Genomic DNA, 57,671 nt, shown 5'->3' on the forward strand with positions numbered 1-57,671 from the left:
GCCGTCCCCCGGCGCGCCGCGGCCACACAGCCCTCGCCGGCGCCGGTGGGGGGGGGGGGGGCGGCCGCCTGGGGCGCGGCCCGTCCACGGGCGTGGCCGGCTGGGAGAACAGCCGGCCACGGACGGCAAGGCCACGCCCGGAAAAGGCCACGTCCCGAGAAGGCCACGCCCGGTAAAGGCCACGCCCGGTAAAGGCCACGGACGCGGGCGGCTACGGACGCGGGCGGAGCACGCAGCAGCTTCCGCACGCCTCGGCGTCGGGCAGGGTCACCCACAGGCAGCAGGTCCTGCGGAAGTACGCGTCGCCGGCGGGCTCGACGAGCCCGTCGACCGGCCGCCCGATCGCGCGCAGCAGCGCCATGTAGTCGCCGGGCACCATGAGGGTCAGCGGGTGGGCGAACGCCTCGGCCGTGGAGCCCCACAAGGTGCGCTCGCCCACCTTCGCCATCCCGCTGAGAATCCGCACCAGCGGCGCCTGCGACTCGGCGAGCGCCTCGCGGATCGCCTCCGGCCCGGAGCCGTGGCGCACCCGCGTGGCCCCGATGGTCACCCCGGCCTCGGAGACCTTGAAGTACGTCTCGGCGAGCGGCATGACCGGGATCGGCGCGCCGAGCGCCCAGGCCAGCGCCATCGGCATGGTGTGCCAGTAGCCGTACGTCTTCCAGAACAGCGCCGCGCCGACGTGACGGGGGGCGCTCCAGCGGGCGGCGGTCTGCTCCACGAGCTCGTCCAGCAGCGTGTACGGCGGGCGGAGCAGCTCGGCGACGGGCGTCCACGTCTCGTCGGGCGTGACGAGGAGGCCCGGCGGGACGCCGATCACCCCGCCCCGCTCAGCCGCGACGCGCTCCAGCACCTCGGTGACATCGCGTACCTCGGTCGCCACCACGCCGCCGCACCCCCGCCTCGATAGGTAAGCCTTACCTAAGGTATCAGCAGTCTCCACTCCAAGGTCAACCGCGCCGACCGAGGTGACAACGTTGTCCACACTGCCGGCATGGGACATGATCCAGGCGTGAGACCGACGATGAAGGACGTGGCCTCGGCCGCCGGCGTGGCGCTCAAGACCGTGTCCCGGGTGGTGAACGGCGAGCCCGGCGTCCACCCCGGCACGGCCGAGCGGGTGCGCGAGGCCATCGACCGCCTCGGTTACAGCCGCAACGAGAGCGCCCGCGTGCTCCGGAGGGGTCACACCTCCACCGTCGGCCTGGTCATCGAGGACCTCGGGGACCCCTTCTACGCGGCGCTCGGCCGGGCCGTCGAGGACGTCGTCATCGGACAGGGCTGCCTGCTGCTGAGCGCGTCGTCGAGCGAGGACCCGGAGCGGGAGCGGGAGCTGGTGCGCACGTTCTGCGCGCGCCGGGTCGACGGTCTCATCGTGGTGCCGGCCGGGCACGACCACTCCTACCTCCGGCAGGAGCTGGAGGCGGGCACGCCGGCGGTGTTCGCGGACCGGCCGCCGGGGCCGGGGATCGACGTGGACACCGTCCTGTGCGACAACGCGGGCGGCGCGGCTCTGGCGACCCGGCACCTGCTCGCGCACGGGCACCGCAGGATCGCCTTCCTCGGCGACCACCCGTCCATCTTCACGGCCGCGCGGCGGCTGCACGGCTACCGCTCCGCGCTGGGCCACCTGTACGACGAGCGGCTGGTGTCCATGCGGACGCCCTCGCCGGACGGCGTGCGGGCCGACCTCGACCGCATGCTGGCCCTGGACCGGCCGCCCACGGCGCTGTTCACGGGCAACGGAAGGCTCACGGTGACGGCGCTGCGCGCACTGGCGGGCCGGACGACAGGGGGCCGGACGACAGCGGGTGGAACGACAGCGGGTGGAACGACAGCGGGTGGAATGACAAGGGGTGGAACGGCGACAGGGCGGCCGATCGCGATGGCCGGGTTCGACGACTTCGAGCTGGCCGACCTGCTGACGCCCGGCGTGACCGTGGTGGCCCAGGACCCGGCGGGGATGGGCCGGATCGCCGCCGAGCTGCTGTTCCGCCGCCTGTCGGGCGACGGCGACCTGCCGCGGCACGTCACCCTCCCGGTGCGCCTCATCCCTCGCGGCTCGGGTGAGCTGCCCCCGTGACCTCCCGTACAGGACCGCCTCCGGCCGCGGGCCGCAGCACGCGGGCGAGGGCCAGCGCCGCCACGACACCGGTCGCGCCCGCCGCGGCGATCGCCACCCCGGGCCCGGCCGCCTCGCCGAGCACCCCCACCAGCGCCGCGCCGGCCGCCTGACCGGTCATCAGCCCCGCCGACAGCAGCCCGAACGCCTGCCCCCGCGCCTCCTCCGGAACGGCCTCCAGGAACCTGCGCTGCAACCCGAGCTGGTACGCCAGCCCCGACGTGGCCACCGCCGCCAGCACCGACGCCCATCCCATCTCCGGGCCGGCCAGGAACCCCAGCCACGGCAGCCCGAGCAGCACGGCGAGCGGCAGCGACAGCCGCTCCCTGAGGCCGGGCGCCGCGAACCGGCCGACCGCGAACTCCCCGGCCGCCATGCCCACGGCCGCGGCCGCCAGCACCGTCCCGGCCCGCCCCTGCCCGCCGAGGTACGGCACGACCATCGCCTCGGCCCCGGCCAGGCACGCGGGCGGCAGCCAGCTCGCCAGCAGCAGCCCCCGCACCCGCCGGTCCCGCAGCAGCAGCCCGTTCACCCGCAGCGTCACCCGCACCGCACCACCCGGGGCCCCCTGACCGGGCCCGCCGGCGGGCCCACCCCCGGCACCGTCCCCGGCCCGATCCGCGGACGCCGCGTCCCCGGCCTGATCCGCGGACGCCGCGCCCCCGGCGGGGGCGGCGGACGCCGCGTCCCTGGCGGGGGCGGCGGACGCCGCGTCCCTGGCGGGGGCGGCGGACGCCGCGTCCCTGGCGGGGGCGGCGGACGCCGCGTTCCTGGCGGGCCGGCGCGGCAGCCCCACCCACAGCACCGCCGCGCCCATCGCCGCCAGGGCCGCCGTGACCCCGAGCGCGCCGCCCGGGCCCGCCGCCGCGAGGAACGCCCCGCCCAGCGCGAGCCCCGCGATCTGCGCCCCCGCCGACGTCACTCCCATGAGGGAACGGGCCAGCACGAACCCGTCCCCCGGCAGCACCTCAGGCAGCATCGCGCTGCGCGCCGCGCCGAACACCGGCGAGAACAGTCCCGTCACCAGCACCAGCGCCAGCATCGCCCACACCGGCAGACCCCCGTAGGCGAGCGCCAGGCAGACCGCCACCCTGACCAGCTCCCCGGTCACCATGAGCGGCCGGGCGGGCAGCCGGTCGGCCAGTGACAGCAGGAAGATCCCGCCGAGGATGTACGGCAGCCACCCGGCCATGTACGCGGCGGCCGACAGCCCCGGCGACCCCGTCCGCGCGTACACCAGCACCGACAGCGCCAGCATCTTGACCGAGTCGCCCGCGATCATCAGCGCGAAGCTGCCGAACAGCACCCGGAACTCCCGGACCGCGAAGACCTCGCCGAACGTCGCCCCGCGTTCGCCCACACCGCGTTCGCTCACACCGCACTCCCTCACTCACCGCGTCCTCACTCACCGCGTCGGCCCCCATGGCCGAATCCCGATGCTCGCGGGCGCCCCCGGCGCAGGCGAACCTTTCGGATATAACCGAAAGATGTTCACGATCGAGGTCACCCCGCAGGACGTGGCCGCCAGCCGGTTCGCCATCTCGCCGCTGATCGAGACCATGCACGCCCAGTGGGTCCTGGCCGGACGGGTCGAGGCGGGTCCGCACCGGCGCTGGGCCGAGCGGTGGCGCGGGCCGTACCTGGAGCTCGAACGCGCCCTCCCCGCGCTGCGCGCCACGGCCGCGATCACCGGCAACCGGGGCGACAACGTGGACTTCGTCGCCCCGCCACCCGCCGGGATGGGCGTGCCGTTCGAGATGGAGCTCGCGGCGATGCGCGCCACCCCGGTCGCGCAGGCGCACGCGGAGATCACCGCGGTGCTGGCCGGCCGGCCGGCGGTGCCCGCGTGGGTGAGGGAGCTGCTGCTCGGGCCGGACGTGGTGGGAGTGCTGGCGGACGCGTTCGAGGTGCTCTGGCGGGAGGTCGTCTCGCCGTCCTGGCCGCGCTTCCACGCGACGCTGGAGCGGGACGTGATCCAGCGGGCCGGGCGGCTGGCCACGTACGGCTGGGCCGCGGCGCTCGGCGACCTCAGCTCGCAGGTGCGCTGGCGCGACGGCCGCATCGAGATCCGGATGGGCCGCGCCGCCAAGCACCACCGGCTGGGCGGGCGCGGGCTGCTGTTCCTGCCGTCGGTGTTCACGGGCAACGTCGGCGCGTACCTGGAGGAGGCGTGGCCGTACGCGCTGATCTACCCGGCACGGGGGGTGGCGGTGGAGCGGCCGGAGGCGGACGCGGGCCTGGCGGCGCTCGTCGGCCGCACCCGCGCCCGCATCCTGGCCGAGCTGGCCGTGCCTGCCACGACCACGCACCTCGCGGCCCTGCTCGGGCAGAGTCTCGGCACCACGGGCGGGCATCTCGCCGCGCTGCGCGGCACGGGGCTCGTGGCCGGCACCCGCTCCGGCCGTTCCGTCCTCTACGCGCGCACGCCGCTCGGGGACGCGCTGGTCGCCGGGGCTCTTCCCTGAGGCCCGTCACGTCCCGGCCGCGGGCTCGCTAGCCTTTGCTCGGGGGGCACAGAGGTATAGTCGGTGCGCATCCGTTCTGCACACGTGTTCACGCACCTGATCCGGCAGTTGAACTCGCACCCAGGGAGACCGCGCGCATGAATGCCGCCGACGTCGCACCGGAGGCCCAGACCCGGTTCCCTCAGGAGCTGATGTACGCGGCCGCCTCCCAGTACTACCTGGAGGACGCGACACAGGCCGACATCGCCAAGCGGCTGGGCGTGAGCAGGGCGACCGTGAGCCGCCTGCTGACCGAGGCGCGGCGCCACGGCATCGTCGAGATCCGGGTCCACCGCCCCGCGACCCTGGAGGAGGGCCCGCTCGCCGCCGAGGTGGCCGAGGCCCTGCGGCTCCAGCGCGTCTACCTGGTGCCCAAGGTCAGCGGTCCGGCGCTCGGCCCGTGGCTGGCCCCCGGCCTGGCCAGGGCTCTGACGGGCGTCGGGCTGAGATCGGGTGACACGGTGCTCGTCTCCTCCGGCAGCACGGTGTACGAGTGCGCGCGCGAGAGCCTGGGCCACTTCCCCGGCGTGACGATCGCGCCGGCCGTGGGCGGCCAGGAGGACCCGCAGCCCTGGTTCCAGACCAACGAGACCACCCGCCTGCTCGCCGAGCGGGTCGGCGGCGTGCCCAGCTACCTCTACGCGCCCGCCCTGCCGGGGCCGGAGCTGTTCTCCTCCCTCCAGCACGAGCCGTCGGTGCGCCGCGTCATGGACCTGTGGGCGCACGCCAAGTGCGCGATCGTCGGCGTGGGCTCGCCCCCGCTGATGCGGCAGGTCACGCCCGCCTTCGTGCCCCGCTACGCCGACAGCCTGCGCCACGCCGTGGGTGACGTCTGCTCGCGCTTCTACGACCGCGACGGCGAGCCGGTGAGCTACCCCGGCAGCGAGCGGCTGGTCGCCACCGGCCTGGAGGAGCTGCGCCGCATCCCGTTCTCGATCGCGGTGGCGGCCGGCCCGGAGAAGGTCGTGTCCATCGTCGCCGGCGCCAGGGGCGGCTACTTCAACCAGCTCGTCACCGACGCCCTCACGGCCGAGAGCCTGCTCGCCGCCACCCGCTGAGCCGGCCCCCCGGGCCGGAGCCTCCGGCCCGCGCTCCCGGGCCGGGATCCCCTGCTGTCACGGCGCATCCGCTCCGCCGCGCCCGTCCCCGCTCCGCCCTTCTCCCGGCTTCGTCATGCCTTCCCGCGGCTCACTCCAGGTGAACCGCAGGTCAAACGCATGGAAATACCGTGAACACTTTTGCTGGACAAATATTCCGCGGGCGCGCTAGCGTGAAACGCACCACAGCACGGTGCCGTTTGTGCGGTCCGTGCGTGGCCGGGATCCCGACCCCGACCGGCTCCGCGAGGACCTAGCAAGTAGTGAGGAAGCGACCCGTGAACAGAGCCAAGATCCGGACCTCCGCGTTCGCCGCGGCGGCAGTCGTCGCCGCCGTCTCCCTGACCGCCTGTGGCTCCGGCTCCAGCGGCGGGGGCGGCAGCACCGCCTCCAGCGGCGGCGGCGTGGAGAACGCCAAGGTGGCCTTCCTCATGCCGGACCTGGCCTCCACCCGGTACGAGCTGGCCGACAAGCCGCTGTTCGAGGCCAAGATGAAGCAGCTCTGCCCGAGCTGCACGGTCATCTACCAGAACGCCGACTCCGACGCCGCCAAGCAGCAGCAGCAGGCCAACTCCGCGCTCGCGCAGGGCGTCAAGGCCATCGTGATCGACCCCGTCGACTCCGCCGCGGCGGCCACGATCGTCAAGTCCGCGCAGGCCCAGCAGGTGCCGGTCATCGCCTACGACCGGCCGATCCCGGCCACGCCCGCCGACTACTACGTCTCGTTCGACAACGAGAAGATCGGCGCCATGATCGCCCAGTCGCTGGTCGACCACCTCAAGTCGCAGAACGCGCAGGGCGGGCTCCTCCAGGTCAACGGCTCCCCCACGGACGCCGCGGCCGGCCTGATCAAGAAGGGCATCCACAGCGCCGTCGATCCCAGCGGCTTCAAGCTGCTGGCCGAGTACGACACCCCCGACTGGCAGCCGGAGAAGGCGCAGACGTGGGTCAGCGGCCAGATCACCCGCTTCAACGACCAGATCGTGGGCGTGGTGGCCGCCAACGACGGCACCGGCGGCGGCGCGATCGCCGCGTTCAAGGCCGCGGGCGTGAAGGTGCCGCCGGTCACGGGCAACGACGCCGAGGTGGCCGCCGCCCAGCGGATCATCGCGGGCGACCAGTTCAACACCATCTCGAAGCCCATCAAGATCGTGGCCGAGGCGGCGGCGAACGTCGCCTACCAGTTCATGAAGGGCGAGAAGCCGGCCGGCAAGACCACCCTCTACAACACCCCCTCGGAGCTGTTCGTCCCCACGGTCGTCACCAGGGAGAACATCAACGAGGTGCTGTTCCAGAGCGGGATCATGAAGGCGGCGGACGCCTGCACGGGCGCGTACGCCAAGGGCTGCGCCGAGCTCGGGATCAAGTAGCCCTTGATCAGGCAGCTCGGCATCAAGTAGACCGACAGGAGATTCCTTGTCCTCCATCCGGCAGAAAGACGGCGAGCAGGCGGACGCCCCGCGCGCCGAGAGCGTCCTGTCACTGCGCGGGATCAGCAAGACCTTCGGCGCCGTCGCCGCGCTGACGGACGTCGAGCTGGACGTGGCCGCCGGTCAGGTCGTGGCCGTCGTAGGCGACAACGGCGCCGGCAAGTCCACCCTGGTCAAGATCCTGTCAGGGGTGCACCCCGCGGACTCGGGCACGATCACGTTCGCGTCGCGTGAGGTGCACATCCCGACGCCGGCGGCGGCGCACAAGCTGGGCATCGCCACCGTCTTCCAGGACCTCGCCCTGTGCGAGAACCTCAACGTGATCCAGAACCTCTTCCTCGGCCAGGAGATGCGTCCCCTCCGGCTCAACGACGTGGCGATGGAGACCCGCTCGTGGGAGCTGCTGCGGCAGCTCTCCGCGAAGATCCCCAGCGTTCGGGTGCCGGTGGCGTCGCTGTCCGGCGGCCAGCGGCAGACGGTCGCGATCGCCAGGTCACTGCTCGGCGACCCGAAGGTCATCATCCTCGACGAGCCGACGGCGGCGCTGGGCGTCGCCCAGACGGCCGAGGTGCTCAACCTCGTCGAGCGGCTCCGTGAGAACGGCCTCGGCGTCATCATGATCAGCCACAACATGGCCGATGTGAAGGCCGTGGCCGACACCGTGGCCGTGCTCCGGCTCGGCCGCAACAACGGTGTCTTCGACGTGGCCGACGTCTCCACCGAGGACATCATCGCCGCCATCACCGGCGCCACCGACAACGTGGTGACGCAGCGGCAGGCGCGCAGCAAGGAAGGGCTCTCGTCGTGAACAGCATGGTCACCACCGATCGACAGGACGAGCGGCTGCAGAGCCGCACCGGGCTGCGCGGCGCGATCACCGACGTGGTGGAGCGCGCCCGGGGCGGCGACCTGGGCGTGATCCCCGTCGTGGTCGGCCTCGTCGTGATCTGGACGGTGCTCCAGATCCTCAACCCGGTCTTCCTGTCCAGCGCCAACCTGGTGAACCTCACGCTGGAGTCGGCCGCGGTCGGCGTCATCGCGCTCGGCATCGTCTGCGTGCTGCTCGTCGGGGAGATCGACCTGTCGGTCGGCTCGGTCAGCGGCCTGTCCGCCGCGGTGCTCGCGGTCCTGTTCGTCGGGCAGGGGCTCCCGGTGTGGCTGGCGATCGCCGCCTCCGTGATCATGGGCGCGGTGATCGGCTGGGTGTACGCCCAGCTGTTCAACCGGTTCGGGGTGCCGAGCTTCGTCATCACGCTGGCCGGCCTGCTCGCCTTCCTCGGGCTCCAGCTCTACGTGCTGGGCACCAGGGGCTCGATCAACCTGCCGTTCGACTCGGGCCTGGTGGGCTTCGCCCAGCTCGACTTCGTGCCCGCGTGGCTGTCGTACACGTTCGCGGTGCTCGCGGCGGCCGGGCTGTTCGCCACCGGCTACCTGCACGCCCGCGAGCGTCACCGGGCGGGGCTGTCGGCCAAGAGCGTGCCGATGCTGGCCGCGCGGAGCGTGGCGCTGCTCGTCGTGCTGCTGTTCGTGGTCTGGTACCTCGGCCAGACGCGCGGCGTGGGCTGGATGTTCGTGTTCTTCGTCGCGCTCGTCCTGATCATGCACTACATGCTGTCGCGGACGAAGTGGGGCCGGTCGGTCTACGCCGTCGGCGGCAACGTGGAGGCGGCCCGGCGGGCCGGCATCAACGTCAGGGCCGTCTACACCTCGGTGTTCGTGCTCTGCTCGTCCCTGGCCGCCGTGGGCGGCATCCTGGCCGCCGCCCGGCTGGCCGCGGCCAACCAGAGCAGCGGCGCGGGCGACGTCAACCTGAACGCCATCGCGGCGGCGGTCATCGGCGGGACGAGCCTGTTCGGCGGGCGCGGCACCGCGTTCGGCGCGCTGCTCGGCATCATCGTCATCCAGTCCATCTCCTCCGGCCTGACGCTGCTCAACCTCGACTCCTCCATCCGCTTCGTCGTGACGGGCGTCGTGCTGCTGCTGGCCGTGGTCGTGGACTCGGTGGCGCGCAAGTCCCGCACCTCTCACGGAAGGGCCTGATGGCGGCCATCTGCGTCGACGCCGGCACCACGGTGATCAAGGCGGTCGGCTACGACGAGGAGGGCGCCGAGGTCGCGGTCGCCCGCCGGGAGACCCGCGTGTCCCGGCCTCTGCCCGGCCACACCGAGCAGGACATGGACGACGTCTGGGACGCCGTCGCGCACACCGTGCGCGAGGTGGCGGCCCGGATGGACGGGCCGGTCGACTTCGTCGCCCTCACCGCGCAGGGCGACGGGGCCTGGCTCGTGGGCCCCGACGGCCGCCCGACCGGCCCGGCGGTCCTGTGGAACGACGCCCGCGCCGCCGCCGTGGTGGAGCGCTGGGCCCACTCCGGGCTGTCCGAGCGGGCCTTCCGGATCAACGGCTCGTCGGCCGCCTCCGGGCTGCCGCACGCCATCCTCACCTGGCTGCGCGAGCACGACCCCGACCGGCTCGACCGCTCGGCCGCGCTCCTGACGTGCGGCGGGTGGATCTTCTCCCGGATGACCGGGGAGATCGCGGCCGACGAGTCGGACGCCTCGGCCCCGTTCATGGACCTGCGGACCCGCGCCTACTCCACCGAGCTGCTGGGGCTGTTCGGCCTGGAGTGGGCGGCGCGGCTGCTGCCGGAGGTGCGCGACGACGAGCACCGGGTGGCCGGGCTGACCGCCGAGGCGGCCGGGTCGCTGGGGCTGCCGGCCGGGACACCCGTCGTGATGGCCCCCTACGACATCGTCTCCACCGCGATCGGCGCGGGGGCCGTGCGCGCCGGCCAGGCGTGCAGCATCCTCGGCACCACGCTGTGCACCGAGACGGTCGTGGCCGAGCCCGAGCTGGACGGACCGCCCGTGGGCATCACCATCGCCGTTCCCGGCGGCTACCTGCGGGCCTTCCCCACCTTCGCCGGAGTCGAGGTGCTGCACTGGGTGTGCCGCATGCTCGGGCTCCCGGGCCCGGCCGAGCTGGGCGAGCTGGCCGCCGGCGCGCCGCCCGGCGCCGCCGGGCTGGCGTTCCAGCCGTACTTCTCGCCGGCGGGCGAACGGGCGCCGTTCTCCGACCCGCTGGCCCGCGGCGCCTTCCTGGGCATGTCGTTCGAGCACGGCCGCGAGCACGTCGCGCGGGCCGTGCTGGAGGGACTGACCCTCGTCGTCCAGGACTGCCTGGCCGCCACCGGGGCCCCGGCCCGCGAGCTGCGGGTGTGCGGCGGCGGCTCCGCCAGCGACCTGTGGGTCCGGATGATCGCCGACGTCAGCGGCGTGCCCGTGCTCCGCTCGGGCGACGCGGAGGTCGGCGCCCGGGGCGCCTACCTCGTCGGGCTGGCCGCCACCGGCGCCGCCTCCGGGATCGCGGCCGCCGCCGACCGGCACGTACGGCTGCGCGACGCCGTACGGCCCGAGCCCGGCGCGTACCGGACCGCGTACAAGGACTTCCTCGCGCTGCGGGAGACCACCGCCGGGTCGTGGCCGCTGCTGGCCGAGATGCGCACCCGCACGGGGAGCCGGTCGTGACGGGGAGCCTGGCGATGACGGGGAGTTCGACATGAGCGTGTGGATCGGCATCGACCTCGGCACGCAGAGCGTGCGGGCGATGGCCGTCGCCGCCGACGGACGGGTGCTGGGCGCGGCCGGCAGGCCGCTGACCAGCCACCGCGACGGCCCCCGGCACGAGCAGGACCCCGAGCAGTGGTGGCGGGAGCTGGCCGCGGCCACCCGCGAGGCGCTGCGGGACGTCCCGCCGGAGCGGGTCAGGGGCGTGGCCGTGGACGCCACCTCCGGCACGATCCTGCTCGCCGACCGGGACGGCCGCCCGCTGACGCCCGGCCTCATGTACGACGACCGGCGCGCCGCCGACGAGGTGGAGCGGGTCAACGCGGTGGGCGCGCACGTGTGGGAGAAGCTCGGCTACCGGCGCATGCAGGCCAACTGGGCGCTGCCCAAGCTGCTGTGGCTGCTCCGCGACGCCCCGGAGGGCGCCAGGCTGGCCCACCAGAACGACTTCGTCAACCGCCGCCTGGCCGGCCGGGAGGTGGCCACCGACCTGAGCAACGCGCTCAAGACCGGCGTGGACCTCATCGAGGAGCGCTGGCCGCACGACGTGCTGGACGCGCTGGGCGTGCCCGCCGCGATGCTGCCCGGCGTCGTACGGCCGGGCGGGGTGATCGGCGAGGTGTGCGCCGAGGCGGCGGAGGCCACCGGCATTCCGGAGGGGACCCCCATCGTCGCCGGCACCACCGACGGGTGCGCGGCCCAGCTCGGCGCGGGCGCCCTGCGGCCGGGAAGCTGGAACTCCGTCATGGGCACCACGCTCGTCCTCAAGGGCGTCACCCCCGAGCTGGTCCACGACCCGCTCGGCGTCGTCTACTCCCACCGCGCGCCCGACGGCTCCTGGCTGCCCGGCGGCGCCTCCAGCACCGGCGCCGGGGTGCTGGCGCGCGACCTGCCGGGACGCGACCTCGACGCGCTCGGCGAGGAGGCCGCCCGCCGCTTCGGCCCCGGCGGCAGGAAGCCGGCGGCGACCACGTACCCGCTGGTGTCGCGCGGCGAGCGGTTCCCGTTCGCCGCGCCGGAGGCGGAGGGTTTCACGCTCGGCGAGGTGAGCGACGACGTGGACCGCTACGCGGCGATCCTGCGCGGCGCCGCCTACGTCGAGCGGCTCTGCTTCGACTACCTCGACCTGCTCGGCGCCCCCGTGGACGGCGAGATCATCCTGACCGGCGGCGCCACGCGGAGCGCCTACTGGAACCGGCTGCGCGCGAGCGTCCTCGGCCGCCCGGTGACGCTGCGGGAGAACGCCGAGCCCGCGCTCGGCATGGCCGCCCTGGCAGCCGGCCCCGGCGCGACCGACGGGATGGTCCGCACCCGCGAGATCGTCCACCCCGACGGCGCCGACCTGAGCGAGCACTACCTGCGCTTCGTCGAGGAGCTGGAGACCCGCGGCTGGCTGCCCGCCACGGCCGCCGCCCACGCCCGTGAGAGGACCACACCTTGACCCGTCTAGTTCTGGTGCGCCACGGCGAGACCGTCTGGCACGCGGAGAACCGTTACGCCGGGCTCAGCGACGTCGCGCTGACCCCGCTCGGCCACGAGCAGGCCGGCCGGCTGGCCGGCTGGGCCGCCACCGCGGGGCTCACCGGCGTCTGGGCGTCGCCGCTCAGCCGGGCCTCGATCACCGCCGCGCCCAGCGCGGAGGCCGCCGGCGTCGAGCTGCGCGTGGACGACCGGCTGCGCGAGATCGACTTCGGCAAGGGCGACGGCCTGACCTCGGCCGAGATGCACGAGCGCTTCCCCGAGGAGCGTGCCGCGTTCGAGGCCGACCCCGCCGCCCATCCGCTGCCGGGCGGCGAGGACCCGCACGCCGTGGCGGACCGCTTCGTGGCCGCGCTGGACGACGTCCGCGCCGCCCAGCCGGACGGCCGGGTGCTGGTGGTGGCCCATACGACCGCCATCAGGCTCGCCCTGTGCCGGCTCATCGGGGTGCCGCTCGGCTCCTACCGCCGGCTGTTCCCGCGCCTGGACAACTGCGCCGTCACGGAGCTGCGCCTCCGGGACGGGCAGGTCGCCATGCTGCAGTTCAACTCCCCGATTGGAGCCGACCGTTGACCATCCGAGTCCTCGCCGCAGGCGACCACTTCGTCCAGAACCGCCTGCTCATCGACGCGCTCAAGCGCGAGGTGCCCGGCGACCTGGACATCAGTGAGCTCACGCTGCCGTGGCCGGTCGTGCCGTTCGGTCCCGTGGGCGAGGTGAACGAGGCGTCCGACGTGGAGGACGAGCTGATCGAGGCGCTGCGGGGCGTGGAGGTGTGCGTCACGCAGATGGCGCCGCTGACCCGGCGCGTCCTCGACGCCAGCCCCGGGCTGCGGCTGTTCTGCGTCAGCCGGGGCGGCCCCGTGAACGCCAACCTGGAGGCCGCCACCGAGGCCGGCGTCGCGGTCACGTTCGCGCCCGGCCGCAACGCCGTCGCCACCGCCGAGCACACGCTGGCCATGCTCCTCGCCGCCACCCGCCGCATCCCGCAGACGCACGCCGACCTGGCCGGGGGCGTGTGGCGGGGCGACTACTACCGGTACGACAAGGTCGGGCCCGAGCTGGACGGGAGCACGGTCGGGCTGGTCGGCTACGGCGCGATCGGGCGGCGCGTGAGCCGCATGCTGGCGGGGTTCGGCGCCGAGGTGCTGGTCCACGACCCGTACGTGGACGTGCCCGGCAAGGTGGAGCTGGAGGAGCTGCTGTCTCGCTCCCGGTTCGTGTCCCTGCACGCGCGGGCCACGCCGGAGACCACCGGCATGATCGGCGCCGCGCAGATCGCGGCCATGCCGGCCGGGTCGGTGCTGGTCAACTGCGCGCGGGGGGCGCTGCTCGACTACGACGCCCTGTGCGACGCGCTGGACTCCGGCCACCTGTTCGGCGCCGCCATGGACGTCTTCCCGGAGGAGCCGATCCCGGCCGGGTCACGCCTGCTGACCACGCCGAACCTGGTCATGACCCCGCACCTGGCGGGGGCGAGCAAGGAGACGGCGGTCAAGGCGGCCCGCATCGTCGCGGCGGACGTGGCCCGCTACGTGCGCGGCGAGCCGCTGGCCCACTGCGCCAACCCGTCCCTGGCCTCCTCCTGACGGTGACGTGTCCCCGCCGGTCGCGGCGGGGACACGCGTCAGCCCTTCAGCGCCCCGGCCATCAGGCCGCGCATGAAGAAGCGGCCCAGCAGCACGTAGATGAGCATGGTCGGGATGGACGACAGGATGGCCGCCGCCATCTGCTGGCTGTACGGCGTGGCCTGCGCGCCCGCGATGTTGTTCAGCATCACCGTGGCCGGCCAGCTCTGCGGCCCCGTGAGGAACACCGCGAACAGGAAGTCGTTCCACAGCGAGGTGAACTGCCAGATGACCACCACGGCGATGGCCGGGGCGGAGACCGGCAGCACCACCGACCAGTACGTCCGCAGCATCCCCGCGCCGTCCACCCGCGACGCCTCGATCAGCTCGTCGGGGATCGTGACGTAGTAGTTCCGGAAGATCAGCGTGCAGATCGGGATGCCGTAGACCACGTGCGCGAGCACGAGTCCCGGGATGCCGCCGTAGAAGACGCCCTGCAGCCCGGTCAGCTCGTTCAGGCCCACGAGCAGCTGCACCAGCGGGATCATCACACCCTGGTACGGGATGAACATGCCGAACAGGAACAGCGTGAACAGCACGTCCGCGCCCGGGAAGCGCCACTTGGACAGCACGTACCCGTTCATCGACCCGAGGGCGCACGACAGCAGCGACCCGGGGACGGCCAGCAGCACGCTGTTCCACAGGCCCGGCGCCAGCTTCTCCCAGGCGACCCGCCACGCCTCCAGGGTCCACGTGCCGGGCAGGTTCCACGCCTGGCCGGGGTCGGCCTCGGTGAGCGGCTTGAAGCTGGTGACCAGCAGGACGTAGATGGGGATCAGGAACACCACCACGAAGGCGACCAGCACGACCAGCCGCACCCCGGTGAACACCCGCCCGCGCGGGGCGACCGCCGTCATGAGCGCCTCTCCTTGCGCACGGACCAGACCAGGTACGGGATGACGAAGACCGCCACGCTGAGCACGATGTACGAGGCGATGGTGGCGCCCTTGGCCGGGTCGTGGGAGTCGAAGACCGCCACCCACATGAACACCGCCGGCACGTCCGTGATGATCTGCTTGCCCGACACCGCCACGATCAGGTCGAACACCTTCAGCGAGATGTGGCCCAGGATGATCAGCGCCGACAGCGTGACCGGGCGCAGCAGCGGCAGCACCACGTGCCGGTAGACGCCCCACTCGTTGCAGCCGTCCACGCGCGCCGCCTCACGCAGTTCCTCGGGGACGCCCCGGAAGCCCGCCAGGAACAACGCCATGACATATCCCGACATTTGCCAGATTGCCGGGAGGGCCATCGCGGCCATCCCCCAGTCCGGGTCCCGGAACCACTGCCACTGCGGCAACCCGATCGCGTCGAACAGCCGGTTCAGCCCGACCGCCCGCTCCTCCATGCCGGAGTTCATCAGCCACCGCCACACGATGCCGGTGGCGACGAACGAGATGGCCATCGGGAACAGGTAGACGGCCCGGAACGTGCCCTCACCCCGGATCCCCTTCTCCATGAGGAAGGCGAGGAACCAGCCGAGCACCAGCGCGCCCAGCACGAACACGATCGTGAACATGATCGCGTGATTGACCGACAGGTGCCATCTGGGCTGGTCCCAGATGCTGACGAAGTTGTCCAGCCCGACGAACGTCCCCTCGGACACCTCGTCGTGCTTGTCCGTCATGGCCAGCCGGAAGTTCCAGCCCAGCATCCCGTACACGAACACGCCGATCGCCACGATCGACGGCGCGACGAGGAGCAGACCAGGCAGCCAGGTGCGTGCCCGCCTCACGACGACTCCCTCCAGAACCCTCTCCCGCACGGCGCTCTCCCGCACGGCCCTCTCCCGGCGGCACGGCGGGCGCCGTCCGGGCGCCCGCCGTACCCGTGACTCACTGGGCGTTGGCCTTGGCGGCGTCGGCCAGCGCCTTCTGGAGGGCGGCCACGTCCTTGCTGCCGATGAACAGCCCGACCGCCTCGGTGATCGCGGCCAGCCACGGCTGGTTCACGGACACGCCGTGCTGGATGGAGCCGGCGAGCTTGTCGCTCGACCAGTCCTTCAGGGCGTCGGCCAGGTAGTCGGTGTAGAGCGACTGGTCGGCGTCCTTGCGGGCCGGGATGGAGCCCTTCTTCGGGTTGAAGGCGTCCTGGCCCTCCTTGCTGGCCGCGACCTTGAGCCACGCGATGGCCCCGTCACGGTTCTTGGCGCCCTTGGGCAGGGTGAAGCTGTCGGACAGCCACAGGTAGGTGCCCTCGGTGCCGGGCGAGGGGGCCCAGTCGAAGTCCTTCTTCGACGTCTTGCCGAGGCCGCCGTCCGGCGGGTTGTGGAAGTAGCCGTAGGCCCAGTCGCCCATGATGTTGAACGCGGCCTCGCCGTCGGCCACCTGCTTGGCCGCGGGCTGCCAGTCGTCCTGCGGGTCGCCCGCGTACGACAGGATCGTCTTGAACGTCTCCAGGGCCTTGGTGACCTGCGGAGAGCTCCAGTCGGCGCCCGGCTTGAACAGCGCGTTGTAGGCGTCCGTGCCCAGCGAGCCGAGCAGGACGCTCTCCATCAGGTGCGTCACCGTCCACTCGGAGCCGATCGAGAGCGGGATCTTGCCCTTGGCCTTGACCTTCTCCAGGTCGGCGACGAACTCCTCCAGCGTCTTGGGCGCGCCCGCGACTCCTGCCTCCTTCAGCACCGACGGGTTGAACCACAGCACGTTCGAGCGGTGGATGTTCACCGGCACGGAGTAGATCTTGCCCTGGACGCTGATCTGGTCCACGAGCTGCGACGGGAAGACGTCGCGCAGCTTCAGCTCGTCGTAGAGGGAGTTCAGGTCCTCCAGGTCGCCGGCCTTGATGTAGCCCTGCAACTCGGCGCCCGCGTGGCCCTGGAACGTGTCGGGCGGGGTGTCGGCCTGGAGCTTCGACTGGAGCAGCGCCTTGGCCTTGTCACCGGAGCCGCCCGCGACCGCCGCGTCGAAGAACGTGTACGACGGGTTCTTCTGCTCGAAGATCTGCCGCATCGCCTTGAGTCCGTCGGCCTCACCTGGTCCCGTCCACCAGGAGAACACCTCCACCTGTTTCTTGGCGTCGCCACCGCCCGTGGAGGGCTGTGCCGCCTTGTCGCCGCCGCCGCAGGCCGACAGGGTCAGCACGCTCGCCAATGTGATCGCGACGGTGGCCGTCCACCTACGCCGCATCATGCACCGTCCCTTCGAGAAAACCCCCGAGAACGCGTGTTGACGACGTGGTCAGATTGACAACGTTGTCAGTAGGCATCAACCCACTTCGCACTCGTGGCCGTCAAGGCGTGTGCGGTAACAGCTCCGCATACCCACTCGGACCATGAGGAACGTCGCGTAACACCTTCGCAAGATCCCTTTCTTTGCTGTCCCGGACCTCCGCGGAGGGGAGAACGTCGGTGCCGCCGGGCACACTCACCCCATGGCCGACGAGCCCCTCGAACTCGGTGAGATCGCCAACCCCGACTGGTACGCCCACACGGGCACGATGAACGAGGTGAGCTTCCTCGCCGTCGCCCGGCGGTTACCCTCGCTCGTCCGCCAGGCCATGGGCATGGCCTGGCGGGCCAGTCCCCGCGACACGGCGGCGACCGTCGCGCTCCAGCTCCTCGGCGGCGTCTTCACCGCGTTCGGGCTGCTGGCCACGACGGGAGTCCTGACAGCGCTGTTCCAGCAGGGGCCGACACCCGAGCGGGTGCGGGCCGCGCTGCCCAGCCTCGTGCTGGTGGGCGTGGCGGCGGCGCTGCGCACTGCCGTACAGGCCGCAGCGGGCTGGGCGCAGGCGCGCCTGGAGCCGCAGATCTCGCGCCAGAGCGAGGAGCGCCTGTACGGGCTGTCCAGCCGGGTGGAGCTGGTGGCCTACGACGACCCCGAATTCCACGACTCGCTCGATCGGGCCCGCTCGCGCGGCGTCGCCACGGCCGACAACGTGGTGTCCTCGGCCATCGACGTGATGACCGCCGCCGTCGGCATCGTCGCCGTGGCCGGCGTGCTCGGCGTGCTCCACCCGGTGCTCCTGCCGCTGCTGCTGCTCGCCGTGCTGCCCGACGCGTGGGCCGCCGTGCGCAGCGCCCGCATGCGCTACTCGACGATGCACGCCCTCATCCCGGCCCGGCGCCGCAAGTGGATCATCGCCGACCTGCTGGCCGACCGCGACCCGGCCGCCGAGGTCCGCTCGTTCACCATGCGCGGCTTCCTGCTGCGCATGTACGACGCGGTGGCGCGGGCCGAGCAGGAGGTGCTGCTACGGCTGGCCAAGCGGCAGGCCGTGGCCAGGGTCGCCGGCGAGGCGCTGGGCGGGCTCGGCAGCGGCCTGGTCTACGTCGCGCTCGGCGTGCTGCTCGCGGCCGGCGCCATCCCGCTGGCCGTCGCCGGCACGGCCGTGCTGGCGATCCGATCCGGCCAGAGCGCGCTGGCCCAGCTCATGCACTCGACCAACGGGCTGTACGAGGAGGGGCTGTACTTCACGGACTTCCTGGAGTTCTGCGCCGACGCCGAGCGCCGCCTCACCGGGCCGCGCCCGGCCGCGCCGCCGGAGCGCTTCCAGCGGATCGGCGCGCAGGACATCACGTTCACCTACCCCGGCGCCGACGCGCCCGCGCTGCGCGGGGTGTCCGTGGAGGTCAAGCGGGGCGAGGTCATCGCGTTCGTCGGCGAGAACGGCTCCGGCAAGACGACCCTGGTCAAGATCCTGTCCGGTCTGTACGAACCCGATCGCGGCGCCGTCACCTGGGACGACGTCGACTTACGCGACGTCGACCCGCGCGCGGTCAGGGAGCGTGTCGCCGTCATCGCCCAGGACCACGCCCGCTGGCCGCTCACGGCCCGTTACAACATCACCATGGGCACCGAGCGGGGCGAGCCCGAGCTGCACGCCGCCGCGGCGGTCGCGGGGGCCGCCGAGGTGATCGACGAGTTGCCCCACGGCTACCGCACCCTGCTCGACCGGCGCTTCAAGGACGGCCACGAGCTGTCGGGCGGCCAGTGGCAGCGCATCGCCGTGGCCCGGGGCTTCCACCGCGACGCCGAGCTGCTGATCTGCGACGAGCCCACGGCCGCCCTCGACGCGCGGGCCGAGCACGCCCTCTTCGAGCGCATCCGCGACCACTCCGAGGGGCGCACGGTCCTGCTCATCACGCACCGCCTGGCCTCGGTCCGCTACGCCGACCGTATCTACGTCCTCGACCACGGCGAAGTCGTCGAGCAGGGCGACCACGCCGCCCTGCTCGCCCTGTCCGGCCTGTACGCCGACCTCTACACGCTGCAGGCCGCGGCCTACCGCTGAATCACCATCTTTTACGGCACAGCCGGCCTGACCCGCACGCGCCGACGTCACTGTCCGACTGTCATGGCCGGTCGTGAGGGCTCACGGGTGCGCGCCGTTACGACGCGTCCTCTTGACCGGGGCCGGGGCACCGCGACCCCAACGACCCGCACGCGCCGACGTCACTGTCCCCCCGTCATGGCCGGTCGTGAGGGCTCACGGGGTGCGCGCCGTTACGACGCGTCCTCTTGACCGGGGCCGTGGGCTACCGACCCCCACGACCCTCGCGGCTACGACAGAGCCGCCTTCAGGATCGTGCGGGCCAAGGGCGCGGCCGCCGAGGGGCTGGCGTCCTCCAGGACGACCCCTACCGCGACCTGGGGCGCGTCCGCCGGGGCGAAGGCCGTGCAGGCCGATGGGCCGGGGCCCGTGGTCGTCTTGGCGGCCACCTCCACCCCCGGCAGCGCCACCCCCGCCGCCGGCCCGCCCGGGACCGTTGTGGTGGTCATCATGGCCGCGAGCTGCCCCGCCGGCAGCGACGGCATGACCGTCCGGTACGGCGCCGGCTCGGCCCGGTCCGTGACCGAGCCGTCCGGCAGCCGTACCTCCTCCACCAGGTAGGGCCGCATCAGCAGCCCCCCGTTGGCCACCGCGGCCGACAGCATGGCCAGCATGAGCGGCGTGGCCCGGACCTCGTCGCGGCCGATCGCCGACAGGGCCGCGCGCGACTGGTCGAGGTCGCCCGGGTACGTGCCGGTCCTGGCGGGGAGCGGGACGGAGAGGTCGTCGGCGTTGAAGCCGAACGCCTCCGCCTGGTCGCGCAGCAGGTCCGGGCCGAGCTGGAGCCCGAGGTTGGCGAGGGCGGTGTCGCAGGAGAGCTGGAAGGCGTACGCCAGGGAGGGCCGCCCGTCGCCGCACGGCCGGCCGGCCGAGGCGGTCAGGTAGGCGGGCGGGCCGGGCAGCGCCAGCCGGGCCGGTGCGCCGACCCGCGAGATGACCGTGTACTCCCCCGAGTCGAGGGCGGCCGCCGTGGTGACCAGCTCGAAGACGGACCCCGGCGGGTACGCCCGGTCGAGGGCCCGGTTCAGCAGCGGCCGGCGCGGGTCGGCGCGCAGCCGCCGGTCGGCGGCGGCCGTGGCCCGCGGGTCACCGGGGATGTAGACGCCGGGGTCGTACGACGGGTAGCTGGCCAGCGCGAGGACCGCGCCGGTCTCCGGGTCGAGCGCGACCGCGGCGCCGGGCCGCCCGCTGGCCTTCAACGCCTCGTACGCGGCCCGCTGCACCCGCCCCCTGATCGTCAGCCGGACGTCGGCGCCGCCGTAGGCGCGGTCCTCGACCAGCGTCCGCACGCGCACCTTCGGGTCGCTGCCCGACAGCACCGCGTCGCTGGCCCCCTCCACGCCGGTGGCCCGCTGGAGCGAGGCGTAGCCGGTGACGTGCGCGTACATCTCGCCGTGGTCGTAGACCCGCAGATGATCGTACGGCCCGCCGTCCGCGCGGCGGCTGGTGGCGACGACCGCGCCCTCGTGGGTGAGGATGTCGCCGCGCGGATGGCCGAACCTGGCGAGCAGCGCCCACTCGTTGCGCGGGTCGGCCTCCAGGTCGTACCGGCCGAGCGCCTGGAGGAGCGTGAGGTGGGCCAGCAGCACGAACAGCATCGCGGCGCAGGCCAGGCTGACGCGGCGCAGCGGGATGTCGATGCGTCGCGCCCTGGACCCGGCCATGGCTCCTGGTCTAGCAACCGCGGACCCAAGACGGGGCTAGAGGACGCTGCGGTAGTAGGAAATCTTGTGGTGGATGTAGCTCTGGCGCTCGGTGAGGTTGGCGATCTGCCCCTGGACGCGGCGGTCGTGCTCCTCCAGCAGCCTGATGCGGTCGGGGATCGTGTGCTGACCGGCCCGCACCAGCTCGGCGAAGCGCAGCATCTCGGCGATCGGCATGCCCGTGTCGCGCAGGCAGCGGATCATGCCGAGCCAGCTCAGGTCCTCCTCGCTGAAGCGGCGCTGTCCCGCCGCGTTGCGCTCGACGGGCTCCAGCAGGCCGATCTTCTCGTAGTAGCGCAGGGTGTCGAGGGTGAAGCCGGTCTCCTCGACGGCTTCGGCGGGTGTGTAGACGCTCACGCGGTAGAGCATCTCACCTGGAGCCGACTCCAGGTCAAGGTCGAATCCCGCTTGACATGGAGCGCACTCCAGGTCTGAGAGTCGTGCCCATGAACACTGGCTTGAACATCGTTCTCGGCACCATCCCGTTCGGCACCGCCGTCAGCGAGGAGGACTCGTTCGCGCTGCTCGACCGCTTCTTCGAGGCGGGCGGGCGCATGCTCGACACGTCGAACAACTATCCCTTCTGGGTGGAGGGCGCCACGGGCGACGAGAGCGAGGCGACGCTGGGCGCGTGGATGGCCGCCCGCGGCAATCGCGACGAGATCTTCCTGAGCACGAAGGTGGGCGCCCGGCCCACGGTCCCCGGCGACACCACCCTGGCCTCGGCCGAGGGACTGTCGGCGGCGGCCGTCGCACGGGGCGTGGAGGGCAGCCTGCGCCGCCTGCGCACCGACCGCGTCGACCTGTACTGGTCGCACATCGAGGACCGGTCCGTGCCGCTGGAGGAGAGCCTCGGGGCGTTCGGGGAGCTGGCCGCGCAGGGCAAGATCCGTGAGCTGGGCGCCAGCAACATGCCGGCCTGGCGGCTGGAGCGGGCGCGCGCCGTGTCGGCCGCGCACGGCTGGATCCGCTACACGTACGCGCAGCAACGCCACACGTACCTGCGCCCGCGCCCGTTCACGAAGCTCGCCGAGGGCGGGCACATGCTGGCCACGGACGACCTGCTCGACTACCTGCGCTCCGAGCAGGACCTGACGCTGTGGGCCTACAACACGCTCATGTCGGGCCGCTACACCCGCGCCGACCGGCCGCTGCCGGAGTCGTACGACCATCCGGGCACGGACCGGCGGCTGGCCACGCTCCGCGAGGTGGCCGCAGAGGTGGGCGCGACCGCCAACCAGGTGGTGCTGGCCTGGCTGATGGCCGACGGGCACGTGCCGATCGTCGGGGCGTCCACGGCCGCGCAGCTCGACGAGGCGATCGGCGCGGCCGAGGTCAAGCTGGACGACGACGTCCGCGCCCGCCTCGACGCCGCCTGCTAGGGACTCCGGATCAGGGGAGGTGCTCGGAGAGGTAGCGGCGGACGAGCTGCTTGCACTCGGCGATCATGCCGGTGTCGCCGGCCGGGTCCATGCGGAAGGCCAGCTTCAGCACCGCGTCCGTGGCCTCCACCGCGACGAGCAGCGCCCGGTCGAAGCCCTCGCCGGCGGGGGCGCCCAGCAGGTCGCGCGCGAGCGTCCGCAGCCGGTCGGCGACGATGGCGTTGTTCTCCAGCACCGAGTCGAGCATCCGGTTGGTGCCCTCCAGGGCGGGCCCGCCGGGCGTCACCAGCACCTCCCCGAAGTCCACCACCCCGAACCCGGGCGTGGTCCGCTTCATCGCCACGAACTCGTCGATGGACAGGTCGATCAGGTCGGTCCAGTGGCCGGGCCGCGCCGCGGAGATCCGTTCGGTCACCCGGCGCAGGAAGGCGTCGAGATTGCGCCGGGCGAGCGCGCGCACCAGTCCCTGCTTGTCGGGGAAGAACTGGTAGAACGTGCCGATCGGCACCTCGGCGCGCCGGGCGACCTCCTTGGTGGTGAGTGCGTCGTAGCCGATCTGGTCGAGCAGCACGGCGCACTCGTCGAGCATCCGCTCCACCCGCTCAAGGCTGCGGCGTTGGGCGGGACGGCGCCGCAAGGTACTGGTCATGCCCTCCATCCTGACCCATTACCGGTAGGTAGAGGATCTCGCTTTGCCGTCAGTTAACATGAGCGGCACTCGCAAAGTACGGAGGAGCCGGCATGTTCCTGTGGGGTACGGCCACGGCCGCCTACCAGATCGAAGGAGCCGTCGCCGAGGACGGCAGGGGCGCGTCCATCTGGGACACGTTCTCCCACGACCCCGGCCGCACCCGCGACGGGCACACCGGCGACGTGGCCTGCGACCACTACCACCGCTGGCGCGAGGACGTGGCGCTCATGTCGGGCCTGGGCGTCAACGCCTACCGCTTCTCCGTCGCCTGGACCCGCGTCCTGCCCGACGGCTCCGGAGCCGTCAACGCCAAGGGCCTCGACTTCTACGAGCGGCTGGTGGACGGGCTGCTGGAGGCGGGCGTCACGCCGGTGCCGACGCTGTTCCACTGGGACCTGCCGCAGGCGCTGGAGGACCGCGGCGGGTGGCTGAGCCGTGACGTCCCCGGCCTGTTCGCCGAGTACGCCGCCGTGGTGGGCGAGCGGCTCGCCGACCGCGTCCCGATGTGGATCACGCTGAACGAGCCGTTCATCCACATGGCCTTCGGCTACGGCCTGGGCATCCACGCGCCCGGCCGGGCGCTGCTGCTCGGCGCGCTGCCCGTGGCCCACCACCAGCTCCTCGGCCACGGCCTGGCCGTGCAGGCGCTGCGGGCGGCGGGGGCACGCGAGGTGGCGATCACCAACAACTGCACGCCCGTCTGGCCGGCCTCCGGCGCCGAGGAGGACGTGGCCGCCGCCGCGGCCTACGACACGCTGCACAACCGGCTGTTCAACGACCCGGTGCTGCTGGGGGCGTACCCGGACCTGACGGCGTTCGGCATCCGGCCGGACGGCGCGGCCGGCGAGGGGCCCGAGCTGAGCTCCGCGCTGGGCGTCCGGGACGGCGACCTGGCCGTGATCTCCGCCCCGCTCGACGGCCTCGGCGTCAACTACTACAACCCCACCCGCATCTCCGCCCCGGCGGACGACGGCCTGCCGTTCACCGACGCGGGCGTCACCGGCTACCCGACCACCGCGTTCGGCTGGCCCGTCGTGCCCGACGGTCTGCGCGAGCTGCTGACGGGGCTGCGCGACCGGTACGGCGAGGCGCTGCCGCCGGTGTACGTCACGGAGAACGGCTGCTCCCAGGCGGACGAGCCGACCCCGGAGGGCGTCGTGGACGACCCGGAGCGGATCACCTTCCTCCGCGACCACATCGCCGCGGTGGAGCGGGCCCGCGCGGAGGGCGTGGACGTGCGGGGCTACTTCGTGTGGTCGCTGCTGGACAACTTCGAGTGGGCAGAGGGCTACCACCAGCGCTTCGGCCTGGTCCACGTGGACTTCGCCGGCGGGAAGCGCACCCCCAAGGCGTCCTACCACTGGTACCGGGAGCACATCGCCGCCGCGCTCCGCCCGTGAACGCCGCCCCCTGACCCGCTGGTCAGAAGACGGACACGTGGACGTGGTCGTAGTGGTTGGCGGTGACGCCGCCCCGGTCGGACATGGGGTCCCAGCCGCCACCGGACCGGATGTCGTAGTACCGCTGCTTCCAGATGATGTACATCACGCCGATCCGCGAGCCGTTCTGGATCAGCCACTCCGCCAGCGCGTCGCCGCGCTCCTCGTCGGCGCCGGAGGCGGCCCGGCCGCCGCTGGACATCATGAAGTCGCAGGCCCGGCCCTTGCCGTGCTCTCCGGGGTCGCCGGGGCGCAGGCAGCCGACCCCGTACGGCATGGGGAAGTTGGACATGACGGCGGCCCGGACCGCGACCATGCGCGCGGTGAGCCCGTCGGAGCCGCCGGGCTGCTGGAAGCCGTACTTGGCGAGCAGGCGCTCGATCTCGCGGCGCCTGCCCTGCATGTTCTTGATCTCGCGCCTGAGCTTCTCCACCTTGTCGTCGGCCGCGACCTCGGCCTTCTTGGCGTCCTCGATGAGCCGCTGGATGGCCCGGACGCGGCCGGCGCGCTCCTCGGCGATGTAGGACATGGTGGCCGCCTGGCCGAGCGCCACTGACGGGTCGCCGTCGAGGCCGAGAAGCTGCGTGCCGTCGATGGGGCCGTTGATGTACGCGTGCCGCGCGATGGCGGACACGTCGGCCTTGGCGCGGTCCAATCGGGCCTTCAGGGCGCCCGAGGTCGTGATGGCCTTCTTGACCTGGACCTTGATCTCCTCAAGGCTCTGGATCTGGCCGCGGTAGCGCTCGTTGAGCTGCTGCGCCTGCTTGGTGAGCTTGCGCAGCTCGGCGGGGTTGGGCGCGGCCGTCGCCGCCTGCGGGACGGGGAGCAGGAGCAGGCCGGAGAGAGTGGCGACGAAAAGGGCGATGCGACCGACTCTCACGCCCGTCCTCCCTCCATAGACGGTCCGAAACTATAGAAGATGATCTTGAATGCTGTCATCCGAACGACCGAACCTGCGCCACCTTGGCGAGCTATATCGCCATAAATCACTGTTTGTCGGTTCTAAGGAGCAGATAAGAGAGCGGTCGCTGAAGCACCTGATCGGCGGCCTGCCGAGACGCCACGGGAGGGATGCGGCGGCGCCGCCGCACCCCTCTTGCGCGTACGCACAGAACATGATTCGGTCGCGTTGAGGACCGCCCCCAGTCAACCAAGCATCCGGTCAAGCAGGAGGCTCACGACATGCGCCAGCACGACACGCTGTTCATCGGAGGCGAGTGGGTGACCCCGGCGGGCACCGGGACGATCGACGTGGTCTCCCCCCACACCGAGGAGGTCGTCGGCCGGGTGCCCGACGGCACGGCCGCCGACATGGACCGCGCCGTGGCCGCCGCGCGGCAGGCGTTCGACCAGGGGCCGTGGCCGCGCCTGACCTTCGCCGAGCGCGCGGCGGCGATCTCCCGGCTGGCCGAGGTCTACGCGGCCCGGCTGGGCGAGATGGCCGATCTCATCACCGAGGAGATGGGCTCGCCCATCACCTTCTCCCAGCTCGCCCAGGCGCCGCAGCCGCTCGGCATGCTGCAGTACTACGCCGAGCTCGGCACGACGTTCCAGCAGGAGGAGCAGCGGCCCGGCCTGTTCGGCCCGACGACCGTGCGGCGCGAGCCGGTGGGCGTCGTGGCGGCCATCGTCCCGTGGAACGTCCCCCAGTTCGTGGCCATGACCAAGATCGCGCCCGCGCTGCTGGCAGGCTGCGCGATCGTGCTCAAGCCCGCCCCCGAGACGCCGCTCGACGCGTACCTGCTGGCCGAGATCGCGCAGGAGGCCGGCATCCCGGCGGGCGTGCTCAACATCGTGCCCGCCGGGCGTGAGGCGGGCGAGCACCTGGTGTCCCACCCGGGCGTGGACAAGGTGGCCTTCACGGGCTCCACCGCGGCCGGCCGGCGCATCGGCTCCATCTGCGGTGAGCAGCTCAAGCGGGTCAGCCTGGAGCTCGGCGGCAAGTCGGCGGCCATCATCCTCGACGACGCCGATCTGGCCGCCAGTGTCGGCATGCTGGCGATCGCCTCCCTGATGAACAACGGCCAGGCGTGCGTCGCGCAGACCCGCATCCTCGCCTCCCGCAACCGCTACGACGAGGTCGTGGAGGCGGTGGCGGGCATGGTCACCTCACAGCAGGTCGGCGACCCGGCCGACCCGGCCACCGGCATCGGCCCGCTCGTCGCCAGGCGCCAGCAGGAGCGCGTCGAGGGCTACATCAGGATCGGCATGGAGGAGGGCGCCAAGGTGGTCGTCGGCGGCCTCGACCGGCCGTACGACCGCGGCTGGTACGTCGCGCCCACGGTCTTCTCCGGTGTGAGCAACGACATGCGGATCGCCCGCGAGGAGATCTTCGGGCCGGTGCTGGCGGTCATCCCGTACGAGGACGAGGCCGACGCGATCCGCATCGCCAACGACAGCGACTACGGTCTGGCCGGCTCGGTCTGGACGGCCGACGCGGACCACGGCATGGACGTCGCCCGCCAGGTGCGCACCGGCACGTACGGCGTGAACTGCTTCATGCTGGAGTCCAACGCGCCCTTCGGCGGCTACAAGTCCAGCGGCGTCGGCCGGGAGCTGGGCCCGGAGGGGCTGGCCGGCTACCTGGAGCACAAGTCGATCACGCGCCTGGGCTGAGCGGACGCCCGTTCCGTCCGGCACCACGGACGACCGGCACCCACGGACGACCGGCGCGACGCGGGGCCCCGGCACTCATGTGCCGGGGCCCCGCTCCGGTCGGATGGCACCCAGCGCGCCCCCGCAACGCTAGGTGCCGCTCACGCGGCTACCTGTGAAGGCCCGCTGAACACAGGCCACCCCAGGTCCCCACTCCGTCCACCCGCGGCGACCCGCCGAACGCGGACCACTCTGGGCGACCAACCGGATACAAGAAGTATGTCCTACGGATACCGCCGAAGGCGGTTTCCTTCCCCAAGGACTTTCTCCCGGCGGATTTCTTCCTTACGTCCTAGGTAGACGCTTGTTACTCACGAAAGGTTCGTTCTGATCCACTTTCCGATTCGATGGATTAGTTCGGGCGTCGCCGCGGACTCCGCGTGGCCGTATCCGGACTCGATCCAGAGCTCCTTCGGCTCGCGCGCGCCGTCGTAGATCTGATGGGCGTGCTCCAGGGGGAAGAACGCGTCGGCGTCGCCGTGGACGACCAGCAGCGGGACGGGTGAGATGAGCGCGGCGGCCTCGTACGGCGGCATGGGGATCGGGTCCCACTGGCCCCGGGCGATCCTCGTGCGCTTGGCCACGCGCGCCGCCCACCGGCCGAGCGGCCGCTCGATGGCCCAGTGGACCTGGCGCATCGGCTTGGTACCCCGGTAATACCAGCGGGCCGGGCCGCTCACCGACACCACGGCGCCCACGCCGCCGCGCAGGCCCGCGTGGCGCAGCGCCACCGAGGCCCCCATCGAGAACCCCACGACGGCGATCCGCTCGTAGCCGACGACCCGGGCATGGCGCACCGCCGCCTCCACGTCGAGGATCTCCAGGTCGCCGACCGTCGTCTCGCCGCCGGAACGACCGTGGCCCCGGAAGTCGAACGCCATCACACCGCCGTACCCGCTCAGCACGTGCACGATCCGCCGCGCGGTGCGATCCCGCCACGACCCGGTGAACCCGTGCGCCATCACGATCCCCAGGCCGCCGCCCGGTCCGGCGGCGGGCGGCGTGTGGGCGGCGTCGATGCGGACACCGTCCTCCGTGCGGAGCATGACGGGGAAGTTGGGCGCGAACGGCATGAGACCGAGCCTACGACCCGCGACCACCGTCCCCGCAGGTCGCTAGAGGGGTGTCCCCAGATGTCGTGTCGCCCAGACCGCGATCTGCGCTCGGGAGCTGTGGCCGAGCTTGTCCATGATGTTGGCGATGTGCCGGGCCACGGTCGCCGGGCTGATCACCAGCTCGGCGGCGATGGCACGGTTGGACAGGCCACGGGTCAGCAGCGCGGCGATCTCCCGCTCACGCGCCGTCAACGGCGCCCGCTGGACCGTCCCCTTCGGCGAGGACGCGACCGGCGCACCCGACGGGGACGCGACCGGCGCACCGGTCGGGGACACGACCGTCCCGCCCGACGGGACCGCGACCACGGCGCGGCCGGCGCCCTTCACGACCCGGCGACCACCGCCGTCCAGAACGCGACGAGCCACATCCACCGGGTCCATGGCCGCCCCGTGCACCCACAGCAACGCGGCGCGGCCCTCACCCAGCGCGGCACGGGCCCGGCCGAGCAGCTCCTCGACGCGGGCGCCGTCGGGGCCCTGGTGGATCACCTCGCGCAGCGCGACCGCCGCCCCGGCGGCCAGGACCGCGCCCTCCAGGTCGCCCTCGGCCTCGGCCAGCACCGACAGCCCGACCAGGCAGCGGGACAGGCCCCTGTGCTCGCCGGATCGCGTGCTCAGCGCCAGGCTCGCCCCCAGCCGGTCCCGCGCCGACTCGAACTCCCGCAGCATGGCCGCCACCCGTCCCAGCCGCGCCAGGCAACGGGACAGCGCGACGCCGGTGCCCGGCCCCTCCCCCAGCTCCCGCAGCCAGGGCACGGCCGCCTCGTAGTGGGCCACGGCCGTCACCAGGTCGCCGCGCGCCTCGGCCACCGCGCCGAGCTGCACCGCCGTACGGGCCATGATCCAGCGATGGCCGTGCTCGCACGCCCGCCGCAACGCCTCCTCGCCGTGCCGCTGCGCCTCCCGCAGCCGGCCGCGGACCAGCGCCACCGCCGACAGGCCGGCCAGCGCGGCGGCCTCGTTCCAGGGGTCACCGCAGGCGCGGGCCAGCGCCAGGCCGTCCTCGGCATGACGCTGCGCCTCGTCCGCCCGTCCCAGGCGCAGCAGCACCAGGACGGACAGGCTGTGACTCACCCCGGCGGCGAAGGGCCCGGCGCCGTCGAGCCGCCCCACGCTCTCCGTGAGCAGCTCCAGCGCCCGGACCAGCTCGTCGCGCTCCTCCAGCCCGTAGGCGAGGTACGCCTTGGCCCGGGCGACCTGCTCGGCCGGCACCTCGTCCAGGTCGAGGGCGAGCAGCCGCTCCACCCAGCCGACGACCTCGGTGGGGCCGCTCACGGGGAGCAGGCTCGTGCTGTGGAAGCACAGCCACAGGCCGCGCCGCGCGTCGGCGGACTCGATCGCCCAGTCGAGCGCCGCCCGCTGGTCGTCGGCCAGGGCGCGGCAGGCGTTGAGCGCGGCCAGCCGCCGGCCCCACGGCAGGCGCGGCTCGACCAGCTCCTCCCTGAAATGGCGCTCCTGCAGCTCGCACAGAACGCCGAGATGGCGGTCGCGCACCATCTCCCGCTCCCCCGCCTCGCGCAGCCGCCCGGCGGCGAACCGCCTGATCGTCTCCAGCAGGTGGTAGCGGACCCCGTCGTCGTCGCGCAGCACCAGCGACTTGTCCACGAGCCCGCCGAGCAGCTCCACGATGTCGGCCGGAGCGATGGGCTCGTCCGCGCACACCCGCTCGGCCAGCTCCAGATCGAACGCCCCGGCGAACACCGACAGCCGCCGCAGCAGCACCCGCTCGTGCGGCGACAGCAGGTCGTGACTCCACTCGATCGCGGCCAGCAACGTGCGCTGGCGCGCCGGGGCGGTACGCCCGCCCGTGGTCAGCAGCGAGAACCGGTCGTCGATGCGGTCGGCGATCTGGCCGGGGGTGAGCAGGCTGGTACGGGCCGCGGCCAGCTCCAGGGCGAGCGGGAGACCGTCGAGGGCCCGGCACAACCGCACCATGTCGGGCAGGCTCTCCAGGCCCAGCCGGGTACCCGCGGCAGCGGCCCGCTCGCGGAACAACCGGACCGCCTCGGCGTCGTACGCGCTCCGCACGGCCCACCGCCCGCACCCCGGCCCCTCCCAGGCCGCGGACCGAACGCCCTCTCCGAGAAGGGCGCCCTCTCCTCCGGCCCCGGCCGCCGGCTCCACCGGCCCGGCGGCGGCTTCAGGCGACTCGGTCCCCGGCGACATGGTGATCCGTCCGGGCCAGGCATCCCACTCAGGCCCGTCGACCCCCGCGAACGTGGCGGCCCGCCCTGACCACGCACCCCACGGAGTCTCCTCACCATCGGCAGGCTCGGCCGCCCCGCAGCGAACCGCGCGCCCGGACAGAGCGGTCGGCTCGGATGGAGCGGTCGGCTCGGATGGAGCGGTCGGCTCGGATGGAGCGGTCGGCTCGGGCAGGGCATGCCGGCCGGACGCGGCGCGACATCCCGATTGGGCGTCCCACTCGGACAGCTCAACCCCCGCGGAGCCGGCGGCACCCGCGGCCGGTGGTGCCGGCTCAGGCATGGCGTGCCTACCGGCCGCGGCGGGTCGTTCGGGGAGAGCAGAGAGACCGGGGACGGCATGCAGTGCCGGGGAAGCGCCTGGGCCAGGCGTGTCCGGCCGTTCAGGAGAAGCGGGTAGGCCAGGCGTGTCCGGCCGTTCAGGAGAAGCGGGTAGGCCGGGCGTGCTGCCGGACGCGGGCGAGCCGCCGGACAGGGACGGAATGCCGTACCAGGTCGACCAAGAGGGCCAGGCGGGGCAGGAAAGGACATCCGGGCATGGGGGCCGGGCGGGTAGCGGGTCTCGTTCCGTCTCGGCGGCTCCTCCCGGAGGGGAGGCGTCCAGGGGGTGGGTGGCGTCGAGGGGCGAGGCCGGGTGAGGGAGGCGGAGGGCGTCTGCCGGGGGAAGGGCGAGGGGCGGCACCCGCCATACGATCTCTCCGGCGATGCGGAGCGGCTCGCGGCTGGTGGCCAGGATGCTGACCAGCCGGCAGGAGGCCACCAGCTCGGCGCTCACCCGGGCGCACGCGTCGATCAGGTGCTCGCAGTTGTCCAGCAACAGCAGGCAGCGGGTGTCGCCCAGCCGGGCCGCCACGGTGTCCAGCAGCGGCCGTCCCGGCTCCTCGCGTACGCCGAGCACCCTGGCGATCTCGCCCGTGACCAGCTCGGGCCGGTTGATGCGGGCCAGCTCGACCAGCCACACGCCTCCTGGGTACGCGGGCACGAGCCGGGCGGCCACGCGCAGGGCCAGCCTGGTCTTGCCGATTCCGCCGACCCCGCAGAGAGTCACCACCCGCGCCCCGCCGACCGAGCACCCGGCCCAGCCACGACGTCCGCCCGTGTTCGCTCGCTCCGGCTTCCCGATCGGCTCGATCCCGTCGTCCCGCTCGCCCAAGGCGAGTCGATCACCCTGGTACGGCAGGTCGAGCCGGCCGTCCGTACGTGACAGGAGGTCCGGGTCGCCTCTGTGAGGGAGATCCAGCCAGTCGTCCCACCCGGGCAGGTCGAGCCGGTCATCCCGCCCGGGCACGTCCAGCGGGTCATCCCGCCCGGCCAGGTCCACGCGATCATCCCGCCGGGGCAGGTCGAGCCGGTCGTCCCGCAGAGGCAGGTCCACGCGATCATCCCGCCCGGCCAGGTCCAGCCGGTCGTCCCGCAGAGGCAGGTCGAGTCGGTCGCCGCCCTGACGCGGCACCGCGACCGTTCCTCCGGCCGCCCGGACCACCGCCTCCCCGCCGCCGGACGCGCTCCCGCCCCCGGGCCCGAGCTGGCCCAAGGCCCTCAGCCGGGCCCGAGCGAGCCCTCCCACACCTGGCCCCGAACCGAGATCCTCCCGCTCAGGTCCCGCCGGCCCAGCCCGTTCCCATCCCTCCGGGGCGGGCCCGTCCAGGCGGGTCAGCGCGCGGGCGTCGTCGGGGACCCACTCCGCCGGCCCGCCGGCCCACGCCCCGTCCCCCGCCGTCCCGTCCCGGCACCCCGCGCCCGCACGCGCCCCGCCGGGGCGCGCCTCATCTCGGGTGGGCGGGGATGCGGCCGCGAGGAGGGCGCAGAGGTCGGCGAGGTCGCGCTCGCGCCCCACGAACCGGTTCGGCTCGGCCGGAAGGTTGTGCATGAGGGAATGCGGCATGTGGTCACCCTGCGTCGCGGAAGGATCACACTTTTGCATAGTGTTGCACTTCTCACAGGGCCAGCGCTCTCACGATCGCTCTTTCGTCCAGAACGCGTAGATCCGGATCGCAGGCCAGCCGGCGGGCCAGCTCGGGCGAGGCCACGGTGAGCGTGACCTCGTGCTCCTCGATCAGCACCCGGCACCCGACGAGCGACGGCTCGTGCGCGATCACCACGCTGGAGGCGGCCATCATCGCGATGTCGAACGCCCGCAGCCCCCTGAACGTGTCGCTCACCGCGGCGAGCACCACGTCCTCCTCCTCCAGCAGCAGCTCCTCGTCGATCTGGCGCAGGTCCTCGGTCAGCTCCTCCAGCCTCAGCGTCCGCCCGCCGTACAGGACCAGCGCGGGCCCGGCCAGGGGGCCGAAATCGACCGCGCACTCGCCCATCAGCTCGGCGAACTGCTGCGCGCCCGGCGAGGGCTCCACGGTGAAGACGCGCTCCACGTCGGTCCTGACGGGGCCGTGGGCGCGCTGGGCGATCAGCATGCGGGCCGGTCCACGGGTGTGCAGGGCCGCCACGCCGCCCGCCCAGACGACGGCGTGGACGGCGGTGGCCAGCTCGATGCCGAGCGGAAGGTCGATCAGCACCTGGTCGCCGTAGCGGAGCCCCTGGCCCCGCAGCCCGCCCGCCACGCGCGTGACGCGCCGCGCGAACGCGGTGCGGGTCAGGACCTGGCCCGTGCGGACGTCAGTCATCGTCGGGTCGCCGTCGTGCTCGTCCGCGGCCCCCATAACCAGCTCCGTCCAGGTCATGGCGACAATGTAGGGACCCCAGACCTCCCTGGCATGCGCACAATTGTGCATCCTGATATGTACATCCGCCCGACGGGCGGTGAACGCGTTCCCAACCTGTCCTGGTACGCCCCGGATGGGGGTCTACGTCCTTCGCATGCCGTCCGCACGTGCCATGAGCTGGGATCAACTAGACTTGACTGAGCCGCGACATCGCGCGGCGGCCCCCACCGACACAGAGCGAGACGTCATCATGCCCTTGAACAGCCGCGACGACCTGCGGAACATCGCGATCATCGCGCACGTCGACCATGGCAAGACCACGCTGGTCGACGCCATGCTCTGGCAGTCCGGGGCCTTCCGCGCCAATCAGGACGTGGACGACCGGGTCATGGACTCCAACGACCTGGAGCGCGAGAAGGGCATCACCATTCTCGCCAAGAACACCGCAGTCAAGCACGGCGGCATGACCCTCAACATCATCGACACCCCGGGCCACGCCGACTTCGGTGGCGAGGTCGAGCGCGGCCTGTCGATGGTCGACGGTGTCGTGCTGCTGGTCGACGCGTCGGAGGGGCCGCTCCCGCAGACCCGCTTCGTGCTGCGCAAGGCGTTCGGCGCCAAGATGCCGGTCATCCTCTGCATCAACAAGGTCGACCGGCCCGACGCGCGCATCAAGGAGGTCGTGGACGAGGTCTACGAGCTCTTCATGGACCTCGACGCGACCGAGGAGCAGATCGACTTCCCGATCGTCTACGCCTCGGCCAAGGCCGGCCGCGCCTCGCTCAACCGTCCCGAGGACGGCGGCATGCCGGACTCCGAGGACCTGGAGCCCCTGTTCGACATCATCAAGTCGACGATCCCGGCCCCGACCTACGACCCGAACGCCCCGCTGCAGGCTCACGTCACCAACCTCGACGCGTCCTCCTACCTCGGCCGCATCGCGCTGTGCCGCATCCACCAGGGTGTGATGCGCAAGGGCCAGCAGGTGGGCTGGTGCCGTACCGACGGCACGATCCAGCGCGTCAAGATCACCGAGTTGCTGATGACGGAGGCGCTGGAGCGCAAGCCGGCCGAGGAGGCCGGCCCCGGCGACATCATCGCCATCGCCGGCATCCCCGACATCATGATCGGCGAGACGCTGGCCGACCCCGAGGACCCGCGCCCGCTGCCGCTGATCACGGTCGACGAGCCCGCCATCTCGATGACCATCGGCACCAACACCTCGCCGCTGGTCGGCAAGGTCAAGGGCTCCAAGGTCACCGCCCGCATGGTGAAGGACCGCCTGGAGAAGGAGCTCGTCGGCAACGTGTCGCTGCGTGTGCTGCCGACCGACCGGCCCGACGCCTGGGAGGTGCAGGGCCGCGGCGAGCTGGCGCTGGCCATCCTGGTCGAGCAGATGCGCCGCGAGGGCTACGAGCTGACCGTCGGCAAGCCGCAGGTGGTCACCAAGCTCATCGACGGCAAGGTCCACGAGCCGGTCGAGCGGCTGACCGTCGACTGCCCGGAGGAGTACCTCGGCGCGGTCACCCAGCTCCTGGCCGTCCGCAAGGGCCGCATGGAGCACATGACCAACCACGGCACCGGCTGGATCCGGATGGAGTTCGTGGTGCCGGCGCGCGGCCTGATCGGCTTCCGCACCGAGTTCCTCACCGAGACGCGCGGCACGGGACTGGTCCACCACGTGTTCGACTCGTACGAGCCGTGGTTCGGCGAGCTGCGCACCCGTAACAACGGCTCGCTGGTGGCCGACCGGTCCGGTCCCGTCACCGCGTTCGCCATGCTCAACCTCCAGGAGCGCGGCACGCTGTTCGTCTCGCCCACCACCGAGGTGTACGAGGGCATGATCGTCGGCGAGAACTCCCGGTCCGACGACATGGACGTCAACATCACCAAGGAGAAGAAGCTCACCAACATGCGCTCCTCCACCAGCGAGGAGACGGAGAAGGTGATCCCGCCGCGCGTCCTGTCGCTGGAGCAGGCGCTGGAGTTCATCCGCGAGGACGAGTGCGTGGAGATCACGCCCGACCACGTGCGCATCCGCAAGGTGGTCCTCGACGCCGCCACCCGCGGCCGCGCCGTCGCCCGCGCCAAGCGCTCCTGACACAGCGACCTGACACAGCGGCCTGACACAGAGGCTTCTCCCGCGACGCCTCCGCGCACGCCCACCGAGTGGGCGGCGCGGGGCCGGTCCGGGCGGGGCCGGTCCGGGCGGGACCCGTTCGGGCACGGTGTGACGACACAGGTGTGACCACAGGTGTGACCACACCGTTACCGCACCGCGGAGAACATCCGGCCGCGCCCGTGGATCATCCACACTGTGGGAAAGCTCCGGATCGTCGTGGCGTTCGGGCTGGCCTTGGTCTCGCTGGGCGCGATCCTCTGGTGCCTCGTGGCTGCCAGACCGGTCGAGTGGTCCACGCGTACCCCGAGCCCCGAGGTGCCCGACACCTGGGAGCTGACCGCCGGGCGCACCGCGGCCGGCTACGCGGCCGAGCGTGAGGCCACGACCGAGGTCGTGGTGGGCCGGGCGAGCCGCGCCGACCTGGCCGGGGTGCCCGCCGGGCGCATCGACGAGCGGCTGCGCCAGGTCAAGGTCACGGTCAGGCACCGGCTGCGGATGCGTGCCGAGGACGAGCTGGCCGCGACGCTGCGCCAGGGCAGCGAGTTCCCCGGCGGGATCCAGCGCTTCACCGACGACGGGTTCGGCGCGATCAAGGTGCTCGGTGCCGTGCTGGCCCCGACGAAGCGGCTCGCGCCGGTCCTGACCACCTCCGCCGGGCACACCACCGTCGAGTTCCAGGTGACGATGCTGCGGCAGTTCCAGCAGGGTGAGCTGATGGAGCTGGCGTTCCAGGAGCCCGCCGGCCGGCCGCTGATCGTGCTGCGGCGCGCCGTCACGGTGCTCCCCGGCGAGTGGACGCCGCTGCGCGTCCAGGGCGTGCGGCCGTCGCGGGAGGGCCCGGAGCGGCTGGAGTTCGCCGTCGGGTTCTACCCGGTGAGCGTGACGCTGGCCCAGGACTCCTACGGGTTCCCCGACCACCAGGAGGAGGACGACTTCTCGTGGGCGACGGCGCTCGGCATCGGGACCGCCGTGGTGCTCGTGTGGTACCTGGTGCGGGCCATGGGCATGGCCTGGTGGCAGCGGACGGCGAACCGCGAGTTCGCCATCGGCCTGCTGCTGGCCGCGCCGACCCTGCTGATCCCCCTCGTGGCCAAGGATTTCACGCCGTTCGCGTACGTGATCCTGTTCGGCGCGGTGCCGGCGCTGGCCGTGTGGCATGCCGGGCGGGTGCTGCCGACGAGCCCGCCGTGGACGGCGCGGGAGGCGCTGGGCGTGACCGCGCTCGGCGTTCTGCTGAGCCTGGGCATGCTGACCTGGTCGTGGCTGCACGAGCAGCTCCCGCCCGGCACGCTGCTGACGGGCTCCGCCATCGCGGCGCTGGCCGCCGCCGGGTCCGCCGTGGGGTTCAGCTCCGATCTCGGCATCCGCATGGTCGCGGTACGGCTGGCCGCGTTCGCCGCCGGGTCGGCCGTCGCGCTGCTGGCCCTCGCGCTGTGGACGCGGGCGCTGGTGGACGGCGTATACCCGCCGGACAGCGTCCGGCTCGTGCTGGGCCTGGGCTGGGCGCTCATCCCCGTCACTGCGGTCGCCGTGGCCACGCGGCGATGGTCGCGGCGGGCGGTGGTGGTCGCCGTGGTGGCGAGCCTGCTCGTGCAGGGCTGGCCGACCGAGTGGCTGGACGCCGGGTCGTGGAGCCTGCCCCTGGCCTCGCCGGCGGAGCCCAAGCTGGGCGACCTGCCGCTGAGCCCGCTCATGCGTGGCGTGCTGGGCCTGCTGCTGCTCGGGTTCGGGCTGCTGCTGCTACGGCTGTGGCGGCTCGGCGGGTCCATCGAGGCGATCGGCCACCCGGCTGCCGAGGCCACGATGATCGCCGGGCTGATGGTCCTGTACCTCACGCCCCGGGGCAGCATCACGATCGCCGACAGCGACGTGCCGCTGCCGCTGCTGTCGATCACCTCGATCGTCGCCTGGCTCGCGGCCCGCTGGCTGCTCGTCACCCCGCACCCGTCCGTGATCGAGCCCACCTCCCCCGACGAGCACCGCGAGCTGATCAGATCCGCGCTGCACAAGCGGCTCCTGCTCATCTCCGAGCAGGAGCTGTACCGGCTCGGCCGGGGCAGGATCGGCGCGGGCGAGATGACGATGGCCGACTTCGACGAGCGGCGGCAGGCCCTGGAGGAGGCGCTCCGCCGGCACGGCCGCGACCCGGAGACGGCCTTCGCCACCGCCGCCGGCTGCCCGCCGTGGGTCAACGGCGTGTACGGCTTCGCGGTGAGCCTGCTGCTGAGTGTGCCGTTCGCGCTCCTGTACGGCAGTCCCGCCGGGGTGGACCTGAGCAGCTTCGTGTTCGACATGCGCTACCTGCTCACCCTGCCCGCCTTCGGGTTCCTGTTCGGGTACTTCTACCCCCGCGTCCGCGGCACCCAGCCCATGACCAAAGCCCTCTACCTCATGGCCGCCGCCCTCGCCACCGAGCTGTCCGGGTACCTGTCGGCGCTGGTGGAGCCGGACATCGGCGGGCTCGACAAGGTGCAGGTGGTGGCGATCGTGGGGGGCGAGGTGGCGCTGGTCTGCATCGGGCTGGGGCTGTACTGGGAGTGGCGGCTCATGCACCTGGCCGGGGAGCCGTGGGCGCGGGTCCGCAACATCCGCAGCGTCCGCAGCCTGGCCACGCCGCTGCTGGCGGTGGTCATCGCGGCGGTCACCACGGCCGCGACCTCGGCGGCCGGCCAGACGGTCGACCGCATCCTCCAGGGCGACGAGCAGGTCACCACCACGGCCCCGAAGTGACCGCCCGCCCTAACGGGACCCGCCGCCGCTTCCCTCCGCGCTCGGAGCACCGCTGTTCTCCGTGCTCAGCACCCCGCTGTCCTCCGTGCTCAGCACCCCGCTGTCCTCCGTGCTCAGCACGAGGTAGCCGTCGCGGGAGAACCGTACCCGGTAGCCGTGCTGGAGCAGGGTACGCACGCGGGCCCGCTGCTCCTCCACGCCCGGGAACGGAAACGTGCGGCGGCCCACGTCGGCCACCACCCACGGGGCCCAGCGCGGGGTGCGGTCCCACAGCAGCACCGTGTCGCGGCCGGACAGCGCCGGGGCGAGGTTGTTGGCCGCCTCCACCAGCACCCCGCCGGGCACGGCCGACACGGCCGCGGCGGCGGCGCCCTCGCGCCCGTCGCGCCGGTAGGACGCGGGGTCGGCCAGCTCGGCCAGCGCGAAGAACGGCACGGTCGCGACCGCGAACGCCACCACGCCCGCCGCCCACCACCGCACGATCCGCCCGCCCCGCTCCTCCCCCAGGCGGTCGCGCAGACGGCGGACCCCGTCCACCCCCGCGGCGAGCACGACGACCACGACGAACGCGTTGTAGTGGTACCCCGGCACCCACCAGTTGGGAAAGGAACTGGCCAGCATGCGCTCGGCCAGCAGGGGCACCGCCACGAGCAGGAGCGGCGAGCCCAGCGCCGCCAGCAGCGTGGTGCCGAGCAGCAGGGCCAGCGTGAGCAGCTTCACCGGCGGGCTCCCGAGCTGCGCCACCACCGCCAGCGGGTCCGTCAGCGCGGTGCGGGCGGCGGCCCCCGCGTCGGCCCCCAGCGCGCCGTACGCCCAGTAGTAGTCGGGCCGCCCACCGAACAGCGGGATCAGCACCTGCGAGGCCAGCCAGGTGTGGACGGTGCCGCCCACGACGAACGCCCCGCCCATGACCCGCCGGCCGCGCTGCCCGAGCAGCACCAGCCCGAAGCCGGCGACGAGCAGCCCCATGTCCTCCTTGACGCACAGCAGGGCCAGGGCGACGAGCACGACGTGGACCCGCCGCCCGGCCTGGTGGCGTTCGAGCAGCAGGCCGGTGAGCAGCGGCGCGAACGCGGCCTCGTGGAAGTCGAACGCCGCCGCCTCCACGACCGGCCACGACAGCGCGTAGGCCACCGCGACGAGGTGCGCGGCGCGCACGCCCAGGGCCCGCCTGGTGAAGACCCACAGCGGCACGGTGGCGGAGGCCAGCAGCACGGCCTGCGCGGCCAGCAGCGTGCCGGGGCCGTCGTGGATCCAGTAGAGAGGCGCGAGCACGGCCAGGATCGGCGACCAGTGGTCACCGAGGACGGTGAAGCCGGGCCCGAAGTCGTTGTGGACGCCCTTGACGACGGCCACCGGCAGGCCGAACCGTGAGTAGGACCGGACCGCCTGATCGAAGATCACCAGGTCGTACGCCCCGGCCCGGAACCCGGCCAGCCGCACGAAGGAGACGGCGCCGTACAGCAGGGCCGACACGGCGGTGATGACGGCCAGAACGCCCCGCTCCCGCCGCCCCCCGGTCTCGCCGTCCGGCCCGCCGCCGGTCAGCGGCGGCGGGGCAGCTCGCTGCCCCGGACGTGCGTGGCCAGCCAGTCCACCAGCGGACCGTAGGCCCGCCACGTCTCCCGCACCCGCTCCACGACGTCCTTCGTGTGGACCCACGGCTCCGGCGGGAAGCGGCGGCCGGCATGCAGGGAGCGGTGGCGGAGCAGGTCGATGCGGGGATGGTCGGCCGGGTAGTCGCGGGGCCTGGTCTTCAGCCGGTCACCCGCCGGCTCGTAGTCCGCCGCCCGGAGCTCGGCCATCACCGCCTCCAGCGGCTCGCCCGACAGGTCCTCGGCGACCGCCGCGCGATAGCGGGCGATCTGGTCGGGGGCCTGGGTGTAGCAGCCGCCCGCGGTGTAGAGCCCGTCCGCGCCGATCTGGACGTACAGCCCGATCCCCGGCATGCGGTCGACGAAGGCGCCCTGGTGGGTCTTGTACGGCGACTTGTCCTTGGCGAAGCGGACGTCCCTGTGCGGCCGGAACAGGTGGGCCTGCCCGAACTCGGCGGCCAGCTCCTCGGCGAGCGCGAGCATCGGCGCCCGCACCGCCTCCTCGTAGAGGTCCCGGTGCCGGGTGAAGTACGTCTTCGTGTTGTCCGCCTCCAGGCCCTCGTAGAAGACGAACGCCTCGTCGGGGAAGCCGGTGAAACCCATACGGGCCAGCCTGCCATGTCGCACCGACAACATGGCACGCGGTCACCGGGCCTCCGCCGGCTCGGCGGACTCGTACGTCCGGCCCGGCAGCAGCGCCCTGCCGTACAGCTCGGGCACCGTGACGAAGTGGTAGCCCTTCCTGGTCAGCGTGTCGAGCACCCGCGGGACCGCCGCGACGCTGGTCGGGTGGATGTCGTGCAGGAGCACGATCGCGCCGGGAGGGGCCTGGCCGGCGCGCCGTGCCACGATCTCGGCATTCCGGTCGCGCCAGTCGAGCGTGTCGACGCTCCACAGGATCTGCGCCAGCCCCTCATGGCGCGCCTGCTCGGCGACGCGGGCGTTCGTCGCCCCGTACGGCGGCCGCATGAGCCGCATCCGCACCCCGGTCGTCCGCTGGACGATCTCCTCGGTGTCGGCCAGCTCGCGCCTGAGCCGCTCGTCGGACAGGGCGGTCAGCGGCGGGTGGCTCCACGAGTGGTTGCCCAGCTCGTGCCCGTCCTCCACGATGCGGCGGGTGAGCCCGGTGTGGTCGGCGGCCACCATCTGCCCCAGGACGAAGAACGTGGCCCGCACCCGCCGCTCGCGCAGCAGGTCGAGCAGCTTGCCGGTGTACTCGCCGGGGCCGTCGTCGAAGGTGAGGGCGACGCACTTGCGCCGCCGGCAGTCGACCACGCGGCGGGCGGGCCAGTCGGGCTGGACGGCGGCCAGCCGCCGGGCGAGCACGCCGGGGTCGATGACGGTGGGCGGGCGCGGCGCCGCGACGGGCGTCGTGGAGGTCGTGTGCGTGGTGCCGCATCCGGCCACGGCGGCGGCGAGCGCGGCACAGGCCGTCACGACGGCCAGGCGGACCGAGTCCCGGCGGGCCGGCCCACCGGCCAGGCCCGCTGTGCCACCGCTACGGGTAGTCCTGCGCCAAGTGCCCGCGCAACTCTTTGGCCAGGTCATTCCACCACAGTGGTACATCAGCCTGGAGCTCCGCGAAGCGACGCGCCACCCTTATGGCACATCCGACCGCATCCGTACCCAAATGTCGACGTTTCACCGGTCCTTCCTGCCAGCGGTAAAAACCGTGCCGGTAGCGGACGACGAGGCCGATCCAGACGGGAAGTGTGGCGTCGTCACCCAGCTCGTACGCGGTGGTGACGCCGAGCTCTCGCAGCTCGGCCCGGAGCTTCTCCGTCGCCGCGCGGGCCTCGGTCACGCGTCACCCCCTGCCGGTGCTCGAACGCACACACAGGGATGTACCCACCCACGGGCCACAACCGACAATGACATGCCGTCATCATGGGACTCCGTTGGGTGACAGCGGGGGCTGTTTCGCGTTATTGGCACCATCGGACAGGGTCCGGCAGCCCCCGCTTCGGGGCCGTACAGCATCAGAGCCCGAATCCCCACGGGGATCGGGCTCTGGATCAGTCGCGTCAGGGGCGGGGACAGGGTGCGGGCTCAGGCCGCCGTTCGCTGCGCCGGAGGGCGGAAGGCGCCCTCCTCCATCGCGTACGGCTCCAGCATGGTCCGGAGCTGGCGGCGGCCCCGGTGGAGGCGGGACATCACGGTCCCGATGGGGGTGCCCATGCGCTCGGCGATCTCCTTGTACGCGAACCCCTCGACGTCGGCCAGGTAGACGGCCACGCGGAAGTCCTCGGGCAGGGAGCGGAGCGCGTTCATCACGACGTTGTCGGGCAGGCGCTCCAGCGCCTCGGTCTCGGCCGACTTCAGCCCGGTCGAGGAGTGCGACTCGGCGGCGTGCAGCTGCCAGTCCTCGATCTCCTCGGCGGCCGACAGCTTCGGCGAGCGCTGCCGCTTGCGGTAGTCGTTGATGAAGTTGTTGGTCAGGATGCGATGCAGCCACGCCTTGAGGTTCGTGCCCTCGCGGAACTGGTGGTAGGAGGTGTACGCCTTGGCCACCGTCTCCTGGACGAGGTCCTCCGCGTCGGCGGTGTTACGGGTCAGGCGCATGGCGGAGGCGAACAGCTGCGACGTCACGGGCACGACATCGCGCTCGAACCAGTCCTGACGCTGCTCTTCGGTCATAGTGATCAAGTTTCCCCCTAGCGCTATCCCATCTCGGCACAGGTCGGCCCGCATCGAAGTCCATGGTGTCAACACCCACGTAAGGGCCGCGTTAACGGTTGCGCCTGGTCAGAGAGGTGAGAAGTCCGTCTGCTCGCGGCGTGCGTTATCACGTCCACGGCTGGACTTGTCTCAGTACCATAACACTATCCACCCAATTTCGTGGAAAAAGTGGCCAGAGTCACATGAGATAGCGTATGAGCATGGATTTTGTGGATCGTCATAACACGAGGACGCGCCACTGGGTGGCCGAGGCCATCCGCACAGTGGAGGCCGACGCCAACCGGAGTTGTGACACGCACCTTCATGTCTTTCCGCTGCCCCCGCAGTGGGGGGTAAACCTCTACTTGAAAGACGAGTCGGTGCACCCCACCGGTTCACTCAAACACCGGCTGGCCCGCTCGCTCTTCCTGTACGGCCTGGCCAACGGCTGGATCGGCCCCGACACGACGATCGTCGAGGCGTCGAGCGGATCGACGGCGGTCAGCGAGGCGTACTTCGCCCGGCTGCTCGGCCTGCCGTTCATCGCGGTGATGCCGGCCTCGACCTCACCGGAGAAGTGCCACCTCATCGAGTTCTACGGCGGCAAGTGTCATCTGGTCGACGACCCCACCACGATCTACGAGGAGTCGCGCCGCCTGGCCGCGGAGTCCGGCGGCCACTTCATGGACCAGTTCACCTACGCCGAGCGGGCCACGGACTGGCGGGGCAACAACAACATCGCCGAGTCCATCTTCGCCCAGATGGCCTTGGAGCCGCACCCCGTCCCCGCCTGGATCGTGGTCGGCGCCGGCACCGGCGGCACCTCGTCCACGATCGGCCGCTACATCCGCTACCGGCGGCACTCCACCCGCCTGGCCGTGGCCGACCCCGAGGGGTCGGCCTTCTATCCGGCCTGGGTGTCCGGCGACGCCTCGGTCACGGCGCGGGGCTCGCGGATCGAGGGCATCGGACGGCCCCGGGTGGAGCCGTCGTTCCAGCCGTCGGTGATCGACCGCATGCTGGCCGTACCGGACGCCCGGTCGATCGCCGCCATGCACTGGGTGCGCGAGGTGACCGGCCGCGACGTCGGCGGCTCGACCGGCACCAACGTGGCGGCCTGCGTGGAGCTGATCAAGGAGATGCGCGCCGCGGGCGAGCGCGGCAGCATCGTCACCCTCATCTGCGACGGCGGCGAGCGCTACCGGGGCACGTACTGCGAGCCCGCCTGGCTGGCCGCCCAGGGCCTGGACATCCACCCGCACCTGGACGACCTGCGCGCCTTCCTGGCGGGCTGAGCCGTCAGGCGGTCCTGGCCGGGTCCACCGAGAAGAACCCGGCCAGGTCGTCCAGGATCGCGTGCGCGCCCTGGATGCCGACCGCGGTCATCCACGTCTGGTCGTCGACGTCGTGCTTCTCGCCCTTCAGCCTGCCCCACAGCGGGTTGGCGGCGAACTTGTCCTTGTACTCCGTGGCCGCGGGGTCGCCGTAGGTCGCCACGAAGATGTGCTGGGCGTCCAGGTCGGCGATGCGCTCCTGGCTGACGTCCACCACGATCGAGTCCTCGACGGTGGGCTGGCCCTTCGGGCGGGGGAAGCCGACGTCCTTCAGGACGATGCCGGAGTAGGACTTCTCGACGTACAGGCGGGCGGTCGGCTCGCCGGCGAAGCGGACGATCGAGACGGTGGGCAGCTCGCCGCCCTCCTTGGCCTTGACCGCCTCGCCGATCTTCGCGGCGCGGGCCTCGTACTCCTTGATCCGGGTCTCGGCGAGGTCCTCCTTGCCGAGCGCCTGGCCCATGAGCCGGACGTTGTCCTTCCAGATGGCGCCGGTCGTCTCGCTGAAGACCGTCGGCGCGATCTTGGAGAGCTTGTCGTAGAGCGCCTCGTGGCGGACCTTGGCGGAGACGATCAGGTCCGGCTTGAGCGCGATGATCTTCTCCAGGCTGGGCTGCTCCAGCGTGCCCACCGCGACTGCCTCCTTGCCGTACCGGGCGGCCACCGCGCCGAGGTAGTCGGGCAGCTTGGTCTCGATCGAGCGGTAGGTGGTGTAGCCGACGACCGGCGTCTCCAGCGTGAGGACCGCGTCGACGAAGCTCTGGTCGAGGGCGACCACCCGCTTGGGCTGGGCCGGGATCACGGTCTCGCCCATCGCGTGCTTGACGGTGCGGAACGGCGTGCCGGCCTGGCTGGACGCCGGGGCGCCGGCTCCGGTCGACTCCGTGCCGGCCGAACCGCAGCCGGCGGCGAGCCCCGCCACCAGCATCGCGCTCACCAAGGCGCGCAACCGTCTCATCGAAACCCCTCCCAGGGCAAAAAGTTAGGCAACCCTTATTTAGGTTAGCCCTGCCTAAGCTGGCATACTTCAGCGGGACGGGCAACTGCCGGAAGGGGTCAATGTGAGCGCAACCGCCGTCGCGCCGCGCCTTCACGGCATCCGCCGGCGCCGCGGCCTGCTGCTCGCCGCCCTGCTCGCGGCCGTGTGCGTCGCGGTGCTGCTGAGCGTCACGATCGGCGCCAAGGCCGTTCCGCTCGGCGACGCCTGGCAGGCGCTCACCGCCCCGACCGGCACCGAGAACGACATCGTCATCCGCTCCCTGCGCGTGCCCAGGACCGCCCTCGGCGTGCTGGCCGGGCTCGCGCTCGGCGTGGCCGGGGCGCTCATGCAGGGCCACACCCGCAACCCGCTCGCCGACCCCGGCCTGCTCGGCGTCACCCAGGGGGCCGCGTTCGCGATGGTCGCCTCGATCATCCTGCTCGGCACCCAGAGCCTGCTCGCCTACATCTGGTTCGGCCTGGCCGGCGCGCTGCTGGCCAGCGTGGCCGTGTTCGCGCTCGGCATGGTCGGCGGCCGGGGCGGCCCCACGCCGGTCACGCTCGCGCTCGCGGGCACCGCCGTCAGCGCCTTCCTGTACGCCCTGACCTCCGCGATCGTGCTCCTGGACGAGCAGGCCATGGACGTGTTCCGGTTCTGGCAGGCCGGCTCGGTGGCCGGACGCGGCCCGGACGTAGTCTGGCAGGTGCTGCCGTTCATCGCGGCAGGCCTGGTGCTGGCGCTGGTCAACGCGCCGGGCCTCAACGCGCTGTCCCTCGGCGAGGACGTCGCGCGCAGCCTCGGCCAGAACATCGCGCTCACCCGGGGCATCGGCGTCGCCGCCGTCACGCTCCTGACCGGGGCGGCGGTGGCCGCCTGCGGGTCGCTCGCGTTCGTCGGGCTGGTGGTGCCGCATCTGGCCCGCCCGCTGTCGGGCACCGACCACCGCTGGCTGCTGCCGTACTCCGGCCTGATCGGCGCGGCGCTGCTGCTGCTCGCCGACGTGATCGGCCGCGTCGTCGCTCCTCCCGGCGAGCTGGAGGTCGGCGTGGTGCTCGCGCTGATCGGCGCGCCGTTCTTCGTGGCGCTGGTCCGCCGCAGGAAGCCGGTGCGGCTGTGACCCGGACCTCCGCGCGGGTGAAGCCGTCGTTCCCGCTGCGCGCGGGCGGCCTGTCGTGGCGGGTCCGGCCCCGTGGCGTCGCCGTGACCGTGGCCGGCCTGGTGCTGCTCGCCCTGCTCATGGCCCTGAACATGCGCCTCGGCGACCTTCCCCTCGGCCTGGCCGACGTCGTGCGCGCCACGTTCGACCCGTCCGTGCCCGAGCACTTCGTGGTGATGGAGCTGCGCCTGCCCCGCGCGCTGACCGGGGCGCTCGTCGGCGCCGCGCTCGCCCTGTCGGGCGCGATCATCCAGTCCATCGCGCGCAACCCGCTGGCCAGCCCCGAGATCCTCGGCGTCACCACCGGCGCCTCGGTGACCGTGGTGGCCGGCGTCGTCATGAGCGGCAGCGCGTACGGCGGCGCCAGCGGCCTGTTCTCCGCGCTCGGCATCCCGGCGCTGGCGCTGCTCGGCGGCCTGGCCGGAGCCGCGGTGGTGTACGCGCTGGCCTGGCGGCGCGGCCTCGACGGCTACCGGCTGGTCCTGGTCGGCATCGGCGTGGCCGCCGTGTTCACGAACGTGAAGTTCTGGCTGCTGACCGTCGGCGACGTCAACGACACCACCCGCGCCATGGTGTGGATCAGCGGCTCGCTCAACGGCCGCGGCTGGGAGCACGTCGTGCCGGTCGGCCTGGCCCTGGCCGCGCTGATCCCGCTGACCCTGCTCGGCACCCGCTCCCTCGACGCGCTGCGTTACGGCGACGACACCGTCACCGCGCTCGGCGTCCGGGTCAACCTGTCGCGCGCGCTCATGCTGCTCGCCGCCGTGCTGCTGGCCGCCGTGGCGACCGCCTCGGCCGGGCCGATCGCGTTCGTGGCGCTGGCCGCGCCGCAGATCGCGCTGCGCCTGGTCCGGTGCGCCCAGCCGCCGCTGCTGTCGTCCGCCGTGGCCGGCGCCGTCCTCACGACCGGGGCCGACCTGATCGCGCGCACCCTGTTCTCCCCCATCGAGCTGCCCGTGGGCGTCGTCACCGCGGTGCTCGGCGCGCCGTACCTGATCCACCTCATCTGGAAGGCACGCGCATGAGGCTCCAGGCCGCCGGCGTCACGCTGGGCTACGGCGACCGGGTCGTCGTCGACGGGCTCGACCTCGGCGTCGAGGCGGGCACGGTGACCACGATCATCGGTCCCAACGGGTGCGGCAAGTCCACGCTGCTGCGCGCCCTCGGCCGGCTGCTCAAGCCGCGCGGAGGCGAGGTGCTGCTCGACGGCCGGCGCATCGACCGGATGCCGACCCGGGAGGTGGCCAAGGTGCTCGGCGTGCTGCCGCAGTCCCCGACCGCGCCCGAGGGGCTGACCGTGGCCGACCTGGTCGCGCGCGGCAGGCACCCCCACCAGACGTGGTACCGGCAGTGGTCGTCCGACGACGAGACGGCCGTGGCCCTCGCCCTGGAGCTGACGGGCCTGGCCGACCTGGCGGAGCGCCCGCTGGACGAGCTGTCGGGCGGGCAGCGGCAGCGGGCGTGGATCTCCATGGCCCTCGCCCAGGGCACCGACCTGCTGCTGCTGGACGAGCCGACCACGTTCCTCGACCTGGCACACCAGGTGGAGGTGCTGGAGCTCGTACGGAACCTGCACCAGGAGGCGGGCCGGACCATCGTGATGGTCCTGCACGACCTCAACCTCGCGGCCCGCTACGCCGACCGGCTGGTGGCCATGCGCGCCGGCCGGGTGGTCGCCGCGGGCTCCCCGGAGGAGGTGCTGACCGAGGAGCTGATGCGCGAGGTCTTCGAGCTGGAGGCCAAGGTCATCCAGGATCCGGTCGCGGGGACTCCGCTGGTGGTGCCGATCCGGCCGCTGTCCCGGTCCTGAGATCACCGGCGGTCAGCCGCCGCAGGGGCGAGCGGGCCACCCCGGCGGCGATCGCCAGCCAGCTCAGACCGGCGAACACCATGACCGCGTACGCGTCCCGCACCGCCGACTCGAACAGCCCGGCCGCCAGCGCCGCCGGCGGGATGGACGCGAACGCGATCATCCGGGCCGTGCCGAGCACCCGGCCCAGCAGGTGGTCGGGGACGAGCCGCTGCCGTACGGTGGCCGTCGCCACGACCATCGCCCCCGCCGCCGCGAACTGCCCCGTCCAGGCCAGCCCGATCAGGACCGGGCCACGGGCGGCGGCCATGAGCAGCATCGCCGCCCCGCCGGCCACCAACGACCAGGTGACGATCGGTCCCGGCGGCCACAACCGGATCAGCCGCCCGCCGAGCAGCGCCCCCACGACCGCACCCGCCCCCTGGAAGGCGTAGACGACGCCCACCTCGCCCGGCGTGAACCCGTGGTAGGAGCTGAGGTAGTAGACGAGGTTCGCCAGCAGCAGCCACACGCCGAAGTTGCCGGCGAACGAGGTGACCGCGGTCGTCAGCACGGCCCGGTCCCCGCGCAGGAACCGCAGGCCCTCCCGCACGTCCGCCGCCATCGACCACCGCCCCTGCTCCTTCCCCTGCCGGGACGCGCGGTGGCCCTTGGCGGCCGCACGTCCGCCGATGAAGCCGATGAGCAGCGCCGACAGCAGGAACGACCCGGCGTCCACGTACACCGCGGCCTGGTAGCCGAACGCCGCCACCAGCGCCCCGCCGGCCACCGGCCCCGCCGTGTTCACCGCGTGCTCGCCGATGTGGACGCGCGCGTTGGCCTGCGGCAGCCGCTCCGGCGGCACCAGCGACGGCAGCACGGCCCGGAACGCCGGCTGGTAGAGCGGATCGACCGCCGCCAGCAGCAGCGCCACCAGGTAGAGGGGCCACAGCCGCCGCACGCCCAGCGTCACCATCGTGGCCAGCACCAGCGTGACGACCCCGGACACCACGTCGCCCAGCACCAGCAGCCGCCTGCGGTCGAACCGGTCCGCGAGCACCCCGCCGACCATCCCCAGCAGCAGGTACGGGACGTACTCCACGACGTAGACCACGCCGGTCCCGAGCGGCGACCCCGTCAGGTCGTACACCAGGAGGGGCAGCGCCAGCCGGTAGATCCACGTGCCCAGCGACGAGGTGAGGAACCCGCCGAGCAGGAGCCAGTAGGACCGGCCCACGCCTCACGCCTCCGCGAGCGCCCGCCGGATGTCGGGATCTCCGGGTGCCAGCCGCGCGGCCCGCAGGAGGTCGCCTCGCGCCGCCTCCGGCCGTCCCGCGGCGCTGTGCACCAGGGACCGGTTGAACAGCAGTTCGGCCGTCTCCTCCAATTTCAGCGCCCGCGTGAGGTCGGACAGCGCGGCGTCGTGGTCGCCCTCCTCGTACGACACGGCGGCCCGGCCCGCCCAGGCGGCCACCAGGTCCTGGTCCAGGTCCAGCGCGGCGTCGAACGCGGCCACGGCCTCCGCCGGCCGGCCCTCGGCCGCCTCGACCTGCCCGAGCACGCACCGGAGATGCGGGCTGCGCGGGTCGAGCGCGAGCCCCCGCTCCACGTCGCGCCGGGCCGCGGCGTGCTCGCCCGCCGCCGCGAGCAGCCCCGCGCGGTTGACGTACGCGGGGGCGAAGTCCGGGTCGAGGTCGAGCGTGTGGTCGAGGTCGGCGAGCGCGCCGTCGAGGTCGCCGGTCGCGTAGCGGACCTCCGCCCGGTTGTAGTACGCCTCCGGGAACGGCGGGCTGAGGCGGATCGCGGCCTCGAAGTCGGCCCTCGCGTCCTCGTGGCGGCCCAGCTTGTGCAGCAGGGTGCCGCGGTCCAGGTAGTAGTCGGGGTAACCGGGGTCGGTGCCGATGGCGATCGCGTAGTCGGCCAGCGCCTCCTGGGTGCGCCCGGCGGCGGCCAGGAGCTGGGCGCGGTTGGCGTACAGCACGAGCCGGTGGATCGGGTGCGTGCCGCCGAGATGCGCCTCGGCCAGGTCGATGGCCTGGCGCACCAGGTCGAGCGCCGCCGCCAGGTTGCCCCTGCGCACCTCGACCAGGGCCTTGCCGTTGAGGTCGAAGCCCAGGTGGAAGGCGCGCTCATGGGCGTCGGGCAGCAGCGAGGTGATCGTGACGGCTTCGTTGACCCAGGCCAGGGCCTCCTCCGGGTCGCGCCGGGCGAGGTCGTGGTGGCGTACCAGGAGCATGGCGGTGGCGTACGCGATCGTGGCGCGGTGCTTGGGGTCGGTGCTCAGGCGGCGGGACCCGTCGTACAGGGCGCGGGCCTCGTCCTCCCGCTCGATGGCCTCCAGCGCGGCGCCCACCCGCTGCACCAGCAGCCGCCGGCCCTCCGGGTCGCCGTCCTGGGAGAGGCCGCGCAGCGCCTCCAGGCCGGCCTCGGCCATGGCGTGGTGGAATCCCTCGTCGCGGAAGCGGTCGAAGTCGGCGTTCAGCGGCTTGTCCGCGGGCGCGCGCCGGCCGGCGACGACGCGCAGCAGGCCCGGGTCCACCCGCCTGCGCAGCACCTCGACCAGCTCGGCGTCGGTCGGATCGGCCTCGCCGAGATTGTCGGCGGTGACGGTCAGAGGACCGGTCCGGCTCAGGTGGTCGCGGACGAACTCGGCCAGCCCGTTCGCGACGCGCAACGTCCGGCGGGCGCCGGGGATGAGGATGCGCTGTCCCCTGGGCAGGGTCTCTGCCAGGGTGCGCCTGCTCCGTGGGATCGTCAGGTGCGGCGCCGCGACCCCGATCTCGATGTCGTACGCGGCGACGAGGTCGGGCCGGTGGGCCAGCGCCTCGGGCACCAGGTGGTCCAGCAGCGCGGCTGCGAGCGTGTAGGGGCCGTGGAGCCTGCGGTCGGCGTCCAGGACGATCGTGTCCACCCGAACCTTCTTCCGTGATCCGTCTCCGGTCGCGCCTCGGCCGGCGCCCCTCGTGGGGACGCCGGCCGGGTGGGAATCAGTGGGTGTGTCGCGGAGCGGCCGCGCCGGAAGGCTTCACGGTTCCGGGCTTGTGGACGACGACCTTCTTCATCGGGTGCCTCTCGTGTTGCATGACGAGACCGTCGCGAACCGTCGCGGGGCGATCTCTCGGATGACCGGTTCATGTGAACACACGCCAAGTCCGGCGATCAAGGCTTTTCCGGGTAAATCAAATTTCCTATCCATTTTCGGAAGCCGTCATGATTTGGGCGGCTATATCCGAAAATATTGGGTCTTTATTCCCCGATGATCGCGTCCACGAACACCTCGGGGTCGAAGGGCGCCAGATCGTCGGGCCCCTCGCCGAGACCCACCAGCTTGACCGGAACCCCCAGCTCCCGCTGGACCGAGATGACGATGCCGCCCTTGGCCGTGCCGTCGAGCTTGGTCAGCGCGATGCCGGTGATGTTGACCACCTCGCCGAACACCTGGGCCTGCCGCATGCCGTTCTGGCCGGTGGTGGCGTCGAGCACCAGCAGCACCTCGTCGACCGTGGCCTTCTTCTCGATGACCCGCTTGACCTTGCCCAGCTCGTCCATCAGGCCCGTCTTGGTGTGCAGACGGCCCGCCGTGTCCACGATGACGACGTCGGCCTTGTCCGCGATGCCCCTGGCCGTGGCGTCGAAGGCCACCGAGGCGGGGTCGCCGCCCTCCGGGCCGCGCACGACCTCGGCGCCGACCCGGTCGCCCCAGGTCTGGAGCTGGTCGGCCGCGGCCGCGCGGAACGTGTCGGCCGCGCCGAGCACGACCTTCTTTCCGTCGCCGATGAGGACGCGCGCGAGCTTGCCGGTCGTGGTGGTCTTGCCGGTGCCGTTGACGCCGACCACGAGCACCACCGCGGCCCGCTCACCGTGGGGCTGGACGTGCAGGGTGCGGTCGAGGTCGGGGTTGACCTGGACGAGCAGCTGCTCACGCAGCAGCGCGCGCACCTCGTCGGGCGTGCGGCTGCCGAGCACCTTGACGCGGGTGCGGAGCTCCTCCACGATCGCCTGGGTCGGCGCGACGCCGACGTCGGCCTTGATCAGCAGCTCCTCGACCTCGTCCCACACGTCGTCGTCGAGCCGGTCGCGGGACAGCAGGTCGAGCAGGCCGCGGCCGAGCGCGCTCTGCGAACGGGCCAGCCGCGAGCGCAGCCGCACCATCCGCCCGGCGGACGGCGGCGGGATCTCCACCTCCGGCGTGACGACCATCGGCTCGGCCGGCTTGACCGGCGGAGGGAGCGTGGTGGTCGCTCCTTCGCCCTCCTCGGCCCCCGTGGCCGGGCGCTCCTTCTCCTGGTCCTCCGGGAGGGGCGCCGTCTCGGGCGGCTCGACCGGCGGCGCCGACCTGCCGCCCGGTCTGAAGAGCAGGAAGAGGCCGCCGGCCGCCACGAGGGCGACGACGACCACGATCACTATGACGCCGAGGTAACCATCCACAAGAAGTCAGTTTTCCAGATCGTCCGTCGTGGTCATGACCAGGGCCACGCCGATCGCGTCCGGGGCCGGGCGACCCGCCCGTGCCAGGCCGCGATCACGCCGCCGGCGAACCTGGTGCCCGCTCCGGGCGCCGTCACACCTGCCGCGAGGGCCGGATCACCTGTCCTGTAGGGGACGAGGCGGGCTCAGGCGGGTTCGCGCTCGCGCATGCGCTGGCTGATCACCTGCGTCACGCCGTCGCCGCGCATCGACACGCCGTACAGGGCGTCGGCGATCTCCATCGTCCGCTTGTTGTGCGTGATGACGATGAGCTGCGAGCTCTGCCGCAGCTCCTCGAAGAGGGTGAGCAGCCGCTGCGTGTTGGTGTCGTCGAGCGCCGCCTCGACCTCGTCCATGACGTAGAACGGCGACGGCCGCGCCTTGAAGATCGAGACCAGGAACGCCACCGCCGTCAGCGACCGCTCGCCGCCCGACAGCAGCGACAGCCGCTTGACCTTCTTGCCCGGCGGCCTGGCCTCCACCTCGATGCCGGTGGTCAGCATGTCCTCGGGGTCGGTGAGCACCAGCCGGCCGTCGCCGCCCGGGAAGACCCTGCCGAAGATCTGCTCGAACTCGCGCGCCACGTCCTCGTAGGCGGAGGCGAACATCTGCTCCACCCGGTCGTCGACCTCCTTGACCACGGTCATCAGGTCGCGCCGGGTCTTCTTGAGGTCCTCCAGCTGGGAGTTGAGGAACGCGTGCCGCTCCTCGAGCGCCGCGAACTCCTCCAGCGCCAGCGGATTGACCTTGCCGAGCTGCTGCATCTGCCGCTCGGCCGCGCGGGCCCGCTTCTCCTGCTCCTCCCGCACGTACGGCACGGGCGGCTCGCCCGGCACCGGGGCGTCGGGGCCGTACTCGGAGATCAGCGTCTCGGTCTCGACGCCGAACTCGTCCATCGCCCGCTGCTCCATCTGCTCCAGGCGCAGCCGCTGCTCGGTGCGGGCCATCTCGCTGCCGTGGACGCTGTTGACCAGCTTGTCCAGCTCCTGGGTCAGCTCGCGCACCCGCAGGCGGACCTGCTTGAGCTCGGCGTCGACGGCGACGCGCGCCAGGTCGGCCTCGTCGCGCTCGCGCGCAGCCAGCTCGACGGAGGCGGCCAGGGCGGCCAGCACCTGCCGGGCGCCCTTGCTCACGGCCTCCGCCACGCTCGCCTGACGGCGGCGGCGGGCGCGCTGGGCGGCCGCCTGGGCCCGCTCCTGGCGCTCCCGCTGCGCGGCCCTCAGCAGGCCGTCCGCGCGCCCCTCGATGCCCTTGACCCGCTCCTCGGCCGTGCGCACCTGGAGGCCGGCCTCCATCTCCCGCTGGCGGGCCGCCTGGCAGGCCGCCGCCAGCTCGTCGCGGGCCTCGGTGGTGGGCTCGGTCTCCAGCTCCTGGGAGTACTCGGCCTCGGCGAGCCGCATCTCCAGCTCGGCCAGCTCCTCCAGGCCCTCGGCACGGGCCTCCTCGGCGGTCGTGACGCCGCGGGCCAGGCGCTCGGCCTCGTCGTGCGCGGCCTTGGCGGCGGCTTCGAGCTGCGCCAGCCGGCGGGCGGCGTCGGCGTTGCGCCGGTCGGCCTCCCGCTGGCGGGCGCTGACCTGGTCCAGCGCGCCCTGCGCGGCGCTGACGCCGGCCTGGGCGGTGTCGGCGGCGGTCTGCGCCTCGGCCACGCGCGCCTGGGCGCTCTCCACGGCCGCCTGCGCCTCCTGCTCGGCGGCCAGCGCGTCGTCCAGGCCGGTCGCGGTCTGCTCCGCGCGGGCCTCGGCCTCCTCCAGGTCGGCCAGGGCGTCATCGAGCGCGGCCCGTACCTGGAGGACCGAGGTGCCGCCCTCGGAGCCGCCGCTGGCCAGGTGGGCGGCGACGAGGTCGCCGCCCCGGGTGACGGCGCGCAGCCCGGGGTGGCCCTCGACGAGACGGCGCGCGGCGGCGAGGTCGTTCACGACGACGACGCCGTCGAGCACCCGGGCGACGGAGCCCCTCAGCGGGCCGGGCACGCCGACCAGGTCGGCCGCCCACTCCCCGCCCTCGGGCGCCGCGCCCCGCTCCTCGGCCGCTCCGGCCCCCGCCACCAGGAGGGTGGCCTGGCCGGCCTCCTTGCCGCGCAGCAGCTCCAGCGCCTCGACCGCCGCGCCCACCGACTCGACCGCGATGGCCTCGGCCACCGGCCCGAGCACGGCGGCGAGGGCCGCCTCGGCGCCGGGCGCGACCTGGAGCGAGGCCGCCAGCGGGCCCAGCACCCCCGACATGCCCGTCTCCACCAGCGCCGCGCCGCCGTCGGCGCCCCGGGCCAGGCCCAGCTCCAGCGCCTCGGCGCGGGCCCGCAGCGCGGCCACGGCCCGCTGGGCCTCCTGGTCGGCGGCGCGGGCAGTGCCGACCCTCGATCTCGCGGCCTGGAGGGCGTCGCGCGGCCCGCCGAGCTCGGCCCTGGCCTGCCCGACGGCCGCGCGGGCCTCCTCCGCCGCGGCCCGCGCCTCCTCGACCAGCGCCTGCGCGGTCGCCAGCTCCTCGGCCAGCGCCGGGTCGGCGGCGGGCTCCTCGCTCCGCCGCTCCTCCAGGTCGTCGAGGGCGCGCCGCTCGCGCTCGGCCGCGTCGGCGACCGCCTTGGTCAGACGGCCGATCTCGTCCTCGGCGGCGCGTGACCTGCTGCGCGCGGAGTCGACCCGGCCGCGCAACCGCGCCAGGCCCTCGCGCCGGTCGGCGGCGGCGCGGGCGGCCATCGCCAGCCGCCGCTCCTCGGCGGCCAGCTCGGACTCGGCCTCGGCGCGCCGCTCGGCGGCGGCGTCGAGAAGCTCCTGCGCCTCCTCCAGCTCGGCCCGCAGCACCAGCTCGCTCTCGCGCGCCTCGGCCGCCTCGCGTTCGAGGTCCTCGGGGTCACGGCCGCGGCGCTCGATGGCGGCGGCGTCGAGGGCGTGCCGGTGGCGCTCGGCGGCGAGCTGCTCCAGCCCGGTGATGCGCTCGCGCAGCGACGACAGCCGGAACCAGGTCTGCTGCGCGGCGGTCAGCCGTGGCTGGGCCTCGGCCTCGGCCGTCTCCAGCGCGGCCTCCCGCCGCTGTCCCTCGGCCAGCTCGGCCTCCACCTGGGCGCGCCGGGCGAGGACCGCCGCCTCGTCGGCCGCCTCCCGCTCCAGCGTGACCCGCAGGACGCACACGTCGTCGGCCAGCAGCCGCAGCCGCGCGTCGCGCCAGTCGGCCTGGATGACCGCGGCCTTGCGGGCGATCTCGGCCTGGCGGCCCAGCGGCTTGAGCTGGCGGCGCAGCTCGGTGGCGAGGTCCTGGACGCGCGTCAGGTTGGCCTGCATCGCGTCGAGCTTGCGCAGCGCCTTCTCCTTGCGCTTGCGGTGCTTCAGGACGCCCGCGGCCTCCTCGATGAACGCCCGGCGATCCTCCGGCCCCGCGTGCAGCACGGCGTCGAGCTGGCCCTGCCCGACGATGACGTGCATCTCGCGGCCGATGCCGGAGTCGGACAGCAGCTCCTGGATGTCGAGCAGGCGGCAGGTGTCGCCGTTGATGGCGTACTCGCTCTGGCCGGACCTGAACATCAGCCGGCTGATCGTGACCTCGGTGTAGTCGATGGGCAGCGCGCCGTCGGTGTTGTCGATGGTCAGCGTGACCTCGGCCCGGCCCAGCGGCGGCCGTGACGAGGTGCCGGCGAAGATGACGTCCTCCATCTTGCCGCCGCGCAGCGACTTGGCGCTGTGCTCGCCCATGACCCAGGCCAGGGCGTCGACGACGTTGGACTTGCCGGAGCCGTTGGGACCGACCACGCAGGTGATGCCCGGCTCGAACCGCAGGGCGGTCGCCGAGGCGAAGGACTTGAAGCCGCGCAGGGTCAGGGTCTTCAAATGCAAGAACAGGCCCCCTTCTCCCTGAACGGACTTCGGGAAAGCCTACTGGTCCGAGCGCCTCGTCGCTGGCCACAACGGTGGCGTCGGCGGCCGGACGCGGAAAGGGGGCGCAAAGACATCCCGAACGAGGGCAAATAACAAGGGACGCCTCGCCGAGACGTCCCTCAATCTTGCGTTCCGATCACTCTCAGGTGAGTGCCGGCTCGCGCTCCTGCATGCGGCTGAGCGCCTCATCGCGGGTTTGCGCCGCAAGAGCGTCATTCTGAGCCTGAAGCCGGATGAGTTCTGCCTCCAGGTCACGGATCCGCTGCTGCAAGCGCCGCATCTCCGAGACCATCCGAGGGTCAGGACCACCGACGTGGCCGAGTAGAGCCTTCGCCATGGTAAAGGGTCCTCCACGCTGAGTGACCAGACTGGTTCGCGCACTTCTTATTCCGCGGGAGGGGTGCGCGTGGTACTTAACAAGAGTCGCACCGGCAGTGTGGGCGGTCAAGTCGAACGAACCGCCACACCCCTCGTGGGGCACTCCCGACATATAACTATACCCCATTTGGCCCGTTTCGCGAAAGCGGCTACCGCTCCCGGAAACCACCCAAACCACCTCGGACTTCGCTCCACCTCTCCACTACTCCATCGACCCTGCCCGGCGTGTCGCAACCCCTGAGCAGCTCCAGCAGCTTGACGCACGCCTCACGCGGCCCCTCGGCGACCACCTCCACCCGGCCGTCGTCCGTGTTGCGCGCCCAGCCCTCCAGGCCCAGCTCCAGCGCCCGCGCCCGGGTCCACCAGCGGAACCCCACGCCCTGCACGCGCCCCCTCACCCAGGCGGTCAGCCGTACGTCCTCCATGCCCCACCCCTTCCGGTCATCCCCGGCCACCCGTTCCGGCCATCCCGGCCCCGCTTTCCCGGCCATCCCGGCCCCGCTTTCCCGGCCATCCCGGCCGCCGCTGTTCCGGGCATGCCTGCGGGCCTCCGCGGCCGTTTCACGCCACCCTGCGGGCCGCCTCGGGGCCCGCCACGCCCGCGGCCGTCTCGCTGAACGCGCGCGCCGCGGCCGTCGCGCCGGCTCTCGGCCACACCAGCCCGAGCACCGACGCGGGCAGGCCCGTCACCGGCACGAACACCACGTCACCACGCTCGTGGTAGGCCGCCGTCGGCGTGCAGAACAGCATCCCGCCGCGCCCCAGCGCCACCAGCGTGATGCCCTCCTGGCTGGTGGCGACCGTACCTCCTCGGGGGATGGGCCGGCCCGCCGGGGTGCCCGCCGGGGCGAGCAGCTCGCGCCAGGCGCGCGGCGCCGGTCCCCCCGGTTCGATCAGCGGCAGGCCCGCCAGCTCCTCCGCGTCGACGGCGTCCCGGCCCGCGAGCGGATGGCCGACGGGCAGGCCGAGGCTGACGGGCACCCGGTTGAGACCCGGCCCCGTCTCCAGGTCCGGCTCGTCCACCGGCAGCAGCGTGAACGTCACGTCCACCAGGCCCGCCCGTAGCTTGCCGAACGGGTCGGACAGCGGCACCTCCACCAGCCGCACCTCGCACGACGGGTACAGCGCCTCGAAGGCCCGCACGGCCTCGGTCACCAGCTCCGTCGGCGTGCCGAGGAAGCCGACGCGCAGCACGCCCGTCACCTGACGGGCCGCCGCCCGGGCCCGCTCCACCGCCTCCCGCAGCCCGTCGTACGCCGGGCGCAGGTCCGCCAGGAAGCGCTCGCCGAGCGGCGTCAGCCGCACCCGCCTGCTGGTCCGGTCGAACAGCCGGGCGCCGATCCGCGTCTCCAGCGACCGCACGAGCTGGCTCACCCGCCCCGGCGACAGGTACAGCCGGTCGGCGGCCCGCGCGAAGTGAAGCTCCTCGCTGAGGACGACGAAGCACTCCAGCTCCCTGAACTCCATGTCACCCCTTAGTCCAGCTAAACCAAGCCTGAGCGTCTCGTCATTGTTCCCCCGGCGCCACCACCGAAAGGTGGAGGCCATGACCATCACACCTGAGACCACGACCGTGTCGCACCGGCTCGCCGTGCCCACGGTCGCGGCGGGCACGTTCGCCATCGTCACCAGTGAGATGCTGCCC

The 57,671-nt window shown here is 72.9% G+C and carries 46 protein-coding genes (1 of these 46 running past the window's edge); 21 read left to right on the forward strand and 25 right to left on the reverse strand.

What is annotated here, in order from left to right:
- Positions 1–211: 211 nt before the first annotated feature.
- Complete coding sequence (locus tag ACIBG4_RS39200; protein WP_397207325.1) at positions 212–886, reverse strand: hypothetical protein; 675 nt, start codon at positions 884–886, stop codon at positions 212–214.
- A gap of 126 nt (positions 887–1,012) precedes the next feature.
- On the opposite strand from ACIBG4_RS39200, the gene ACIBG4_RS39205 reads away from it, so the two are divergent.
- Positions 1,013–2,083, forward strand: a complete 1,071-nt coding sequence (locus ACIBG4_RS39205) for a LacI family DNA-binding transcriptional regulator (protein WP_397207327.1) — start codon at positions 1,013–1,015, stop codon at positions 2,081–2,083.
- Here ACIBG4_RS39205 and ACIBG4_RS39210 read toward each other — a convergent pair.
- Entirely contained in the window at positions 2,049–3,497 is a 1,449-nt protein-coding gene (locus tag ACIBG4_RS39210; RefSeq protein ID WP_397207329.1) for an MFS transporter, read from the reverse strand. The two genes, ACIBG4_RS39205 and ACIBG4_RS39210, sit on opposite strands and share 35 nt — an antisense overlap.
- A 112-nt stretch (positions 3,498–3,609) precedes the next feature.
- Between ACIBG4_RS39210 and ACIBG4_RS39215 the strand changes: the two genes are divergently transcribed.
- From ACIBG4_RS39215 to ACIBG4_RS39255, 9 genes are all read left to right on the forward strand, one after another.
- Positions 3,610–4,587: an ArsR family transcriptional regulator gene (locus ACIBG4_RS39215; RefSeq protein WP_397207331.1), complete on the forward strand. Its 978-nt coding sequence runs from the start codon at positions 3,610–3,612 to the stop codon at positions 4,585–4,587.
- Positions 4,588–4,724: 137 nt separating this feature from the next.
- Complete coding sequence (locus ACIBG4_RS39220; RefSeq protein ID WP_397207333.1) at positions 4,725–5,684, forward strand: sugar-binding transcriptional regulator; 960 nt, start codon at positions 4,725–4,727, stop codon at positions 5,682–5,684.
- Positions 5,685–6,001: 317 nt separating this feature from the next.
- Positions 6,002–7,093 carry a sugar ABC transporter substrate-binding protein gene (locus tag ACIBG4_RS39225; protein WP_397207335.1) on the forward strand — a complete coding sequence of 364 codons (1,092 nt, stop codon included), beginning with the start codon at positions 6,002–6,004 and terminating at the stop codon, positions 7,091–7,093.
- Positions 7,094–7,139: 46 nt separating this feature from the next.
- Positions 7,140–7,961 carry an ATP-binding cassette domain-containing protein gene (locus tag ACIBG4_RS39230; protein WP_397207338.1) on the forward strand — a complete coding sequence of 274 codons (822 nt, stop codon included), beginning with the start codon at positions 7,140–7,142 and terminating at the stop codon, positions 7,959–7,961.
- Positions 7,962–7,966: 5 nt separating this feature from the next.
- Complete coding sequence (locus ACIBG4_RS39235; protein WP_397207445.1) at positions 7,967–9,193, forward strand: sugar ABC transporter permease; 1,227 nt, start codon at positions 7,967–7,969, stop codon at positions 9,191–9,193.
- The gene (locus ACIBG4_RS39240) at positions 9,193–10,680 is read left to right on the forward strand and encodes an FGGY family carbohydrate kinase (RefSeq protein ID WP_397207340.1); all 1,488 of its coding nucleotides are present in this window, start codon (positions 9,193–9,195) and stop codon (positions 10,678–10,680) included. The genes ACIBG4_RS39235 and ACIBG4_RS39240 overlap by 1 nt, the downstream gene beginning before the upstream one ends.
- 31 nt (positions 10,681–10,711) lie before the next feature.
- Positions 10,712–12,160 (forward strand): FGGY-family carbohydrate kinase, encoded by a 1,449-nt coding sequence (locus ACIBG4_RS39245; RefSeq protein WP_397207342.1) that lies wholly within the window; start codon positions 10,712–10,714, stop codon positions 12,158–12,160.
- Entirely contained in the window at positions 12,157–12,771 is a 615-nt protein-coding gene (locus ACIBG4_RS39250; RefSeq protein WP_310708839.1) for a histidine phosphatase family protein, read from the forward strand. The genes ACIBG4_RS39245 and ACIBG4_RS39250 overlap by 4 nt, the downstream gene beginning before the upstream one ends.
- Positions 12,768–13,787 (forward strand): 2-hydroxyacid dehydrogenase, encoded by a 1,020-nt coding sequence (locus ACIBG4_RS39255; protein ID WP_355446025.1) that lies wholly within the window; start codon positions 12,768–12,770, stop codon positions 13,785–13,787. Before ACIBG4_RS39250 ends, ACIBG4_RS39255 begins: the two co-directional genes overlap by 4 nt.
- 38 nt (positions 13,788–13,825) lie before the next feature.
- Here ACIBG4_RS39255 and ACIBG4_RS39260 read toward each other — a convergent pair whose 3' ends face one another.
- From ACIBG4_RS39260 to ACIBG4_RS39270, 3 genes are all read right to left on the reverse strand, one after another.
- Positions 13,826–14,683, reverse strand: a complete 858-nt coding sequence (locus ACIBG4_RS39260; protein ID WP_310708837.1) for a carbohydrate ABC transporter permease — start codon at positions 14,681–14,683, stop codon at positions 13,826–13,828.
- Complete coding sequence (locus ACIBG4_RS39265) at positions 14,680–15,561, reverse strand: carbohydrate ABC transporter permease (RefSeq protein WP_397207345.1); 882 nt, start codon at positions 15,559–15,561, stop codon at positions 14,680–14,682. Before ACIBG4_RS39265 ends, ACIBG4_RS39260 begins: the two co-directional genes overlap by 4 nt.
- Positions 15,562–15,661: 100 nt before the next feature.
- Entirely contained in the window at positions 15,662–16,954 is a 1,293-nt protein-coding gene (locus tag ACIBG4_RS39270; protein ID WP_397207447.1) for an ABC transporter substrate-binding protein, read from the reverse strand.
- A gap of 244 nt (positions 16,955–17,198) precedes the next feature.
- Between ACIBG4_RS39270 and ACIBG4_RS39275 the strand changes: the two genes are divergently transcribed.
- Entirely contained in the window at positions 17,199–19,061 is a 1,863-nt protein-coding gene (locus ACIBG4_RS39275) for an ABC transporter ATP-binding protein (protein WP_397207347.1), read from the forward strand.
- A 269-nt stretch (positions 19,062–19,330) separates the two neighbouring features.
- Here the strand turns inward: ACIBG4_RS39275 and ACIBG4_RS39280 are convergent, their stop codons facing one another.
- On the reverse strand, positions 19,331–20,764 hold the full coding sequence (locus ACIBG4_RS39280; RefSeq protein WP_397207349.1) for a penicillin-binding transpeptidase domain-containing protein: 1,434 nt from the start codon (positions 20,762–20,764) through the stop codon (positions 19,331–19,333).
- Positions 20,765–20,800: 36 nt separating this feature from the next.
- Complete coding sequence (locus ACIBG4_RS39285) at positions 20,801–21,160, reverse strand: MerR family transcriptional regulator (protein WP_310708832.1); 360 nt, start codon at positions 21,158–21,160, stop codon at positions 20,801–20,803.
- 89 nt (positions 21,161–21,249) lie between these two features.
- Here ACIBG4_RS39285 and ACIBG4_RS39290 point away from each other — a divergent pair, with 89 nt between their 5' ends.
- Positions 21,250–22,185 (forward strand): aldo/keto reductase, encoded by a 936-nt coding sequence (locus ACIBG4_RS39290; protein ID WP_310708831.1) that lies wholly within the window; start codon positions 21,250–21,252, stop codon positions 22,183–22,185.
- A 10-nt stretch (positions 22,186–22,195) separates the two neighbouring features.
- Here the strand turns inward: ACIBG4_RS39290 and ACIBG4_RS39295 are convergent, their stop codons facing one another.
- Positions 22,196–22,834, reverse strand: coding sequence for a TetR family transcriptional regulator (locus ACIBG4_RS39295; RefSeq protein ID WP_310708830.1), 639 nt, complete (start codon positions 22,832–22,834; stop codon positions 22,196–22,198).
- A 92-nt stretch (positions 22,835–22,926) separates the two neighbouring features.
- Here ACIBG4_RS39295 and ACIBG4_RS39300 point away from each other — a divergent pair, with 92 nt between their 5' ends.
- Complete coding sequence (locus ACIBG4_RS39300) at positions 22,927–24,276, forward strand: GH1 family beta-glucosidase (protein WP_397207352.1); 1,350 nt, start codon at positions 22,927–22,929, stop codon at positions 24,274–24,276.
- Between the two features lie 22 nt (positions 24,277–24,298).
- On the opposite strand, the gene ACIBG4_RS39305 is transcribed toward ACIBG4_RS39300, so the two are convergent.
- A complete protein-coding gene (locus ACIBG4_RS39305) occupies positions 24,299–25,195 on the reverse strand; it encodes a hypothetical protein (protein WP_310708828.1) in 897 nt (298 codons plus the stop codon).
- Positions 25,196–25,497: 302 nt separating this feature from the next.
- Here ACIBG4_RS39305 and ACIBG4_RS39310 point away from each other — a divergent pair, with 302 nt between their 5' ends.
- Positions 25,498–26,931, forward strand: coding sequence for an aldehyde dehydrogenase (locus ACIBG4_RS39310; RefSeq protein WP_397207355.1), 1,434 nt, complete (start codon positions 25,498–25,500; stop codon positions 26,929–26,931).
- A gap of 350 nt (positions 26,932–27,281) precedes the next feature.
- On the opposite strand, the gene ACIBG4_RS39315 is transcribed toward ACIBG4_RS39310, so the two are convergent.
- Genes ACIBG4_RS39315 through ACIBG4_RS39325 form a run of 3 tightly spaced genes read right to left on the reverse strand, consistent with a single transcriptional unit; the run spans position 27,282 to position 32,970 of the window.
- Positions 27,282–28,043, reverse strand: coding sequence for an alpha/beta hydrolase (locus ACIBG4_RS39315; protein WP_397207358.1), 762 nt, complete (start codon positions 28,041–28,043; stop codon positions 27,282–27,284).
- Positions 28,044–28,085: 42 nt separating this feature from the next.
- The gene (locus tag ACIBG4_RS39320; protein WP_397207360.1) at positions 28,086–32,174 is read right to left on the reverse strand and encodes a LuxR C-terminal-related transcriptional regulator; all 4,089 of its coding nucleotides are present in this window, start codon (positions 32,172–32,174) and stop codon (positions 28,086–28,088) included.
- Between the two features lie 52 nt (positions 32,175–32,226).
- Positions 32,227–32,970 carry an AMP-binding protein gene (locus ACIBG4_RS39325; RefSeq protein ID WP_397207363.1) on the reverse strand — a complete coding sequence of 248 codons (744 nt, stop codon included), beginning with the start codon at positions 32,968–32,970 and terminating at the stop codon, positions 32,227–32,229.
- Positions 32,971–33,202: 232 nt separating this feature from the next.
- Here ACIBG4_RS39325 and typA point away from each other — a divergent pair, with 232 nt between their 5' ends.
- The gene (typA, locus tag ACIBG4_RS39330) at positions 33,203–35,053 is read left to right on the forward strand and encodes a translational GTPase TypA (RefSeq protein WP_397207366.1); all 1,851 of its coding nucleotides are present in this window, start codon (positions 33,203–33,205) and stop codon (positions 35,051–35,053) included.
- A 216-nt stretch (positions 35,054–35,269) separates the two neighbouring features.
- Complete coding sequence (locus ACIBG4_RS39335; protein ID WP_397207368.1) at positions 35,270–37,804, forward strand: hypothetical protein; 2,535 nt, start codon at positions 35,270–35,272, stop codon at positions 37,802–37,804.
- A gap of 9 nt (positions 37,805–37,813) precedes the next feature.
- Here ACIBG4_RS39335 and ACIBG4_RS39340 read toward each other — a convergent pair whose 3' ends face one another.
- The 5 genes from ACIBG4_RS39340 to ACIBG4_RS39360 form a co-directional block, all read right to left on the reverse strand.
- Positions 37,814–39,280 carry a DUF2079 domain-containing protein gene (locus ACIBG4_RS39340; protein ID WP_397207370.1) on the reverse strand — a complete coding sequence of 489 codons (1,467 nt, stop codon included), beginning with the start codon at positions 39,278–39,280 and terminating at the stop codon, positions 37,814–37,816.
- Positions 39,281–39,348: 68 nt separating this feature from the next.
- Positions 39,349–40,002, reverse strand: a complete 654-nt coding sequence (locus ACIBG4_RS39345; protein ID WP_397207373.1) for a DUF2461 domain-containing protein — start codon at positions 40,000–40,002, stop codon at positions 39,349–39,351.
- A 42-nt stretch (positions 40,003–40,044) separates the two neighbouring features.
- Positions 40,045–40,836: a polysaccharide deacetylase family protein gene (locus ACIBG4_RS39350; protein WP_397207376.1), complete on the reverse strand. Its 792-nt coding sequence runs from the start codon at positions 40,834–40,836 to the stop codon at positions 40,045–40,047.
- Positions 40,837–40,897: 61 nt separating this feature from the next.
- Complete coding sequence (locus ACIBG4_RS39355; RefSeq protein WP_310708818.1) at positions 40,898–41,203, reverse strand: hypothetical protein; 306 nt, start codon at positions 41,201–41,203, stop codon at positions 40,898–40,900.
- 245 nt (positions 41,204–41,448) lie between these two features.
- Positions 41,449–42,036: a sigma-70 family RNA polymerase sigma factor gene (locus ACIBG4_RS39360; RefSeq protein WP_310708817.1), complete on the reverse strand. Its 588-nt coding sequence runs from the start codon at positions 42,034–42,036 to the stop codon at positions 41,449–41,451.
- A gap of 242 nt (positions 42,037–42,278) precedes the next feature.
- Here ACIBG4_RS39360 and ACIBG4_RS39365 point away from each other — a divergent pair, with 242 nt between their 5' ends.
- Entirely contained in the window at positions 42,279–43,352 is a 1,074-nt protein-coding gene (locus ACIBG4_RS39365; RefSeq protein ID WP_310708816.1) for a PLP-dependent cysteine synthase family protein, read from the forward strand.
- Between the two features lie 4 nt (positions 43,353–43,356).
- On the opposite strand, the gene ACIBG4_RS39370 is transcribed toward ACIBG4_RS39365, so the two are convergent.
- The gene (locus tag ACIBG4_RS39370) at positions 43,357–44,349 is read right to left on the reverse strand and encodes an ABC transporter substrate-binding protein (RefSeq protein ID WP_397207379.1); all 993 of its coding nucleotides are present in this window, start codon (positions 44,347–44,349) and stop codon (positions 43,357–43,359) included.
- Positions 44,350–44,452: 103 nt separating this feature from the next.
- Here ACIBG4_RS39370 and ACIBG4_RS39375 point away from each other — a divergent pair, with 103 nt between their 5' ends.
- The 3 genes from ACIBG4_RS39375 to ACIBG4_RS39385 are packed head-to-tail and all read left to right on the forward strand — an operon-like array spanning position 44,453 to position 47,336.
- Positions 44,453–45,487, forward strand: coding sequence for a FecCD family ABC transporter permease (locus ACIBG4_RS39375; RefSeq protein WP_397207381.1), 1,035 nt, complete (start codon positions 44,453–44,455; stop codon positions 45,485–45,487).
- A complete protein-coding gene (locus ACIBG4_RS39380; RefSeq protein WP_397207383.1) occupies positions 45,484–46,551 on the forward strand; it encodes a FecCD family ABC transporter permease in 1,068 nt (355 codons plus the stop codon). The genes ACIBG4_RS39375 and ACIBG4_RS39380 overlap by 4 nt, the downstream gene beginning before the upstream one ends.
- Positions 46,548–47,336 carry an ABC transporter ATP-binding protein gene (locus ACIBG4_RS39385; protein ID WP_397207385.1) on the forward strand — a complete coding sequence of 263 codons (789 nt, stop codon included), beginning with the start codon at positions 46,548–46,550 and terminating at the stop codon, positions 47,334–47,336. Before ACIBG4_RS39380 ends, ACIBG4_RS39385 begins: the two co-directional genes overlap by 4 nt.
- Here ACIBG4_RS39385 and ACIBG4_RS39390 read toward each other — a convergent pair.
- The 7 genes from ACIBG4_RS39390 to ACIBG4_RS39420 form a co-directional block, all read right to left on the reverse strand.
- Positions 47,272–48,552: an MFS transporter gene (locus ACIBG4_RS39390; RefSeq protein ID WP_397207387.1), complete on the reverse strand. Its 1,281-nt coding sequence runs from the start codon at positions 48,550–48,552 to the stop codon at positions 47,272–47,274. The two genes, ACIBG4_RS39385 and ACIBG4_RS39390, sit on opposite strands and share 65 nt — an antisense overlap.
- Positions 48,553–48,555: 3 nt before the next feature.
- Positions 48,556–50,226 (reverse strand): tetratricopeptide repeat protein, encoded by a 1,671-nt coding sequence (locus tag ACIBG4_RS39395; protein WP_397207389.1) that lies wholly within the window; start codon positions 50,224–50,226, stop codon positions 48,556–48,558.
- Between the two features lie 335 nt (positions 50,227–50,561).
- Positions 50,562–51,743, reverse strand: a complete 1,182-nt coding sequence (ftsY, locus tag ACIBG4_RS39400) for a signal recognition particle-docking protein FtsY (protein ID WP_310708809.1) — start codon at positions 51,741–51,743, stop codon at positions 50,562–50,564.
- A 185-nt stretch (positions 51,744–51,928) separates the two neighbouring features.
- A complete protein-coding gene (gene smc, locus ACIBG4_RS39405; RefSeq protein WP_397207391.1) occupies positions 51,929–55,606 on the reverse strand; it encodes a chromosome segregation protein SMC in 3,678 nt (1,225 codons plus the stop codon).
- Between the two features lie 184 nt (positions 55,607–55,790).
- The gene (locus ACIBG4_RS39410) at positions 55,791–55,985 is read right to left on the reverse strand and encodes a hypothetical protein (protein ID WP_055505123.1); all 195 of its coding nucleotides are present in this window, start codon (positions 55,983–55,985) and stop codon (positions 55,791–55,793) included.
- Between the two features lie 190 nt (positions 55,986–56,175).
- Positions 56,176–56,451, reverse strand: a complete 276-nt coding sequence (locus ACIBG4_RS39415) for an acylphosphatase (protein WP_310708807.1) — start codon at positions 56,449–56,451, stop codon at positions 56,176–56,178.
- Between the two features lie 136 nt (positions 56,452–56,587).
- Positions 56,588–57,493, reverse strand: a complete 906-nt coding sequence (locus ACIBG4_RS39420; protein ID WP_397207394.1) for a LysR substrate-binding domain-containing protein — start codon at positions 57,491–57,493, stop codon at positions 56,588–56,590.
- A 79-nt stretch (positions 57,494–57,572) separates the two neighbouring features.
- On the opposite strand from ACIBG4_RS39420, the gene ACIBG4_RS39425 reads away from it, so the two are divergent.
- Positions 57,573–57,671, forward strand: the 5' end (the start) of a protein-coding gene (locus tag ACIBG4_RS39425) for an MFS transporter (RefSeq protein ID WP_397207396.1). 1,086 nt of this gene lie beyond the right edge of the window; only the first 99 of its 1,185 coding nucleotides appear in the window; it begins with the start codon at positions 57,573–57,575; its stop codon lies beyond the right edge, outside the window.

This window comes from Nonomuraea sp. NPDC050383 (genome assembly GCF_044459125.1).
In the GTDB taxonomy this organism is placed as follows: Bacteria; Actinomycetota; Actinomycetes; order Streptosporangiales; family Streptosporangiaceae; genus Nonomuraea.

Bases quoted from the DNA above. Each gene is read 5' to 3' on its own strand.
- ACIBG4_RS39300 (WP_397207352.1), top strand. From the start codon at position 22,927: ATGTTCCTGTGGGGTACGGCCACGGCCGCCTACCAGATCGAAGGAGCC.
- ACIBG4_RS39360 (WP_310708817.1), bottom strand. From the start codon at position 42,036: ATGACCGAAGAGCAGCGTCAGGACTGGTTCGAGCGCGATGTCGTGCCC.
- ACIBG4_RS39280 (WP_397207349.1), bottom strand. From the start codon at position 20,764: ATGGCCGGGTCCAGGGCGCGACGCATCGACATCCCGCTGCGCCGCGTC.
- ACIBG4_RS39275 (WP_397207347.1), top strand. From the start codon at position 17,199: ATGGCCGACGAGCCCCTCGAACTCGGTGAGATCGCCAACCCCGACTGG.
- ACIBG4_RS39215 (WP_397207331.1), top strand. From the start codon at position 3,610: ATGTTCACGATCGAGGTCACCCCGCAGGACGTGGCCGCCAGCCGGTTC.
- ACIBG4_RS39385 (WP_397207385.1), top strand. From the start codon at position 46,548: ATGAGGCTCCAGGCCGCCGGCGTCACGCTGGGCTACGGCGACCGGGTC.
- ACIBG4_RS39310 (WP_397207355.1), top strand. From the start codon at position 25,498: ATGCGCCAGCACGACACGCTGTTCATCGGAGGCGAGTGGGTGACCCCG.
- ACIBG4_RS39290 (WP_310708831.1), top strand. From the start codon at position 21,250: ATGAACACTGGCTTGAACATCGTTCTCGGCACCATCCCGTTCGGCACC.
- ACIBG4_RS39345 (WP_397207373.1), bottom strand. From the start codon at position 40,002: ATGGGTTTCACCGGCTTCCCCGACGAGGCGTTCGTCTTCTACGAGGGC.
- ACIBG4_RS39270 (WP_397207447.1), bottom strand. From the start codon at position 16,954: ATGCGGCGTAGGTGGACGGCCACCGTCGCGATCACATTGGCGAGCGTG.
- ACIBG4_RS39325 (WP_397207363.1), bottom strand. From the start codon at position 32,970: ATGACCTGGACGGAGCTGGTTATGGGGGCCGCGGACGAGCACGACGGC.
- ACIBG4_RS39260 (WP_310708837.1), bottom strand. From the start codon at position 14,683: ATGACGGCGGTCGCCCCGCGCGGGCGGGTGTTCACCGGGGTGCGGCTG.
- ACIBG4_RS39320 (WP_397207360.1), bottom strand. From the start codon at position 32,174: ATGCCGCATTCCCTCATGCACAACCTTCCGGCCGAGCCGAACCGGTTC.
- ACIBG4_RS39415 (WP_310708807.1), bottom strand. From the start codon at position 56,451: ATGGAGGACGTACGGCTGACCGCCTGGGTGAGGGGGCGCGTGCAGGGC.
- ACIBG4_RS39365 (WP_310708816.1), top strand. From the start codon at position 42,279: ATGGATTTTGTGGATCGTCATAACACGAGGACGCGCCACTGGGTGGCC.
- ACIBG4_RS39315 (WP_397207358.1), bottom strand. From the start codon at position 28,043: ATGCCGTTCGCGCCCAACTTCCCCGTCATGCTCCGCACGGAGGACGGT.
- ACIBG4_RS39245 (WP_397207342.1), top strand. From the start codon at position 10,712: ATGAGCGTGTGGATCGGCATCGACCTCGGCACGCAGAGCGTGCGGGCG.
- typA (WP_397207366.1), top strand. From the start codon at position 33,203: ATGCCCTTGAACAGCCGCGACGACCTGCGGAACATCGCGATCATCGCG.
- ACIBG4_RS39420 (WP_397207394.1), bottom strand. From the start codon at position 57,493: ATGGAGTTCAGGGAGCTGGAGTGCTTCGTCGTCCTCAGCGAGGAGCTT.
- ACIBG4_RS39370 (WP_397207379.1), bottom strand. From the start codon at position 44,349: ATGAGACGGTTGCGCGCCTTGGTGAGCGCGATGCTGGTGGCGGGGCTC.
- ACIBG4_RS39410 (WP_055505123.1), bottom strand. From the start codon at position 55,985: ATGGCGAAGGCTCTACTCGGCCACGTCGGTGGTCCTGACCCTCGGATG.
- ACIBG4_RS39220 (WP_397207333.1), top strand. From the start codon at position 4,725: ATGAATGCCGCCGACGTCGCACCGGAGGCCCAGACCCGGTTCCCTCAG.
- ACIBG4_RS39240 (WP_397207340.1), top strand. From the start codon at position 9,193: ATGGCGGCCATCTGCGTCGACGCCGGCACCACGGTGATCAAGGCGGTC.
- ACIBG4_RS39235 (WP_397207445.1), top strand. From the start codon at position 7,967: ATGGTCACCACCGATCGACAGGACGAGCGGCTGCAGAGCCGCACCGGG.
- ACIBG4_RS39295 (WP_310708830.1), bottom strand. From the start codon at position 22,834: ATGACCAGTACCTTGCGGCGCCGTCCCGCCCAACGCCGCAGCCTTGAG.